General features: G+C 35.2%; 54 protein-coding genes and 6 pseudogenes (1 of these 60 running past the window's edge). 20 read left to right on the forward strand and 40 right to left on the reverse strand.

All coding sequences use genetic code 11. The annotated features are described in order from the left end of the window. The 4 genes and pseudogenes from OM967_RS00005 to OM967_RS00020 form a co-directional block, all read right to left on the reverse strand. Positions 1 to 1,471: pseudogene (locus OM967_RS00005) on the reverse strand (cytoplasmic incompatibility factor CifB); the annotation flags it as partial. Between the two features lie 138 nt (positions 1,472 to 1,609). After that, positions 1,610 to 5,098, reverse strand: coding sequence for a C48 family peptidase (locus tag OM967_RS00010; RefSeq protein WP_264337288.1), 3,489 nt, complete (start codon positions 5,096 to 5,098; stop codon positions 1,610 to 1,612). A 53-nt stretch (positions 5,099 to 5,151) separates the two neighbouring features. Then, entirely contained in the window at positions 5,152 to 6,597 is a 1,446-nt protein-coding gene (locus OM967_RS00015) for a cytoplasmic incompatibility factor CifA (protein WP_319606899.1), read from the reverse strand. 145 nt (positions 6,598 to 6,742) lie between these two features. Then, positions 6,743 to 7,663 (reverse strand): Rpn family recombination-promoting nuclease/putative transposase, encoded by a 921-nt coding sequence (locus OM967_RS00020; RefSeq protein ID WP_264337290.1) that lies wholly within the window; start codon positions 7,661 to 7,663, stop codon positions 6,743 to 6,745. A 120-nt stretch (positions 7,664 to 7,783) separates the two neighbouring features. Between OM967_RS00020 and wmk (OM967_RS00025) the strand changes: the two genes are divergently transcribed. From wmk (OM967_RS00025) to OM967_RS00050, 6 genes are all read left to right on the forward strand, one after another. Further along, positions 7,784 to 8,695 carry a WO male-killing family protein Wmk gene (wmk, locus tag OM967_RS00025; protein WP_264337291.1) on the forward strand — a complete coding sequence of 304 codons (912 nt, stop codon included), beginning with the start codon at positions 7,784 to 7,786 and terminating at the stop codon, positions 8,693 to 8,695. 169 nt (positions 8,696 to 8,864) lie between these two features. Then, positions 8,865 to 9,521 (forward strand): JAB domain-containing protein, encoded by a 657-nt coding sequence (locus OM967_RS00030; RefSeq protein ID WP_264337292.1) that lies wholly within the window; start codon positions 8,865 to 8,867, stop codon positions 9,519 to 9,521. Between the two features lie 99 nt (positions 9,522 to 9,620). Further along, entirely contained in the window at positions 9,621 to 10,832 is a 1,212-nt protein-coding gene (locus tag OM967_RS00035) for a hypothetical protein (RefSeq protein ID WP_264337293.1), read from the forward strand. A 78-nt stretch (positions 10,833 to 10,910) separates the two neighbouring features. Beyond that, a complete protein-coding gene (gene wmk, locus OM967_RS00040) occupies positions 10,911 to 11,819 on the forward strand; it encodes a WO male-killing family protein Wmk (RefSeq protein WP_264337294.1) in 909 nt (302 codons plus the stop codon). 25 nt (positions 11,820 to 11,844) lie between these two features. Next, complete coding sequence (gene wmk / locus OM967_RS00045; RefSeq protein WP_264337295.1) at positions 11,845 to 12,747, forward strand: WO male-killing family protein Wmk; 903 nt, start codon at positions 11,845 to 11,847, stop codon at positions 12,745 to 12,747. Between the two features lie 408 nt (positions 12,748 to 13,155). After that, the gene (locus OM967_RS00050; protein ID WP_264330455.1) at positions 13,156 to 13,488 is read left to right on the forward strand and encodes a WD_0736 family protein; all 333 of its coding nucleotides are present in this window, start codon (positions 13,156 to 13,158) and stop codon (positions 13,486 to 13,488) included. 78 nt (positions 13,489 to 13,566) lie between these two features. Here OM967_RS00050 and OM967_RS00055 read toward each other — a convergent pair. Next, positions 13,567 to 14,481: pseudogene (locus OM967_RS00055) on the reverse strand (patatin-like phospholipase family protein). Here OM967_RS00055 and OM967_RS00060 point away from each other — a divergent pair. Beyond that, positions 14,480 to 14,985, forward strand: a pseudogene (locus OM967_RS00060) (phospholipase D family nuclease); the annotation flags it as partial. The pseudogenes OM967_RS00055 and OM967_RS00060 sit on opposite strands and share 2 nt — an antisense overlap. On the opposite strand, the gene OM967_RS00065 reads toward OM967_RS00060, so the two are convergent. From OM967_RS00065 to OM967_RS00135, 15 genes and pseudogenes are all read right to left on the reverse strand, one after another. Then, the gene (locus OM967_RS00065; RefSeq protein ID WP_264331023.1) at positions 14,976 to 15,194 is read right to left on the reverse strand and encodes a hypothetical protein; all 219 of its coding nucleotides are present in this window, start codon (positions 15,192 to 15,194) and stop codon (positions 14,976 to 14,978) included. The pseudogene OM967_RS00060 and the gene OM967_RS00065 overlap by 10 nt on opposite strands. A gap of 47 nt (positions 15,195 to 15,241) precedes the next feature. Beyond that, on the reverse strand, positions 15,242 to 15,766 hold the full coding sequence (locus OM967_RS00070) for an ankyrin repeat domain-containing protein (RefSeq protein WP_264337296.1): 525 nt from the start codon (positions 15,764 to 15,766) through the stop codon (positions 15,242 to 15,244). Positions 15,767 to 15,822: 56 nt separating this feature from the next. Further along, positions 15,823 to 16,758 carry a phage late control D family protein gene (locus tag OM967_RS00075; protein WP_264331024.1) on the reverse strand — a complete coding sequence of 312 codons (936 nt, stop codon included), beginning with the start codon at positions 16,756 to 16,758 and terminating at the stop codon, positions 15,823 to 15,825. Beyond that, on the reverse strand, positions 16,759 to 16,968 hold the full coding sequence (locus OM967_RS00080; RefSeq protein WP_038536967.1) for a tail protein X: 210 nt from the start codon (positions 16,966 to 16,968) through the stop codon (positions 16,759 to 16,761). Further along, entirely contained in the window at positions 16,965 to 17,321 is a 357-nt protein-coding gene (locus OM967_RS00085) for a phage tail protein (RefSeq protein WP_038536970.1), read from the reverse strand. The genes OM967_RS00080 and OM967_RS00085 overlap by 4 nt, the downstream gene beginning before the upstream one ends. Beyond that, positions 17,321 to 19,569 (reverse strand): annotated as a pseudogene (locus OM967_RS00090) (phage tail tape measure protein). Before OM967_RS00090 ends, OM967_RS00085 begins: the two are co-directional and overlap by 1 nt. A 109-nt stretch (positions 19,570 to 19,678) precedes the next feature. Beyond that, positions 19,679 to 19,936, reverse strand: coding sequence for a phage tail assembly protein (locus OM967_RS00095; RefSeq protein WP_264331026.1), 258 nt, complete (start codon positions 19,934 to 19,936; stop codon positions 19,679 to 19,681). Between the two features lie 88 nt (positions 19,937 to 20,024). Beyond that, entirely contained in the window at positions 20,025 to 20,531 is a 507-nt protein-coding gene (locus OM967_RS00100; RefSeq protein WP_264337297.1) for a phage major tail tube protein, read from the reverse strand. 15 nt (positions 20,532 to 20,546) lie between these two features. Next, positions 20,547 to 21,731, reverse strand: coding sequence for a phage tail sheath subtilisin-like domain-containing protein (locus tag OM967_RS00105; RefSeq protein WP_264337298.1), 1,185 nt, complete (start codon positions 21,729 to 21,731; stop codon positions 20,547 to 20,549). 9 nt (positions 21,732 to 21,740) lie between these two features. Further along, positions 21,741 to 22,298 carry a hypothetical protein gene (locus OM967_RS00110; protein ID WP_264337299.1) on the reverse strand — a complete coding sequence of 186 codons (558 nt, stop codon included), beginning with the start codon at positions 22,296 to 22,298 and terminating at the stop codon, positions 21,741 to 21,743. A 10-nt stretch (positions 22,299 to 22,308) separates the two neighbouring features. Beyond that, entirely contained in the window at positions 22,309 to 23,769 is a 1,461-nt protein-coding gene (locus OM967_RS00115) for a hypothetical protein (protein WP_264337300.1), read from the reverse strand. Beyond that, on the reverse strand, positions 23,766 to 23,960 hold the full coding sequence (locus tag OM967_RS00120) for a hypothetical protein (RefSeq protein WP_264337301.1): 195 nt from the start codon (positions 23,958 to 23,960) through the stop codon (positions 23,766 to 23,768). Before OM967_RS00120 ends, OM967_RS00115 begins: the two co-directional genes overlap by 4 nt. Before the next feature lie 4 nt (positions 23,961 to 23,964). After that, positions 23,965 to 25,140: a hypothetical protein gene (locus OM967_RS00125; RefSeq protein ID WP_264337302.1), complete on the reverse strand. Its 1,176-nt coding sequence runs from the start codon at positions 25,138 to 25,140 to the stop codon at positions 23,965 to 23,967. A 17-nt stretch (positions 25,141 to 25,157) separates the two neighbouring features. Next, a complete protein-coding gene (locus OM967_RS00130; protein WP_264337303.1) occupies positions 25,158 to 27,089 on the reverse strand; it encodes a DUF4815 domain-containing protein in 1,932 nt (643 codons plus the stop codon). A gap of 16 nt (positions 27,090 to 27,105) precedes the next feature. Continuing rightward, positions 27,106 to 27,789 carry a hypothetical protein gene (locus OM967_RS00135; RefSeq protein WP_214303309.1) on the reverse strand — a complete coding sequence of 228 codons (684 nt, stop codon included), beginning with the start codon at positions 27,787 to 27,789 and terminating at the stop codon, positions 27,106 to 27,108. Positions 27,790 to 27,960: 171 nt separating this feature from the next. Here OM967_RS00135 and OM967_RS00140 point away from each other — a divergent pair, with 171 nt between their 5' ends. Next, positions 27,961 to 29,211: a hypothetical protein gene (locus OM967_RS00140; protein WP_264337304.1), complete on the forward strand. Its 1,251-nt coding sequence runs from the start codon at positions 27,961 to 27,963 to the stop codon at positions 29,209 to 29,211. Next, positions 29,156 to 30,265: a hypothetical protein gene (locus tag OM967_RS00145; RefSeq protein ID WP_214303311.1), complete on the forward strand. Its 1,110-nt coding sequence runs from the start codon at positions 29,156 to 29,158 to the stop codon at positions 30,263 to 30,265. The genes OM967_RS00140 and OM967_RS00145 overlap by 56 nt, the downstream gene beginning before the upstream one ends. 117 nt (positions 30,266 to 30,382) lie before the next feature. On the opposite strand, the gene OM967_RS00150 is transcribed toward OM967_RS00145, so the two are convergent. The 12 genes from OM967_RS00150 to OM967_RS00205 form a co-directional block, all read right to left on the reverse strand. Then, positions 30,383 to 30,955 (reverse strand): helicase RepA family protein, encoded by a 573-nt coding sequence (locus OM967_RS00150; protein WP_264337305.1) that lies wholly within the window; start codon positions 30,953 to 30,955, stop codon positions 30,383 to 30,385. 1 nt (position 30,956) lies between these two features. After that, complete coding sequence (locus OM967_RS00155; protein ID WP_264337306.1) at positions 30,957 to 32,612, reverse strand: recombinase family protein; 1,656 nt, start codon at positions 32,610 to 32,612, stop codon at positions 30,957 to 30,959. Further along, positions 32,606 to 32,794, reverse strand: coding sequence for a hypothetical protein (locus tag OM967_RS00160; RefSeq protein ID WP_038249248.1), 189 nt, complete (start codon positions 32,792 to 32,794; stop codon positions 32,606 to 32,608). Before OM967_RS00160 ends, OM967_RS00155 begins: the two co-directional genes overlap by 7 nt. A 97-nt stretch (positions 32,795 to 32,891) precedes the next feature. Beyond that, on the reverse strand, positions 32,892 to 34,409 hold the full coding sequence (locus OM967_RS00165) for a portal protein (protein WP_264337307.1): 1,518 nt from the start codon (positions 34,407 to 34,409) through the stop codon (positions 32,892 to 32,894). Continuing rightward, positions 34,394 to 36,229 carry a VIT1/CCC1 transporter family protein gene (locus OM967_RS00170; RefSeq protein ID WP_264337308.1) on the reverse strand — a complete coding sequence of 612 codons (1,836 nt, stop codon included), beginning with the start codon at positions 36,227 to 36,229 and terminating at the stop codon, positions 34,394 to 34,396. Before OM967_RS00170 ends, OM967_RS00165 begins: the two co-directional genes overlap by 16 nt. Next, complete coding sequence (locus tag OM967_RS00175; protein WP_264337309.1) at positions 36,223 to 36,498, reverse strand: hypothetical protein; 276 nt, start codon at positions 36,496 to 36,498, stop codon at positions 36,223 to 36,225. The genes OM967_RS00170 and OM967_RS00175 overlap by 7 nt, the downstream gene beginning before the upstream one ends. 98 nt (positions 36,499 to 36,596) lie before the next feature. Further along, entirely contained in the window at positions 36,597 to 37,202 is a 606-nt protein-coding gene (locus tag OM967_RS00180) for a hypothetical protein (RefSeq protein ID WP_264337310.1), read from the reverse strand. Between the two features lie 37 nt (positions 37,203 to 37,239). Then, the gene (locus tag OM967_RS00185) at positions 37,240 to 37,725 is read right to left on the reverse strand and encodes a hypothetical protein (RefSeq protein WP_264337311.1); all 486 of its coding nucleotides are present in this window, start codon (positions 37,723 to 37,725) and stop codon (positions 37,240 to 37,242) included. Continuing rightward, positions 37,712 to 38,383 (reverse strand): hypothetical protein, encoded by a 672-nt coding sequence (locus OM967_RS00190; protein WP_264337312.1) that lies wholly within the window; start codon positions 38,381 to 38,383, stop codon positions 37,712 to 37,714. Before OM967_RS00190 ends, OM967_RS00185 begins: the two co-directional genes overlap by 14 nt. Beyond that, positions 38,380 to 39,783: a hypothetical protein gene (locus OM967_RS00195; protein ID WP_264337313.1), complete on the reverse strand. Its 1,404-nt coding sequence runs from the start codon at positions 39,781 to 39,783 to the stop codon at positions 38,380 to 38,382. Before OM967_RS00195 ends, OM967_RS00190 begins: the two co-directional genes overlap by 4 nt. Further along, positions 39,783 to 40,283, reverse strand: a complete 501-nt coding sequence (locus tag OM967_RS00200; protein WP_264337314.1) for a hypothetical protein — start codon at positions 40,281 to 40,283, stop codon at positions 39,783 to 39,785. The genes OM967_RS00195 and OM967_RS00200 overlap by 1 nt, the downstream gene beginning before the upstream one ends. 31 nt (positions 40,284 to 40,314) lie before the next feature. Next, positions 40,315 to 42,840 (reverse strand): hypothetical protein, encoded by a 2,526-nt coding sequence (locus OM967_RS00205; RefSeq protein WP_264337315.1) that lies wholly within the window; start codon positions 42,838 to 42,840, stop codon positions 40,315 to 40,317. A 130-nt stretch (positions 42,841 to 42,970) separates the two neighbouring features. On the opposite strand from OM967_RS00205, the gene OM967_RS00210 reads away from it, so the two are divergent. The 6 genes and pseudogenes from OM967_RS00210 to OM967_RS00235 all read left to right on the forward strand — a co-directional run bounded on the left by OM967_RS00210 (position 42,971) and on the right by OM967_RS00235 (position 48,195). Beyond that, positions 42,971 to 43,189 carry a hypothetical protein gene (locus OM967_RS00210; protein ID WP_264337316.1) on the forward strand — a complete coding sequence of 73 codons (219 nt, stop codon included), beginning with the start codon at positions 42,971 to 42,973 and terminating at the stop codon, positions 43,187 to 43,189. Then, entirely contained in the window at positions 43,167 to 43,451 is a 285-nt protein-coding gene (locus tag OM967_RS00215; RefSeq protein ID WP_172758357.1) for a type II toxin-antitoxin system RelE family toxin, read from the forward strand. Before OM967_RS00210 ends, OM967_RS00215 begins: the two co-directional genes overlap by 23 nt. A 214-nt stretch (positions 43,452 to 43,665) precedes the next feature. Continuing rightward, positions 43,666 to 44,490 (forward strand): replicative DNA helicase, encoded by an 825-nt coding sequence (locus tag OM967_RS00220; RefSeq protein WP_264337317.1) that lies wholly within the window; start codon positions 43,666 to 43,668, stop codon positions 44,488 to 44,490. Between the two features lie 66 nt (positions 44,491 to 44,556). Next, positions 44,557 to 45,901: pseudogene (gene tnpC / locus OM967_RS00225) on the forward strand (IS66 family transposase). 165 nt (positions 45,902 to 46,066) lie between these two features. After that, the gene (locus OM967_RS00230; protein ID WP_264337318.1) at positions 46,067 to 46,957 is read left to right on the forward strand and encodes an Rpn family recombination-promoting nuclease/putative transposase; all 891 of its coding nucleotides are present in this window, start codon (positions 46,067 to 46,069) and stop codon (positions 46,955 to 46,957) included. 173 nt (positions 46,958 to 47,130) lie between these two features. Continuing rightward, positions 47,131 to 48,195, forward strand: a complete 1,065-nt coding sequence (locus OM967_RS00235; RefSeq protein ID WP_264337319.1) for a hypothetical protein — start codon at positions 47,131 to 47,133, stop codon at positions 48,193 to 48,195. Between the two features lie 230 nt (positions 48,196 to 48,425). Here OM967_RS00235 and OM967_RS00240 read toward each other — a convergent pair whose 3' ends face one another. After that, positions 48,426 to 48,821, reverse strand: a complete 396-nt coding sequence (locus OM967_RS00240; protein WP_211908336.1) for an ankyrin repeat domain-containing protein — start codon at positions 48,819 to 48,821, stop codon at positions 48,426 to 48,428. 131 nt (positions 48,822 to 48,952) lie between these two features. Further along, the gene (locus tag OM967_RS00245) at positions 48,953 to 49,942 is read right to left on the reverse strand and encodes a ribonucleotide-diphosphate reductase subunit beta (protein WP_250120355.1); all 990 of its coding nucleotides are present in this window, start codon (positions 49,940 to 49,942) and stop codon (positions 48,953 to 48,955) included. A 129-nt stretch (positions 49,943 to 50,071) separates the two neighbouring features. Between OM967_RS00245 and OM967_RS00250 the strand changes: the two genes are divergently transcribed. Beyond that, positions 50,072 to 50,410, forward strand: coding sequence for an outer membrane protein assembly factor BamE (locus OM967_RS00250; protein WP_250120356.1), 339 nt, complete (start codon positions 50,072 to 50,074; stop codon positions 50,408 to 50,410). A gap of 56 nt (positions 50,411 to 50,466) precedes the next feature. Here the strand turns inward: OM967_RS00250 and tnpA are convergent. Continuing rightward, positions 50,467 to 50,913, reverse strand: a pseudogene (gene tnpA, locus OM967_RS00255) (IS200/IS605 family transposase). Between the two features lie 219 nt (positions 50,914 to 51,132). On the opposite strand from tnpA, the gene OM967_RS00260 reads away from it, so the two are divergent. The 3 genes from OM967_RS00260 (at position 51,133) to OM967_RS00270 (ending at position 52,447) form a co-directional block, all read left to right on the forward strand. Next, entirely contained in the window at positions 51,133 to 51,540 is a 408-nt protein-coding gene (locus tag OM967_RS00260; RefSeq protein ID WP_264337320.1) for a hypothetical protein, read from the forward strand. Positions 51,541 to 51,997: 457 nt separating this feature from the next. Beyond that, the gene (locus OM967_RS00265; protein WP_264337321.1) at positions 51,998 to 52,123 is read left to right on the forward strand and encodes a hypothetical protein; all 126 of its coding nucleotides are present in this window, start codon (positions 51,998 to 52,000) and stop codon (positions 52,121 to 52,123) included. Positions 52,124 to 52,213: 90 nt separating this feature from the next. Next, positions 52,214 to 52,447, forward strand: a complete 234-nt coding sequence (locus tag OM967_RS00270) for a hypothetical protein (RefSeq protein ID WP_246433212.1) — start codon at positions 52,214 to 52,216, stop codon at positions 52,445 to 52,447. A gap of 117 nt (positions 52,448 to 52,564) precedes the next feature. On the opposite strand, the gene metG is transcribed toward OM967_RS00270, so the two are convergent. The 4 genes from metG to OM967_RS00290 form a co-directional block, all read right to left on the reverse strand. Further along, positions 52,565 to 54,094, reverse strand: a complete 1,530-nt coding sequence (gene metG, locus OM967_RS00275; RefSeq protein ID WP_264337322.1) for a methionine--tRNA ligase — start codon at positions 54,092 to 54,094, stop codon at positions 52,565 to 52,567. A gap of 159 nt (positions 54,095 to 54,253) precedes the next feature. Next, positions 54,254 to 54,445 carry a hypothetical protein gene (locus OM967_RS00280; protein ID WP_264337323.1) on the reverse strand — a complete coding sequence of 64 codons (192 nt, stop codon included), beginning with the start codon at positions 54,443 to 54,445 and terminating at the stop codon, positions 54,254 to 54,256. After that, complete coding sequence (locus tag OM967_RS00285; RefSeq protein ID WP_264337324.1) at positions 54,420 to 55,127, reverse strand: hypothetical protein; 708 nt, start codon at positions 55,125 to 55,127, stop codon at positions 54,420 to 54,422. The genes OM967_RS00280 and OM967_RS00285 overlap by 26 nt, the downstream gene beginning before the upstream one ends. An 81-nt stretch (positions 55,128 to 55,208) precedes the next feature. Continuing rightward, on the reverse strand, positions 55,209 to 56,612 hold the full coding sequence (locus OM967_RS00290; RefSeq protein WP_250120360.1) for an NAD(P)H-dependent flavin oxidoreductase: 1,404 nt from the start codon (positions 56,610 to 56,612) through the stop codon (positions 55,209 to 55,211). A 135-nt stretch (positions 56,613 to 56,747) separates the two neighbouring features. Here OM967_RS00290 and coaE point away from each other — a divergent pair, with 135 nt between their 5' ends. Then, positions 56,748 to 57,326 carry a dephospho-CoA kinase gene (gene coaE, locus OM967_RS00295; protein ID WP_211908327.1) on the forward strand — a complete coding sequence of 193 codons (579 nt, stop codon included), beginning with the start codon at positions 56,748 to 56,750 and terminating at the stop codon, positions 57,324 to 57,326. Here coaE and OM967_RS00300 read toward each other — a convergent pair. Then, positions 57,316 to 57,671: the end of a ribonuclease D gene (locus tag OM967_RS00300; protein WP_264337325.1), read on the reverse strand. 829 nt of this gene lie beyond the right edge of the window; 356 of the gene's 1,185 nt are visible here — the last part of the coding sequence; its start codon lies off the right edge, out of view; its stop codon occupies positions 57,316 to 57,318. The two genes, coaE and OM967_RS00300, sit on opposite strands and share 11 nt — an antisense overlap.

Raw genomic sequence — 57,671 nt, forward strand, 5'->3', positions numbered from 1 at the left:
GTTGTTGCGCATCGTGAGCTCTAATATGAAGTATAACTATATCAGAACCTTCAGCATGAAAGACCATAGTTAAACATCTTAAACCCTCATCACCATGTCTAAATATGTACTTTGTTATAGGTGCTTCGTCTTCCTCTTCTAGTTCTAAAGGGTGCCTATCAAAAGCACTACTTCCAAAAGCAAAGCCAGTTATGCAATCAAATATTCTATTATAATTCTCTGCATTTCTTGGTATTTCAGCAGGAAGATGGTGAAGCAAGAAATCTCTAACATTTTCTCTAATGCCTTCATTCTCCAAACACTCAAATAATCTTTGTACTAAAGGAAATCTATCCTGTTGAAGTTTTACTGTATCAACACTAAAAGGATCTAGATCTAAATTAAAATTTAATCCAACACAGACAGTATTTCTTGATTCAGTATGGATAGGTATAAATGAAGAAGTGTGTAACCTTCCAGCGTAGCCTATGGCACAGTTTAATGTAACATCTGACGGTGTGTCAAATATAGCAAGATTAATAACAATAGGAATATTTTCTCTTTCTGCTTGATGACGTACAAGAAATGCAACATGTGTGTTTCTAGGAGATAAATCAAGATCGATGCCTATTGTGTAGCGATGACTAAAATTTGCTAAGAAACCTAATAAAAACCCGTGACCCTCAAATCTTTGATTGCGATTTTCAATATTATTTTCCAGTACTTGTCTGTAATTATTATAGATGTCAGTTATGTATGGCAAAATTTCTCTGCGTATTCTATCTCTTACATCTTGTCTTCTATCACTCGCTAGCATTCCCATAAAATTATCAATTCCTTGTTGACCCTGTGCTACTTGCGCAAAATTGACCAACCTATCAAGTTGTCTACGCTGATTTTGATTGAGTTGTCTTCCTTCTATTTCCTTAATTGTTAGTCTGTGATCTCCTAAGAGCCGTCTAATAAGATTGATTTCAGATGCTGAATATTTGGCAAATTTATTCCTACCTTGATGATCTTTTTCACGAATTACCTCGAATACCGTTGCAATTACCTCTCCCTGACTCTTGCCCTTTCTGTGCATGCATACTTTGTATTGCTCAAAATTTAGGTCTTCTTCCCTTAAATTTGGATTTTGCCGTCTAATCTCTTGTACTAGAGCATTTCTCTCCCTTGTACTGAACCTCAACCCATCACTATTAGGACGATCAGAAATACTGTAGCATCTGACAACTTGCTGTCCGTCAGGATAAACAGCAACTTTTAGGTTTGCCGTATTTCGATTTTTACCATTACGTGGATTAACACCATGGTTATCAAAACGAAAATAGATTCTCTCATTTGCATTTAAGGTATTAGCATCATGTGCAATAGATAACATACTAAAAATGAATACAGGAAGGAAACGACCTGCACTTATATGATACAAGAAAGATGGACATTGATCTAAAAAAGATTCAAATCCTTTAATAAGTCCATCACCATTATTCATACAAAATACCCCTTATTTACTACGACCAGAAACACCAAGAGTTCATAAGTGGATTACTTATTACCACTAAGCGTAAAGACGCTTTTTTTCTTATAAGAAGAAACACCACTTACACTAGGAGTTCCAAGCTATTAACTTCTACCTACTACCTCTACTATTGCTATGGTTATAAACTCTACTCACTCCATCAATTTTATCTAATGCAGACTGCGGGTTACCAAAATCAATTGATATCACTCTTTCTCCGCCTAATTGTAATGCTCCTCCACCTCCACGCTGTGGGTATTGGAGTCCTAAAAATTGTAATAGTAATGGATCAAATTCATGTTGAATTCCTGGATGATCTTGAATCAGTCTACCCCTAGGAGAAGATAGAGGATCATTTTGGAATAATTGTGAAATATTTCTTCTCCGATTTTTAAAGTATTGTTCATTTCTTTGAGATTGTCTAGTGTCATTTCCAATGCCTACACTAAGAAGACCACGTATATAACCTATAATACCCTCACCTTTCTCTCCAAAGTTATTATTTCCCTGTAAAGCTTGATCAATAGCTTGGTTAATATCCCTAGCATTTTCGTATACCCATATGCCACAATTATGGCCATCTGTTTGCTGATGAACGGAAACATTATGGACATTATCATCGTTAATATCACATTCTCTTAAAGCTCCTCGAATATTATTGTCAATACCACTATCTGGACCAAGTGAATCAGCATAATACCCATAATAATTTCCATTTTGGTGTACAATAACTAATGTAACCCAATGACGATTACCTACATTAATAATAGCAATTAATCTATCTTTTTCACCCGAATCTACTTTTTGTTTAAAGTTAGCTATGTGACTACTTAATAAGCCCCTACCTGTTGGATCATTTTGATTTCCATCGACTCCTACTGAAGTTATTGTAAAATCATGACGATTATTAGTTGGATTAGATCGATCATCATAGAAAGTATATTGTTGTGCAGCGAAAAACATGTCATGAGTTTGTAGCCAATAACGATAATTTTGATTATCTGTTGCAAAGTCTAGTGCAAGTAGATCATGCACATCTTCTATCTCACGAGCGTTGTTTCTACGAAGGATAGCATTTATTTGTTGTAATATTCCTTGTGCTGTAGGAGTACCACCTCCCCTTATTCTTGACTTTAATGTTTCTATTACCTGTGCTCTAGTACCTTGCAAGTAACTAAACGGAACATGTAGATTGTCGCCTATATCAAGCAAAAAAATCGAATTTTGTCCTGGTGCTTTTTCTTCGTAAAAACGCCTAAAGTTTTCACGAGTCTGATCTGATGATAGACCTTCTGGTGGATTCTCATCAATAACACTTTCAGGTCCCACTAATCCTCCTGGTCTTGAACCGCGAACATGACGATCAAGCTTGTGTACATACTCTTCTCTTCCTATCCCTTCTGGGAAAAGTATAAGATTACCTGCTTCGCGTGCATCTCTATTAAACACAATAGGAAACAAAACCACCTCATTTCCAGAAGTAATAGGTATAAATCCTCTGTGTTGTTTCTTAAGTCTTCCGATTTCTTGTCTCGCATTATTTTGCTGTTGTCCTACTTCTTCTGCATTATTAGCAAGTCTTAACACATATCCAATTGGGTGAGTATCTAAGTCATTCTCTCTAGGTTGTCTTAATAATAAAAGATCTAATCTCTGTTCTGTAATTCTTGTGAGTATTACCCTTTCTCCTCTTTCTTCCTGCCCCCTTTTTAAACTATATGTTTGACCAACTTTATACATAGCAAGCACTTTATAAGGATTATCACTAGCATAAAATGTACCATGTAGTATAGAACGGAACTTATCCTCACTATTAACATTTATTGTATCCACAAGCGGCATCAATGCTCCAGAGATCTCTTGAAATAATCCTCTATGCTGAGCTATATTTTTCCAGCCATCATTCACAACTTGATTTAAAGTATTATGTACATTTTCAGTATTGGGCACTTGTACAAGATCACCAGCAAGAAAATTATTTGCATTATTATTTTGGTAATCGTGATATAAACCAAGGTCATTTGGTAGATCAATATCTAGTTCAAGTTGATTATTAAGTGTGCATGAAACTTCCCACACATGAACATCATTTCCATTAACATTAAGAGTCTGTAAATTGATGGCTCCTTGTTGTTGCGCATCGTGAGCTCTAATATGAAGTATAACTATATCAGAACCTTCAGCATGAAAGACCATAGTTAAACATCTTAAACCCTCATCACCATGTCTAAATATGTACTTTGTTATAGGTGCTTCGTCTTCCTCTTCTAGTTCTAAAGGGTGCCTATCAAAAGCACTACTTCCAAAAGCAAAGCCAGTTATGCAATCAAATATTCTATTATAATTCTCTGCATTTCTTGGTATTTCAGCAGGAAGATGGTGAAGCAAGAAATCTCTAACATTTTCTCTAATGCCTTCATTCTCCAAACACTCAAATAATCTTTGTACTAAAGGAAATCTATCCTGTTGAAGTTTTACTGTATCAACACTAAAAGGATCTAGATCTAAATTAAAATTTAATCCAACACAGACAGTATTTCTTGATTCAGTATGGATAGGTATAAATGAAGAAGTGTGTAACCTTCCAGCGTAGCCTATGGCACAGTTTAATGTAACATCTGACGGTGTGTCAAATATAGCAAGATTAATAACAATAGGAATATTTTCTCTTTCTGCTTGATGACGTACAAGAAATGCAACATGTGTGTTTCTAGGAGATAAATCAAGATCGATGCCTATTGTGTAGCGATGACTAAAATTTGCTAAGAAACCTAATAAAAACCCGTGACCCTCAAATCTTTGATTGCGATTTTCAATATTATTTTCCAGTACTTGTCTGTAATTATTATAGATGTCAGTTATGTATGGCAAAATTTCTCTGCGTATTCTATCTCTTACATCTTGTCTTCTATCACTCGCTAGCATTCCCATAAAATTATCAATTCCTTGTTGACCCTGTGCTACTTGCGCAAAATTGACCAACCTATCAAGTTGTCTACGCTGATTTTGATTGAGTTGTCTTCCTTCTATTTCCTTAATTGTTAGTCTGTGATCTCCTAAGAGCCGTCTAATAAGATTGATTTCAGATGCTGAATATTTGGCAAATTTATTCCTACCTTGATGATCTTTTTCACGAATTACCTCGAATACCGTTGCAATTACCTCTCCCTGACTCTTGCCCTTTCTGTGCATGCATACTTTGTATTGCTCAAAATTTAGGTCTTCTTCCCTTAAATTTGGATTTTGCCGTCTAATCTCTTGTACTAGAGCATTTCTCTCCCTTGTACTGAACCTCAACCCATCACTATTAGGACGATCAGAAATACTGTAGCATCTGACAACTTGCTGTCCGTCAGGATAAACAGCAACTTTTAGGTTTGCCGTATTTCGATTTTTACCATTACGTGGATTAACACCATGGTTATCAAAACGAAAATAGATTCTCTCATTTGCATTTAAGGTATTAGCATCATGTGCAATAGATAACATACTAAAAATGAATACAGGAAGGAAACGACCTGCACTTATATGATACAAGAAAGATGGACATTGATCTAAAAAAGATTCAAATCCTTTAATAAGTCCATCACCATTATTCATACAAAATACCCCTTATTTACTACGACCAGAAACACCAAGAGTTCATAAGTGGATTACTTATTACCACTAAGCGTAAAGACGCTTTTTTTCTTATAAGAAGAAACACCACTTACACTAGGAGTTCCAAGCTCAGACTGCGGACTATCATCAACTGGCAAAGTTGTTTTCTTACTACCATGAGCTTTAGATCGTGATCGCAAATTACTGCAAGGACCATCACCTACAGGACCAGGTGGTAAAATTGTTTTCTCTAACTCAGAGAATAATTCTTCTGCAAACAGACCGTAATCTACATTTACTCTTTTACCTTCCCTACCGCATAATCTAAGGTCTCTTATTATTAGTTTTTTAAAGAGCTCAAACTTTTCAGGAAAGCAATCTTTGGCAAATGACATCATATCTAATATTTCTTTTTTCTCTATTTCTTTTTCTTCATCAGTCTTATAAATGTCTTCTCGTCTCCAATTGACTATTAACTCTGCAAATACACCACTTGTAGGAACTGTATAATTAGAAGTATTAACAGCAGCTTTTCTGTATTGATACAAGCTACCACATTCCCAAAATTCCATAATAAGAGATCTAGCTTGAACATTTGATTCAGGATTTTTCAACATCACATCTGAAAGAGAGGAAAGAAAAAGCTCATAGTCTCGCTGTGAGAATATTTTGTCCGAACAGTCTCCTCTTGCTGAAACTTCTTTATAACACCAGCACTGTACCAAATCATGAACCGTATCAAAAAAACATGACTCTATTAATTCAGCAAAAAGGGAATATACTCCTTTATCTTTCTGTGATAATTTCTGTAAAAGAGTATCTTTATCGACTATCTTATTTACACAAAAATCTAAAATAGGGGCGTCTTTCTCAACAGATTGAACGCGAGAAAGAGCAAGAATAGCTTCTGTGAGCTTCTTTTCCTTATCTTCTTCTTTTAAATGATTATAAAAATACTCTACCCCTTTACTCCACTTAAGTTTTACAGCACTGTCAAAACCTTCTACTGCATCATACTTCTTTAATTCCCCAGATTCTCTATCGATCCAGAAATCAAATACAGGACCTTTCCTCTTTATGCTATCTAGTAACGAGTTTTGTACGTATTTGCCAAATTCAGTTTCAGTTTTACCATCAAATGCACCAGGAGGAAACTTGTTCCTATAAGATTCAAATCTTTTTTGAAAGAGAGGATGAATTTTATCCACTACACAGTAACTACAAGCCATCTCATATTTGCGAAGTGGATTATCTATTCCACCTATTTTTTCTTCACTAAACCTTTGACCTAAAGCAGCATTATCCAACCTTACACCTGACCAGCAACCTTCATCTTGAAATACATTGTGCAAAAACTTCAACTTATCACCCTTAAAGTATTTTATGTGCTCCATAAAGTTATCTTGAAGGACTCCCACCCATCTCTTGATAGCTGACTTCCTCCCGGCAACAACTGCTGGATCTGGATGTTTAATAGCTTCCTGTAATTTTTTGGACATCGTAGCCCGAAGCTCTTTCTGTGTTGGCATTATCCCCCCTATTAAGTATTAACAGTGTCATGTAAAAAAGGCATTATACAGAAATTAGAATGGATTGCAATATTAAAATTACCAGAATAGAGGGTTTAATAAAAAAACGTTATGGCTAAAACTTCTTTTCTTGAATTTTCTCAATATAATCAACAGAAAGACCAGTAGTTTGAGTTATAATGTCAATAGAAACTCCTGCTTTAAGTAGATTCTTTGCAACCTCAATTTTCTCTGCTTTTCTGCCTTTTTCATGGCCGATTTGGATGCCTTCTTGTCTACCTTCTTGTCTACCTTTTTGAGTGGCATCATCGAGTTTTTGAGCGAGGACAGCCTGTTCATCACGAATACGCTTTATCTCTTGTTCATAGGCTATAAATTCTTTTTCTGACCAGTTGAACCTATTTAATTCTTCATACGCTCTTTTAATTATTAGATCACTTCCTATTATTCTCTCTAGCTCTTCTTCACTAGTTTCATCTGCATATCTAAAGAAGTAGACCCATTTTTCAACTATACTTGAAAGCTGATCTTCTTTTGTTTTTGGAAATTTAGGCAACTCAATAAATATAAAGTAAAAATCTTTTAGATCACGTTCATTAGTATCTTCATCGCGAATAGTATGCTTTGATTTGTACTCAGACTTATCAGGAAATAAAATACAATCTGCTATAGCAATAAAGATAATTTCCTTAAGGTCCTGGTATTGATCACCTTTATCGGCTTGTCTTGAATAGGCTTTAGCAGCATAGTATTGGGCACGTTTCTCGAAGCCTTTGGTTTTAGCGACCTGCATTTCAATAATCCATTGCACCCCCGTGGAATCTCTACATAATACATCAACAATGCTTTGCTTTTTAGAGGCAATATCAGGGTCTTGAATAGTACTTAAAAACTCTATATCCTTTATTTCATTTTTGCCAGTAAAACCCAGAATATCATTGAGAAAGTGAATGAGGATGTCTTTATTCTTTTCAGTGCCAAAGATACGGCGAAATGCGACATCATTCTTGGGATCCAGAAACTTCGAGAGAGCCATAGCAAGAGTACCTAAAAAGCATTAATAATTATACACAATTCTGAAGAAATATTCAACTAAAATGCAAACATAGAAGTTTTTGTATATCTTTGTTTGGTAGTATTAACATGTATAATATTTATGGCAAACATCTCAATAAGGTATCAGATAGCACAAAAAGTAAGGAACTGGAGGTTAAAGCGAGGATATACTCAAAAAGATTTAGCGAAGAAAGTCAGTGTAACGTATCAAGTAGTACTACAATATGAAAAAGGAACACGTAAAATTTCGATTGAAAAGTTGTATGCTATAGCAGAGATATTGTCGATTGGTATTGTAGACCTAATTCCTGTATCAAATGAAAAAATCTGTCTTGAAGATGAGGGAGAAGAAATACTAAATCTAGTAAGAGAATATAAAAAGATTAATGATCAGGAATTACGTAGAATGTTTTGTTTACTAACCAAATTTGTTCAAGTTAGTGAGAAAAATAGTAAAAAAACGGAGAGAATAAAAATTGCAAAAGGTCTTATTAAAGCAGGAGTTTCTGTTGATACTGTTTCAAAAACAATTGGTCTGTCTGCTGATGAATGTGTTGAAGAAAAAACGGGTTCTATCTACTACCAAATAGGAAAAAAGATAAAGGAGTGGAGGGCAGTACGGGAGTATACTCAAAAGGATTTGGCTGAGAAAATGGATACAACACGTGATGAAATAAGCAACTATGAGCAAGGACGTGTGGCCATTCCACTGGAAAAATTATATGCAATAGCAGAAACATTATCAATTAGCATTACAGATCTGCTCATAGAAGAAGATGAGATAGTAGAAAATGAACTACCTGATTTAATAAAAGAATACAAAAAGATTGAAAGTCAAGAACTACGTAATGCATTAATAAGATCTCTATTTGAAGGCATACGGATTTGCGAAGAAAAAGTGAAAAGAGCAGAAAAGATCAAAATTGCAAAAGACTTAGTAAAAAAAGGAATTTCTATCAATATTATTTTAAAAACAATAGGCATCTCTTTAGACGAAATTCAACAAATTTAAGTAAAAAAATCAGTATCTATTAACATCTTTACTTTTTGATGAAAAAATAAGTAAAAAAGATTGAAAAATTGATTTGACTTCACTCGAAAGCTATGGCTCTATGCCAATGCTGATAAAAAACAGCAGTAAATATTTAAAAAAAGTTTGTTGTTAGTGAAGGGTAAATTATATGAATAAAAGTAAAGAAGAAATCGAATTCAGAATATTAGAAAGCAAAGGCAAAGCACTACTTGATCGTGAAATAATGGAAACGTTTTTAAGTGCAGTACATGAAAGAGCACAAGCTCAAGAAATTGCTAAAAATCTGGTGAACACTTATACGGGAGTAGGAAGGATTTTAGGCCGAGAAATGGATGACCTGAAAGTTATAGAAGGAGTAACTGATTCTGCAGTAGCAATGATTATGTGTGTTAAGGAAACACTAGAAAGGGTACTGAAAGAAAAGCTTAAGAGTGAGCCAATAATGGACTTACAAGGGCTAGTAGAGTACTTAAACGTAAGTATAGGTCATGCAGAGAGGGAATGTGTAAAAATACTGTACTTGAATAAAAGGCGTCAACTAATTGGAGAAGAATCCTATATTGGTGAAATGGAAAAAGCACCAGTATACATAAAGGAAATTATAAGAAAAGCATTAATAAAGAATGCAACATTAGTAATAATGTCACACAACCATCCTGGGGGACGCTTAGAACCATCAGAAGAAGATCAAGAAGTAACGAAGAGCTTAGCAGCAGCATGTAGTACTGTAAGCGTTAGATTATTTGATCATATTATCATTACAAGTGGGGGCTATTTTAGTTTTAGAGAAAGTGGATTGTTATAGCAGAAAGTATTTGTAAATCTACTCACTATGATTTATTATAAGTAATAAAGTGTATAATAACTGTACACTTAGAAAGTATATTTAATAGCGGAGGCTAATATGGGTAATAAAATAATTGTACCTTTTGGTGACAAAAAAGGAGGTACTTACGAATTAAACGTTGACCTTGATAAGTTATCAAAAGGTGAGATGTTAAATGCTATTATAGGAATTGGTCGTACTGAAGAGCAGTCTACCTTTGTAAGCAAAATTAATAAGGCTAAAAAGCCTGGAGATAAAGAAATAGTACCTTTCCCTTGTAGAAAAGTTCGCGAAAACCAAATCAACTATGGGAAAGGATTTGACTATATTTATGGCACAAAACCTTTGAGTAATCAAGCAGATTATCCAGAAGGGTTAAATCCATTTGCTTCAGCTTTGCAAAAAATAAAGCCAAGTATAAGCGAAAGCGAAAAGTTGAGCTGGTTTAAAAGTGAAGTGGTAGAGGCAAAAAACGTAAATGAATTGCACAAAACTATAGACCAAGTACTAGCCTCTGGAGCAAGAATAAATGCATATAACGATGGGGAATGGAGCATTGCAGAGTATGTAGTATTGGGTACACATTTTCATAAATTTGATAAGACTGATCGAAAAAAGATAATGCGTAAATTAATGCTAAGTGGTGCAGATTTTCATGATACTTTATTGCAGAATAAACTAATAGGTGAAATCTATAATGAGCTACAGCCAGAAGTTCAGCCACAGATAGATGAGAGACTAGAAGAACTAGAGAAAGCTGGCGAAAATGCTATGCAAGAAGGAGAATTAATAGATGTTGAGATAGATAATACAACATCGTATATAGAATTTTCTGGGGATAGCAAGGTAGAGGTAGCCAAAATACTGAGAGAGTTAGGAATTAATATTTTAAAAATTGGCAATGATGCAGTTGAGGTTAAAAGTGAGAAGGGAGGTATAAGAAACTATATCGATATGTCAGATGAAAGCTCTATTATATTAGAGTTTCCTACAAGCATTGGTAAGCTAAATATTATATTGTACCACGATGTAAAAAAATATGATCAAGTACAAGTCAGAGTAGAAAACAAGGAAATGTGGGCTGAGTTACAAAAAAGAGGCGAAGAAATTGGAAAAAATTGCCTCTTTGGGGGAGTGAAGCTTAAGGAAGTGGTAGAAAGAGGTAATTTCACTAGATGTGGCATATGGAATGAAAAGTATGCTATAAAAGAGATTAGCAATGATGAAGTATTGTCTTCATGGGTAAATAGGGTATGTGGAGGTAGTAAAGAAACCTTTAGGGAACTTTAATGCGTCTACAGCAAACTTTAAGGTTCCAGAGGTTTTTTCTACCGTTATATCTGAGCTATAGTAGAAAATATTATACGCATGGTTGTTTTCGTGGAAAAAAGTCTAGACTGTGAAGTAAGGGAAAAAGTAAAAAATTGGAGGTTAGAGAGAGGTTATACTCAGAAGGATTTAGCTGAGAAAATTGGTGTAAAGTATTGGGTGATATTGCAATATGAGAAAGGGAATCGTAGAATTTCAATTGAAAGGTTATATGCTATAGCTGAGGCACTATCAATCAGTATTACGGATCTTATTCCTGTATCAAAAAGCTGTCTTGAAGATGAGGGAGAAGAAATATTAAATCTAGTAAGAGAATATAAAAAGATTAATGATCAGGAGTTACGTAAGATGTTTTGTTTATTAACCCAATTTGTCCAAGTTAGTGAAAAAAGTAGTAGGAAAGCAGAGAAAGTAAAAATTGCAAAGGGTTTGGTTGAAGCAGGAGTTTCTGTTGATGTTATTGCAAAAACAATCAGTCTCTCTGCTGATGAATGTGTTGAAGAAAAAGTTGGTTCTATTTACTGCCAAATAGGAAGGAAGATAAAAGAATGGAGGCTAGTAAAAGAGTATACTCAAAAAGATTTAGGAAAGAAAATGAATACAACCCGTCACGAAATAAGCAACTATGAACAAGGACGTGTAGCTACTCCACTGGGAAAATTATATGTAATAGCAGAAACATTATCGATTAATATTACAGATCTGCTAATAGAGGAAGGTAGTAAAGTAGAAAATGAACTACCGAATTTAATTGAAGAATACAAAAAGATTGAAAGTCAAGAACTACGTAATGCACTAATAAAATCTTTGTTTGAAGGCATACGGATTTGTGAAGAAAAAGTAAGAAAAGCGGAAAGGATCAAAGTTGCAAAGGATTTAGTAAAAGGGGGAATTTCTATTGATATTATTTTGCAAATAGTTGGTTTATCCGCTGATCAAATTGCATGAAAATTTATTTCTAAGTAAGGTATATATGTTTGTTTCTGTAAGAGATGTTAGTTCTATACACTACAAAATAGGGCAAAAAATAGAAGATTGTAGATTAATGCAAAGGTGTACTCAAGCAGAGTTAGCAAGTAAAATCGGATTAGCATATAAAGAAGTAACCAATTATGAAAATGGGTATATTCCTATTCCGATTGAAGTACTATATGTAATAGCAAGAGTACTGTCAGTTAATGTTGTAGATCTATTACCTAAACCAATAACAGTAAGAGAGTATGAAGATGAAGACGAAGAAATACTCTATCTAACAAAAATATATGAGAATCAAAAGTTAGGCAAAATAGTACCTTCATTAATCAGGTTTGTTCATATTAGCGAGAAAATCAATCAAGAGGAGGCAAGATTAGAAGTAGCAAAAAATCTAGTTAAAGAAGGAGTTTCAGTTGACATAATTTCCCAAGCAACCGGCTTATCTATTTACGAGTATGATAATACAGAGAAAGAAGTCTGCACTGATTCTATATACTACAGAATAGGGCAAAGAATAAGAGAATGGAGGTTGATAAGAAGATATACTCAAAAAGATTTGGCGGATAAAGTTGGTTTAACACTCAAGGAAATACACGAATATGAAATAGGATACACTGCCATATCATTTGACAAATTATATCAAATAGCAGAAGGATTATCAGTGAATATTAAAGTTCTGCTACCTAAAACAAGAGAAAGCAAAAAGCTATTGAGTTTAATGGATGAGTACGGAGAACAAGAATCACTAGTCAAATCTCTATCTGAAAGTATGAAAAATGGCAAGAAAAAAGTTAAAAAAATAGAAAAGATCAAAGTTGCGAAAAATCTAGCAAAGGCAGGTGTTGCTATTGATATTATTGTGCGAGCAAGTGGCCTAACTACTGATGAGTGTGAAAATTGAATTGTGTTAAAGATATAAGTAAAAGTAGTTATATACTTAATATAGATAAAGGTTGCAAATAATCTACTTATGCTGGACATTTCTATTGAGGAGCTTGAAAATCATGCTTTCAAAACTTAACCTGGATTAAAGATTTCAGTAGTTTACTTACTCATAAATAATACATTAAAATATCAATAAAAATAATTGTATATTTAATATATCTAAATTACTGAATGAAATTCTTGTGCTTCTGTGTTTAATATATAATGTTCAAATAGATTGAAGTGAATTAACTAAATTAGAATTTGCTTAATGTAATTCATTGGTATCACAAATGATTATCTTGAGTATGCCAATTTTTCTAAAAATATTGACGGTACTAAAAAAATAAGTTATCCTTTTAACAGATTTATTAAGAAGGTGTGTATGGTTAGTCATGAAAAGAAACATACAGTAGCATTTTGCATTTCAGCTATTGCGTTTTGTGTTGGCATCTCATTAATTGCAGCAGTACTTACAACAATAGCACCTTTAATTGCCATAATTGTTTCAACTATAATAGGGGCAATAACTATTTTGTCTGCTTGCCAAGCTATTGAAAGCTACTCAGTCATAAAAAATAGCAATAAGGTAACAAGTAGTTTGCATGAAATAAAAGAAGCTTTTACAGGAGAGGAAAGCGAGCTTTTTATTGAAAAGGTTTTTAACCATTTACGTGGATTTTTTAGTAGTGAAAAAGAAAGTAGTACACAAAGATAATAAGATTTCTCAACAAGGCAAATTTGCTTATTTTACTTTTCTGGCTCAATGAAAGCTTTATATTTTACTTGATGTAAATTAAGACACAATGTTACAAAATTTATCGACTACTTTTTGATTATTCTCTATCATTGCCTTTGCCTCTTGCTGAAGAGATTTGATATTTTTTGATGTAATATTATCCATGTCAGCCTACGCTAGCTTCAATTGCGATTGTATTCTTACGTATCTATTGCCTATTACTTGATTCATCTGATAATTTACGCAGTCCAATCCAGAGGCAAACATCACATTTAACAAAGGTTTTATCCAGCCTATTTTTCCAAATCTCTTTGAATTGGCTATGCTTCTATCTGTTCTTCCAGTACCTATCGATAACAGTACAATATCATCATTTGGAAATAACCTTTTACTACTTGCATATGCACAAGCCGCTGGATTATTGGCAAAAACCCCTCCATCCACTAATACCATTTCCTTTTGGTTAATTTTAAGATATTTAGGTGCAAAGTAAGTAGGTGCTGCAGTTGCTGCTCTTAATACATCCCTTAATTTAATAAAATTCCTATCCTCTTTCCAGCTTTTGAAGAAAAATGGGCAGTTATTGTGAATATCGTAACTCGTAATCAACACATTACTTAAAGTGTTTTTAAAGACATCATCGCCAAAATATTTATGAAGTACATACTCAATATTTTTATGTGGGTATTGTGTACAGTTAAACCAAGATAATATTGATCTTCTCAAAAATGAAGACTTAAAAATATATGGTCCATATTCCCGATAGAACTCGACTAAATCATTAGCAGAATATTGAGGTTTATCTTTTTTACATAATCCTGCCACAACAATCCCACCGGTTGAAGTACCAGCCATTAGATCAAAGATTTCAGCTATAGTTCTTCTTGTTCTTTTTTCTATTTCTGCTAGAATAATGGCTGGTATGATGCCTCTTATGCCTCCGCCGTCAATTGAAAGGATGTATTTTGCCATGGTTAGGTATTTATTGATTTTATTAACTTGTTCGCTTTTATCGGGATGTGTTTCCTGCCCAAAAGCCACAGTCTGCTTCACGCCTGGAGAAAATTGCACCAACCTAATAATTGATTCCGTGGGTCATGCTAAAAAATCCTTGTTGGTTCAGGCATACCAATTTACCTCAAAGCCTATTGCTGAATCCTTGGTTCAAGCTAAAAAGCGTGGAGTTGATATTAAGGTTATTCTAGATGAATCACAAACTAGTTCAAACATAGTGTAATTAACGAATTATTTGAGCACAAAATCCCGATATGGATTGACTTTAAACCCGCTATTGCTCATAGCAAGGTAATTATTATTGATGAGCAAAAAATCATAACCGGATCATTTAACTTTTCAGATGCCGCTCAGCAAAGAAATGCTGAAAACCTACTGATCATAACAGGAGATTCTCCACTAGTTGAACAATACGTCAAAAATTGGAAAAATCGCCAATCGCAGTCTAAGCATTATACACCAGACTTTAAGTTATCTTTGAATTCATCTAATTCCTCAGAAAGATTTTTCACCCTTTCCTCAAGTACTAACACTTTTTCCATTAAACCATATTCAATAAGTTTATCGTGAAATTGTACCCTTGAGTCTAACTTGGATAACCACCATATCAATGCTACGGTTTGGATTAATAACGTGATAATTAATGTAATTGGGATTTTTTGATTTTGCATAATGATTTAAAATGTGAATTTATTATGGATAGCTACTTTAGTAACTACTATTTTGATTTATGCTGTTCCTCTGCATTTGCAAGTAGCTTAATAATTTCTCTGTAAGGTTTATCTTTGTTGTGCCTTGATTCTATTACAGCTACATCCCGAGGGTTTTTTCCATCTGTATCTCTAGTATTAGGATTAGCATCTCTTTCTAATAAGAACTTAACTATCTCTAAATTGCCTCCGTATGCGGCAGAATGTAATACTGTCCATCCTTTATATCTACCTGTATCATTTATATCAACTCCTTCATTCACTAGAAATTTTACTAATTCTAGACATTTTCCTTCTGCTGCACAATGTAGCGCCGTTAATCTAGGAATTTGTGTGTTAATGCTCAATAGGTTCTTTACTGAAAACTTTACTACATCTAGATTACAATTTTCAGAAGCAATGCGTAAGATTGTTTTGTAATTATCTGTAGCTTTAGATTTTTGATAGCAATATGTAATAACAAGACATACTATTAATAGTGCGAACCATGCGAAATGTAACTTATATTTTTCATTAGACTTTATTTTTTTCATATTTCGCACACAGTTTCTTCATATTAAATAGATCATTACTCATTTTTTTCTTAACATTACTTACTCAAAGATGCTGACAACATAGTAAGGTAACCCGAGCTATTTAAAGTATGCTCCGCTCTGTTAACTATCCATTCACCATCTACCGCTTGATTAAAACCTATAAGATTAAGTTTAGCTTCTGCAAATAACTCTGGATTACCAGGCATAGTTATATCTAAAGTTTCATTGTTACGCTTCAATTGTTTCAACTTGGCATTTGCTGCACTCAGCGCTGACTCTGCATTAGAGTAAAGTTCCAGCATAATATAACTTGGCTCGCTACTACCAACTGTTTCTTTAATAGTTTCGCCCTTTTCATAGCTGTGCCATTTTGCTACTACTGAATTATACTTATCACGTACGGTAAAATGCACTTTCCAATTAATTGTGTCTTGAGGTCTAATAGTTGTTGTTCCTAAAGCTTTTCCTGTGGCTGATTTTGCCATATTTTTTGAAATAAACAATACATACCCACCAGCTAATTTGGCCATTGCTTCACGCTCTGTTGCGATCTTTGTTAACAGACTTATATCACTTTCATCTACCTGATTAATGTGGGGTATTAATACATTCTTAAATTCCTCAGCAACTTTATGTCCATATCCATGTTTTTGGGCTATTTCTTTTACTAAGTTTTCTATGGTAATTTGGCGCCATTCTTTTGATACTTTTGCCTTCAAAGATATTCTTAAATTTGTTGCATGAGCTTTGATTAGTAGAGTCTTAGGTGGACCCTGTATAGTCACTTCGTTGACTGTATATATACCCATTGGAAAGATTCCAAATTCCTTATAACCTAGTGCTATGTTCAATTCATTTGGAACTTCCACATTTTCATTGCCATAATCAACGCATACCTCTGCAACATCATCTATAGTACCAGATTCATCAGTAAGATGCACCGATATTACATGATCTTTTATTCCTTCAATGCTAAATTCAGGTTTCATTTATTCCCACACTTTTAACTTCGATTTTTTTAATTGCTCTTGTATTCTAGGTAACCTGATCTTTAATCCTGTAGGCAAAAAACTTCCATACTCTGCAAGACCAGGATTAGCCTCCAATACTATTTCTACTGCTCCAGAGCTATATCCATAGTGCTTAAAACATATGTAATCTAACATTTCATTTTCTCGGGTTATATAATGTACTGTCATACATAACTCCTTAAACTTAAGCTAAATTCAACCTTTTTTGGTAATCCACAGGGAAAATACGACGTTTGCTTTTCTTCTAACCGCACAATAACAAATCTTCCCAAAACATTCCCTAAATTGTCTACTAAGATACTTGGTTCATGATTTTTCTCAGTTTCTTTCATACTTTTTAATTGATTTAAATCATTCAGATTATGGAAATAAATTACTCCTTCTAAGTCTATATTTTCTGCACCTTGACCAATATTTTGTAATGAAGGTATTTTACCAATGCACTCAATTGTACTCCAACGATTTTCTTTACTATACCTTACACTTGTTGGAGAAAGCTTATGTTGACCAAGTGATAGCATTAGTAAATTGGTTCTATTGAATCAAATAAAACATCACGAGATTTTTCCCTTATTCTTTTTATTACTGCATCAGCAAGACTACGTACATCTTGGTTAGGTTCTGCTTTTATACTTATATTAAATGTAAAAGTTTGATTGAAAATTTTTTGTTCACACTTTTCACAGTCTTTTAAAACTTTCTCTGAATTATCTGCTACAGAACTTTTTTCTGTAATCACACTTTCAATATTCGTTCTACTATTCGAAATTCTACTAAAAGCATTATTATTCAATAAAGGATTTCCTTTACTAAAAACATTATTTTCACTAGTTGCACTGCCTATTTTTGCTTCTACTGGTTTCTCTAATGCTTTTATTGGACTATCATTAAAAAATTTTCCTATACCAATCCAATTTTCTATAGATTTTGTAATTGATTTCCAGAGACTTGAAAAAAAGTCCTTTACCTTTTGCCAATTAGCAATTACAAGCGCTGCACCAACTGATAGTCCAGCAATAGCAGCTCCTATAGGATTGGTTAGCGTTAAAGCTTTCAGTCCCATGATTACTGCTGGAATTACTCGCGCTGATAACGAAGTTAATACTGGCAAAAGTGTTCCCTGCAAAATAGCCTTAAAAGTTAGTATTCCACCTCCAGCCAATGCAAATGCATAACCAAAACCTACCACTGCAATCTTGCCAATAATAAGAGCTGAAATTATGCTCATAACTCCTGTAGTTAAAATTGGACACTTCTCTGCGAACCAAGCTATACCTGTAGATATTGACCTCAAAATCTTACTTATCCAATTTAAAGGAGGTAGCATAACTGACCCTAAGTTCATTCCTAGCTCTGCTATTGTATTTTTAAGTAGCTGCAAATTATTTGCTGTAGTACTTGCACGGTTATTAAATTCCTTTTGCATAGATTTATTATACTTTTCTTTATCAGCCACAAAATCTATTGCTTTTTTATATTCTTCCAAACTCCCAACTATCAATGCAATATCATCTTGATATTCTTGACCAAAGAGATTGAGAAGGATTTGTGAACGTTCCTGTCCTACTTTTTCTAAAATTTCAAAAAAATGAAGTAGAGCGTTTTGCCCGTTTTCAGCAACCTTTTGTGACATTTCCTCTGCAGTGATACCTATCGATTCCAATGCTGCTTTGAACTCTTTTCCTTGCCCTTCAGCAGTTTGAAGTTTAGAAAGCAGAGCATTGACAGCAGTTGCTGCTTTTTCAGGTTGTTTACCTAAACTAACGAAGGCATTTACTAAACTACTTGTCTGATTAATATCTAAACCAAATTGTTTTGCATTACCACCCACTCTAGCGAGTGCTTCAATCATATCGTTCGCCTTAGCTGCAGTATTATCTGATAGGTAATTTATAACATCACCAACTTCTTCCATCTTCTCTACTGCGATTCCATAAATGTTAGCGAGTTTGGCAATAGAATCACCAGCTTGTTCAGCAGACATGTCAAATGCTGTGGCCATTTTAGCTACTGTTGTGGTAAATTCAAGTAGCTTATCTTTGTCGATACCAAGCTGACCACCACTTGCAGCTATTTGTGCTAACTCTGCAGCTGATAGCGGTATTTCACGAGATAACTTCTTTAATTTTTGAGCAAATTCTTCGGCCTCATTTGTGTTCTGAGTAAAGTTTACTACCTTCTTAACATCAGCCATAGCACTTTCAAAGTCAATCGCAACTTTAATTGGTGCGCAAGTGAAAGTCCTAGTCCAACAGTCTCTATAATTTGTGACTTAAAATGTGCTTTGCTTGCTAAAAAACTTTGGTGACTACGTATTGCAGACCCAAGCTTACCATACTTACCTTTTAGTACTTCAATAGAAGAGCCAAGTTTATATTGATCACTTACTAATGACTTAATATTTCTGCCACTTTTTCTTACTTCTTCATTGAATGAATGTAAAGCATCTCTCTTTTTCAAATATGCTTCTTTTGCTTTTATTGCGGAGGTTTTGGCCTTGTCAAATTCTGCTTTTAAAGTTTTGCTCGGTTTCTCTATCGCTTTCATTTGTTTAGCTAAAGATTTTACTTGATCTTCAAAACCTTTCCATGACCTCTTGCTAGTCAAAACATCATGACCTAACTGTTTAAATTTTGATACTGATTTTAAAGATGAATCAAGCTTTCTTATATTCTCACCAAGACGAGTAAGTTGACTACTACTTCCTTTTATTACAGTATTAAAGCTGCCATCTAAGACTGCTCCGATTTTTATAGATAACGTTGACATTTAGACCTCTTTGCTGTTTCTGCCCATAAGATAAATTCGTTAAATTCCATATCAAGAATGTGCTCAACTCCACCACCTATGATAGAGCTAAGCACGAGTACTTCTAATCTCAAGTCTTTTGAATAATTGGTGAAAAAAAATCCTTTAATACCTCTTGTACTTTCACATAATCAGCAATATCTAACTCTTCAATCGCTTCTTTTGCAACTGATGTCAAATTGGCAGTCAAAGTTACTTCCTTACTTAGATCACTACCATTAAGTCTCTCAATAGCTAGATAATCCCTAACTTTTGGACGTCTAACGGTAAGTTCTGAGACAGAAATTCCATCAACTGTTATTGGGTTATTAAGTGTTATAGTTTTCATAAAATTCTCCTAAAAAATAAAATATTTTTACACTTTTAAAGTTATTTTAATATGCTTCTCCTTAAAAAATAAAATTTCAAGTAAGTTTTCATATTCCTAAAACCGTTTGCAGCAAGGCCATTTGATCAACACCATTTATCTTTCTAATCATATTTTCAGCATCGATTTCTATTAATTCATTACCACCTATAGTAAGTTTGTAGTAATGGGCAGCTACAGTACACTTTAGCGTTGCTTTTTCAGCAGGTTTCCAATTACCAAAGTCAAACTCTTTAAAAATGCCTCTGAGGTTGATGATTACTGCTTCAATATCATTACTTCCACTACCTTGCATTCCACCACGGAGCGTCAAAGCTACTGAATTCCCATTTATTAGACCAAATAGCCGAAAGAGCTCTGTATCGTATTCAGAAAAAGTGAAATCTGCTTCAATCTTTTCCATGCCCATATCAATATTTACTGGAATATCCATACCACCAGCACGGTACTCTTCTGTTTTTATGGTAAGCTTTGGTAGCGTTATCTCATCAATTTTTCCTGCATAACCCCGACCATCTACGAATACATTAAAATTCTTTAAAATCTTCGGTAACATCTCTTTCTCCCATTTTTATAATATTGTACCACTCACAAGATGTGACCTGAAAGTAATCTGTTCTGCCGGATATGGTGGTGTAAACTCGAAGTCAAAATACACTTTCCCGCTTGCAATGTTTGCCGGTGTATTGAGCTCTGGTGTTGCATAACATTTTCCGCTGATAATAGCTCCTTGCGCTTTTAAACTTGCAAGGTAAGAATTCACCCCCTCAATCACATCATCTATATAAGTTTTGGTAATATTGCGATCAACTGCCCATAAATGAGCTCGAAGTAAACTATCATTGATTAAATCTGCAGTCCTTCTCACTGACAAAAAAGCCCATTTTGAGTCATTTGAACATGTTCTATTGCCCCAAAGCCTATAGCCATTTTGATGAATTATCGTTGTTACTTCATTTTCATTTAAGTGGTTTGCTCTACAATTTGTATTACCGAGCGTAAAATCAATAGGCCTGCTTGTTCCAACAATACCGTTTATCTCTTTATTTGAAGGTGACTGCCAGAAGCCTTGCTCGCTGTCTATCTTAGCTATTAAACCAGCTACAAATGGACTCGATGGCAAGATTTCTTCTTTTCCTTCAATAAGTACCTTCACCCATGGATCAACTACGTAAACTCTTGAGCTGCCTACACTTTTTCTCCACTTTATTGCTTCTTCATCATTGGTATTTGGTCCATCTGCAACAATAATTGCTCTTAATTTTTCTGCTATGGAAATTAAAGCACTCACTACTGAATTTACTCCATCTATTTCAGGTAACTGATGAGTAAACTGAGGTGCAATTAATATTCTTGGCGCAACATGGACTATACTTTCACTACTGAGAAATGCCTCAATTCCCTGATATTCTCCGGTTTCTTTATCAACTCCTCCAATTACATTTCTCAGCGTTTCTTCTTTTTTTAATTTTGGATCGCTGTTCTCACTTTCTTCAACTCGAATAACTACTACTGTTGCACCAATTTGGGAAAATATTCCATTTATTGCAGAAGGTAAACTGCCACTCTTTCCAAGCTTTGCTGTTTCCTTTAAACTTCCTGCTATCAGTACTGGTTTATTCAGTGGAAATTTTTGCTCATCTGCTTCGGATGCAGTACCAATTACACCTATCACTGATGATTTAGCTGTATGTACTGTTCTTGCCCCTGAGGTTATCTCAATAACATTTACTCCGTGTAAAAATTCTTCTGGCATTTTTTCTTTTTAACTTTCTTGCATTCTTTGTTTAAAATCATTGAGCAAAGCCTCTAGCTCTCCTTCGCTTTTGGCTTCTTTAATTTTCTTTTTGACCAAATCTTCAAGCTCTTCACATTTAATTATTGCTTTTACTGCTTTTTTCACTTTTTCCTCGATTATCCTTGCCATTTCGATAACTGTAATATCACGGACTTTTGCTAATGGCTCTATAATTTCCGCATCCTTTTCATTCATAGATTCTGGTACTGCTAAAATGTTCTCTGCGGCTTTCGCTTGAATCTCATAAGATTTAGCTTTTTGGTGAGAATGCCCTGCGTATTGGTGAGTATAGTTATCATAATAAGCACGAAGATTAGAAAGTGCAGAAAACTTCGCATTTTGCAGTAACTCCAATTCAATGTCTTCTTGATTTCGCTGAGCAATTTTGCCTCCTTCTGTTAAACAATAGCTTTTTTGCCAATCAAAATCTTTTGGCGCTTCATACCAATCATTTCCAGTTGGCTTGTTTTCAAGTGTTGTTGTTTCAATCTGCTTGTGGTTTTCAAAACGTATATAAATAGTCATAAATTCCTCCTCATTGCCATATTTGATTAGTTCGTTCTAATCCTGGACATTGCCAAGCTCTTAGTGTTCTCTCTACGTCTACCTCAAGTCCTGTGGTGAGAAAATTGCTACGTATGTTATAAATTCCCCACTGAATAAATTGACCATAGGTGTACACATCACCTGAGAGCACACCTTCACTAACTTTTGTTCTGGAATATAGATAAGATGATGTGTAAAGTAATATTGCAACTGTTTTTCCTGCTGGAATTTCTACATTCCCAGATCCGGCTAACTTGCTATCAGAACTCGTGTATTGGTAAACATTTTTCCATACTATTTTTGAAATACTTGATTTATTAGAATTAGTATTATCAGGAGTTCCCACAAATAATCCTGCTCCCCCATACTCCGTACTAGAGTATGATGATCCAACAAATTCTATTGTTTTATTTATGTTCACATTCGTTGTATTTTTTATAAATACTACTCCAAGTGCAGCATATGGGTAATAGTATATCTCATCATAACTACCCGAAAAACTTTTTGTGCATAACTCTCCGTAAATAAATGTTCCTTTACTTCCCTCTATAAAACTTAGTTGTCTTGGCCGATAAAAACTAACGTAATCTGTATCGTATGTATGGCTACCTGCTAGTAGTTGTAACATGTAGTCGGTTTTTGTTATATCACTACTCCACTTTCCAAGCTCTGTCATAAAAGTTCCGTGACCAAAGTAATTATTTTTTCTACTTAGTACACCAAATAAGAAAGGTAATGACCCTGGTTCAACCATGTTGCGCTTTCTTATTTCATTTATAAGAGACGCTTTTAACTGTTCATCCCGAGTTTTTACCTCATTAGAGATGTTTTCAATTCGAGTTTCTATTTCTCCTATAATTGATGAGCCAGGTGGTACATTATTAACAGCACGAAAATCTTCTACTAAACCTTTAAGACCATCTTTATGACTGTTACTAATGCTATTTATTGCTGCAATATTTGCATTCTTTCTCGTATCAAGTAGCGATATATGTGAATCTGATGATGCTTTTAAAGTATTTAAGGAATTATCCCTAAGCTTGTTGATTTCATTAACAGACTCTGTTTTTACTGCAGTTATGGACGATATTGAGTTTGTTTTGTTGCTGTTTATGTCACTTAAGTGTTTTTTTGCACTATCAAGAAGTTCTTTTAGCTTACCATCAGTCATCTGCACAATTTCAGAAACCGCACTTTTGTCGACTATTGATTCGAATGCTTTAGCAAGATATGCAAGCTGATCTGGTGTACTATTTGCTGCTAAATCCTTAAGTCTTTTTTGTAGTGCATCAATTATTCCTTTTACTTCAGTCATCTGCACAACGTTGGAAATAGCTTTTTTATCTGCTATCAATTCCAGAGATTTTGCAAGATATGCCAGTTGATCAGGTGTGCTGTTTGCTGCTAAATCCTTTATCCTTTGATGTAACGCTTCTATTGCTTCTTTCATTCCCAAAAATTTAAAAAAGTTTCAAATCTAAATCGTTTAAAATTATTTTTTAGTTGATTATGCTCATCTTCTCTTTCGGTAATATCTTCATCTATTTTTTCTATCGCTTTGCGAATACGTACTACATCTTCTACCGCAATATTCTCTGGGTGTGGCAAAGGATATCCTCGTTTGCTTTGGTCATTTGGCATTGATTCAAGTAATAATCACTCGCAAATTTTTGACTTTAGGACGATAGACAACCGTTCCACTTAAAACCAATTTTATCCTTGTCTCATTGCCATTAAAGTTTGTCAGTATGTGGACTCTCTCTACCCAATTTTCTCCAATTGGTTTTCCTGATGTTAAATTTACTAATTGCCAATCCACATTTTTTTGCACATATGCTTTTACATCTGCAGTGCCAGGTATTAGCGCATCATATGTTATGGTGATCTTGGTGTTAGCTCCTGCTGTAATGCTTCTTGTAACATAATCTCCTTTTTCCCCTATATTACCTATAACTAGCTGTAACCCAGGATATAGCACTGGACTTTTTTCTCGCCCTCCTTTTAGGCTTGCTTTTACCGTTAGCTCTCCAGATAATCTTTCACGCAGTGCGAGCGGCAAATTATCAGACAAAAAGTTTTCTCTTCCCTCTTCATCTGTTAAGATAAATTCTACATTGGTATCAAATGCTACTTTTTCGACGTTCGTCAAAACAATTAAATCTGATACATTATTTACAGTAACTTTGCCCAGATCAATAACGTGAGAACTTTCGCTAAATTTTGCAGCTAGTAATCGAAACGTTAAATCTAAATTCTGATGCGGTGTCCAGGTACTTGCATTGCTCGATGATAATAATACTCCTACTTGATAAGGCTGACTCGTTACCCAGCGGCTATTTACTGCATCATATTTGCCAAGTTCTGCTATTTTGACTGTTGTCTCTGAATCATCGGTAAGTAAAACTATTGCATACTCTTCTCCTGCATGGCAAAACACTGGTGACCAAGTAATACGTGTTGCCGTGCCATCTATCTTTATATCTTTTGGCTCAATATAGCTTTCAGCAATGACAGTTTGTGAGGGCATTCCTACTGCCGTTTCTCTAATCTGCACAACAACACGTTTTTTGCCGCTATTTGTGAACCATAAGTCTAGACCCCCTATGTGCCTACTCTCATTCAAAGTAAATGTTTGGGCTAATGGATCAACTCTTCTTGCTGCGATAACTCTTCTTCTCTCTTCTATGGTAATAGTTTTTTTACCAGTATAAGTTGCTTCTCCATAGCTTCCTTTATCCCCGTAAAACTGTACTAATTTAGTACCTGCTGGAATATTTGCTGGGATTTTTATTTTTCCACTTATTTGTCCTTGATTTTCCACTTTTTTTCTTTTTATTTTTACATAGGTTGGATAATGATGCCGTCAAATTTTACTTCTTTAAGCCTTTCACCTAGCTCAAAACCTTCAATTTCAAAATCTTGTACTGCTTCTCTCATAAATTCAGCTTCGTATGAAGTACTTGACAGCAATTCTGTTGTTTCTTTAACATTAAATACTCTAGTTACTGGACTTTTCCAATTAGTGATAACCTCTGTCCAGTGGTCAATGTTTTTATTTAGAGTAATTTGTGCCGGTACTGGATCAAAAGCTTGATATGGATTAATCTTTTCTCCTTTAGTCTGTAAAAGCTGCTCCAGTACCGGTTCAAGTTTATACGGCAAAAGATATCTTTCCCCACCTTTTTCAATATCTGCAACTTCTACATCTATTGGCAGAACTAGCTCTCTATTTACTATTGCTGCAGACTGCGAAATTCCTTGATCACGCATATCATCATCAAAGAATGGGTCAACAAATACTCCTTTTTTGGTGGTAGGTTCTCTTGAATTTGCATCACTGCGTAAACGCTCCTGTGCAACCAGCGCATAAAGATCATTTATTCCTTTTTTCATTGCTTCAAGCTCATTCATCGGTACAGCATGAATAGCATTATTCACTATTTTTACCCCTTCTTTTTCTCCGTTTTTCCATGTTTGGTGAATGTAGCAGAGCAAAAGTTGTCCAAAAGGTGCTTGAGGCATCGGTGGTCGCCAAGAGTGGGAAATTCCTTTTATTCTCCTTACCACCCCTTTGCTATCGATAGTAATTAAATCAAAGCGGGGCATTTTCCAGGTATAATCTATCAAAACCAAGCTGTTATCAACTGCTCCTTTTACTTTACACCCCTGCTCACTTATATCTTCAGGGCTTACATGAGTGCGACAGCGGTAAGTTATTTGATAACTACTTCCAGGAGCTGGTTCTTTGCCGGGTAATGACCAATCAATATTTCCTGCGTTTAATTTGTAATCTATACTATTTTCATAAATAACATTGCCTTGTTTAACTTGAATAATCTCAAGTACTGCAGAGTCAGGTATTGGATCAACAGCTCCTGAATATGAACCATGAGTAATGGTAATGGTTTTTTGAACGGTTATATCTACTTTTTTAATTTCACTTATTGGAAAATCATTAACTTTGAGTTCCATTACTCTTTGGCTATTTGGCTGAAAAGTATGCGGTTCTGATTCAACTGATTTTATATCCGGATCTTCATCAAAAAAAACACGAATACTGTGAGGAAGTTCAATCTCATAGCCATCAACATGAGCTTTGCCCTCATTAATTACAAAAACTTGTTTTCCTCCTTCTCCCTCTTCCTTTTGCAGGAACATTACTTCAAGACCATTTACGACGTAGGAACCATTTGCCTCTTTGTCATAACGAGCAAGCGCAGTAGTTACTATGTTTGCTTGTGGAGGTGGTGAATGTTCTATTAATACTCCATTTTCAATGTTATAGATTAGATAAAACTCTCCTTCAGAAAAACGTGGAGAAAGACCTTCTGCTTGATAACCCCAAATGGTGGAAACTTTAAGTCTTGCAGCTCCTACTTCCTGATAGTTTCTTGTACCAACAGCAGGATCACGAAGGTTTTCATCCTCAAGTTCTGTAATGGTAGATTCTACATAATAAACACCTATGCGAACTATAGTACTCAGTGGAATAACAAACTCTTCTTTTTCGACTTTTCTAACCGCTCCACGAAGATAGATTTTTCCTGATTCAAGCGTAACTTTACCAGTTTCTCTATCTATAATACAATTGCTTCCTGTTATAACATCACCATCACGAAATATTGCATCGCCTATGCCTTTAAGCTTAGAGAGAGCATATTCCTGAGTCTCGTTTAGTTCTGCAGACTGTAGACCTCTTCCTGCAAGAAATAAGCTTTTTTCGTATTCTTTGTCAGGATTAAAGCGGTTATAATAGGCGTTTAAAGTCATTTTATGCTAGAAAAATTCAAAAAGTTACAACAAATGAAAAAGTTTCCCGGGTGGCAGCAGTTCTGATAAGCGGCACTGTATGCTCAAGGACCAATAAAATTCCAGGATCTTCTATATCTTGTGGTTCAAAATATCTCTGTCCTTCAGGTAATCCTTCTTTTATTTTAGTACCAACCATAACCCCTAATTCCCGTATAACTTGATTTGCTGCGTCCGTGAAATCGAAAGTAAATTTAAGGTAGAGATTGTTGGTTGGTACAGCGGAAGATTTAAACCTTCCAGAAGGAGTTATAAGTTCGCCGTTTTCATCACCTTTGCAGAAGAGAACTTCGTCTGCAGTACGTCTGCCAAGTTCATTGAGTAGTTTTTGAGAAGTAATAGGCTCCGGTGGTGTGCTTTGAACGTACTCTATAGTAACTGTACTATTCTCTACAATAGAGCTATTTTCTGTGCGCTGAATAACACCAGTACTACTCTCAACTATATAATCAATACTTGGCTGATAAGTTGTTTGTCCTGTAAAAACCCTTACATCTTTAATAGTATGGTGATCTAGAGCTATTTCATCCTCAACAAAAACTTTTTCGACTTGATGACTACTTTCCCAATTGGCATCACCACTGCCCCAAGCAAGATGTAGAGATTGCTTTTTTATGCTTGCTGCTATTGCTGCTCTTCCTGACTCTGTGAGTATTGACATTTCCCTTTTTACGCAGACCTATTACTTAATATATACATTTTTCATTGTTGTATGTTTAAGTGAAAGAAAAATATTTTTATCGATTTGTTTTCTTAAATCTTTGTTATAATTTTTACCGTTGACTAGTTTTTGAATTATGTTAAATGTAGCGTATTATATTACACATAATATATGGTTAATCTTTATCCTAGTAGAGAATTCTGGGAGAGTAGTTTGGAAATGCCAGTAGATCATTGGCTGCCTAGCTTTCAAGATGAAGAAATACGTAAAAATTGGCTTAATTCTCTTTCAGGTAGACAACTAAATGTTATTTTTCAGTATTCCTTTACACATAAGCAAAATGGCCAATTATTTGAATTTCAGAAACATGACGATATTTCAGTTCAAGAACAACGCAAAATTCTTATAGGTTGCTCAGACTCTTTGTTCAACTATTATCTACTTAGCCACTTCAACCATTCTAAACTTGAGTCTGCTGTTGTTGAAGTAGCAAGGTCTGTTTTGACTGAAGAGTTGATCACAAACTTTCTATGTAAAAATAACAAACATGATAAAAAATCCTTAATTTTTGTTTTATTCCATAGTGACCCAGAATTAATCAAATGTGTTTACCACTTTGATAAAGTACAAAAGAGAGGATTTTCATCTTTTACTTTACAGAACTCTCCAAGGCAGATGAAAACTCCATTTAAAAACTTTATATCAAAAGAAGTTACTTACCGATTACTAAAAGAATACGATGCTGAAAAAGATGATGGCTTTGAAACTCAACTACAAGGTTTTTTCTATCATCAAAATCGTATATATGTGTTTATACGTCGAGCTAGCGATAAGGACTTACTTTTTAATTCAAATCGTATTATCCATGGATATAGACCAAGTTGGATTATTCTGGATTTTTCACTTCATGGTAATCAAGTAAACCTGTGTGCTAAGAATTTTAATGAAAGCCTAAAAATAGCAAATAGTATCGTAAATAATTATTTTGAATGTGAATGCTTATTTATCGACATGAAAGACCAGAATTGTACACTTCTTGTTGCAACATTCTTGAAATCTTCCATAGAAGGTACTGATCCTAATATTTGTCTATTTGAGGTAAAGTTTCGTTCGACTCAGCTCAAGAAAGACACGTACTTAGTTGTAGTCACCAATCCAGTTAACTCAATTGCTCGGGAATTACAAATGCTAAAACTAACAATCGAGCAAGATAATTCACTTGTTGAATCTATTCGTATTGTATTTCAAGAGAAGAAAGTGACTCTGTTCTTTAAAAGGAATCAACATTATACTACTATTTATTACTCAGAGCACATACTCAATAAAAACGGGCGAGAAGATTTTAAATCATTAATGAAAGAGACCTATGGACTTACAATTCTCCCAAAAGCAAGCTGTTGCAGATATTCTGAGATCTCATGACTCCTGGATTGATCCTAGTAAAGCTTATTTAGAAACTGCATTGTGGTTGTCTGGCCTTGGTTTTATTAAATTAAAAGAAGTTGATTTTGTTATTTGCTCTCGCGAAGAAGATCATCTAGATTGGCCTCACGTATTTTACCCAGATTGTAATAATGAAATTCCTATTAGTCCAGATTTTGATGAAGAGTGTGATGACATGCTTTGTGAAGATTGTTGTCGCTATATTTTACCCAACACTCATCAAAAGCAACGATTTCACCTACTATCAACCAATCTTAACCTAGAAAAAATTGCACATTGGTTTGAGAGTCTATTGAACAACTCAAAGTTCATCTGGCAAAAAGCAACAGAAGGAGTTTACCACGTAAGTAGCCAAGGTAGCATCGTAAGCCTAATTATTCTCGACCTTTGCACTGATGCAGTACATTTCACCATAGATAAACTTAGAATTCAGCCCACTACCCTTATTACCGTAAGAGAAAATGTACCAAACTTGCCACTTGTTTTGCCTATCGTAAAAATGTCTGATCTTTTTTGTGAGAATAAGAGTTTACATGAAATAATTCTTGAAGCAGCTATACCAGAGTTAATTGCTAATGTTTCTACGCAAATCTTTCCCATTATTTCACTAAAGGAAGTTAAACCTAAATTACCAAAAAAGGTTCTACAACTAAAGTTTTCGCATGGTGTGGTTTATATTAATGATATTAAAGTAGTAAATAAACGAGCTACATTATGTGTTAGTATTTTTCGTGTTTTATTCAAACAATTCCTTAATGATTTTGAAAATGATGTACCGTTAGAGAAACATATACCCCTTAGCATTGAAAAAATAGCAGACCGTTTAACTTTTCATTCAGAAATCACAGATTTAGAACAACAAATAAGATATCCTCTGAATAAAATGCAAAGAACGATAAAAGAAAAACTAGCCAATCAATTGGGATTAAACATTAAACGTGATGATGTTATTCAAACCATTGGTTGGCCAGAATTAACTTGTAAAGAACACGGTTATCGTCTTAATCCCTTTACTCTTATGTTAAAAAGGTAAATTTCTGCTTCGCCTCTTGTATTTCCTTATTCTCAGTTAAACACACAAATGTATCTGGTTCATTCATTACACCAAACTCCGAAAAACCTTCTTCTTTAAACCCTATTCTTTTGCATACTAAATACCGCAAACTTGTGAATACCAACTGCCATTAACCTTACTGATAAACTTTGTTGGCAAGGACTGACCATTTTTTGACTCAAACATTAACTGGCGAATATTTTCCTCTTCGATTGGTTTTAACATGAGCATACCAGAAGTATAAACATTTCTTAAACTGCTTGCACCACTTAAACTTTGAAAAGGATTTTCCTTAGGAAGCTTTTTATTAACATTGTGAGTTAAGATAACTCCTGCACTTGGATTAATTGTAGAACGTAACTTTTCGACTTTTTCCTGCAAAAAGGAATACATAACATTGTTGTCATTTTCATTTTTATAGTTAAAGACATTGCGTAAAGAGTCAATAACGATAACATCTACCTCTGCTGGGTTGAAAAATTGTTTCACGGTATTATAAACTTTACTCTCGTCAAGTAGTAAATTAGTATCAGATGTAATAGCAAAGTTATTGACAACTAAGTTCAAAAGTTTGCTGTCAATCTTAAGTTGTTGTAGTCTCTCACGCATATAGTGATAGCCAACATCAGTTTGTAGATAAAAGATTTTTAGAGGTTTTACTGGTACCATATCAAAAAATGGAACACCTACCCCTACAACAACATTGCAAGCATTGATTTTTCTCCATATGAAAAGAGTCTGGAAGCTCTTTTACTCTAAACACGATGTTTACATCCTCAAAATTAATCTCAATTCGCTTAACTAACGTTCTAATAATATCACGTTTAGTTAGCCAGTCTGCATTATTAAGACTTGAGTTAATACTAGAGGAAAACCCCTCTAAATTTGTTACTACTAGAGTTAACTCTTGTGTGAGTTTTTTCTGATCAAATATCTTTTTCTTTTGTTCTTCAACCATTTTTAAGTTTTGTTTCATTGCTTTAATTCTTGGCTCAAATTCTTCTTGATCAATATATTCTTGAGCATAACTATCAATTAACCTTGCAATACCTCGTTTTAATTTATCTTCTTGTGTTTCAAGCAAAGCACTTTTTTGATCTAGTGGTGATTTTTTAAGTTCTGAAAGTCTACGTTTATACTCCTCTAATATTCTATTTGGATTTTTTAATAGATGTTTTACCTCTTCCCACACAGCCATGTCTAATGTATCTGTACGAATTAATTTGTTGTTACACATTTTATTACCGCCAAAACGGTATGAATCCGTGCCAACACAACGATAATATACCTGATTATTAGTTTTTTCCCCCTCCTTATTCCTTGCAGTGCTAGTACCATAATATGCATAATTGCAAAGCTTACATACTACTAAACCTTGCAATAAATGTCTTGCTCCTCTTTGTCTTGTTCTTGCTATTTTTCTATTCTCAGCTAATTGTTCTTGAACGATTTCAAATAAATCTTCGCTTACTATACTAGGTACTTTAATATAAATCCAATCCTCTTTTGGAACAGGATAAGTAGAATAATTATCTTTTGGATGCTCGCAGGAGTTTTTTTTCGGTCTTATATGTTTTAGTTTGACACCAAACCTTGTTTTACCAAAAGCTGCTTGTCCTTTATAAGCAGAGTTTTTTAACATACTCAAAACTACAGCCCTATCCCAATACTCTTTTCCAGTTCTCGTCATAATGGACATAGCACTTAGCCTACGACATACTTCTCCTATACTGGCTCTTTCTCTTCCTACCCAAGAAAATACTTTACGAACAACTTCAGCTTCTTCTTCATAAATCTCAAATAAGGCCTGTCCTGTTTCTGTATTTTTGTTTATATAACGATAGCCATAAGGAGCAGCACTCATTACACTTATACAACCCTTATTTGCTGCATAAATCTTTCCTCGACGACTTCGTTCCATGATTTTTGCACGTTCGTATTCTGCTATCATACCTTGCATTTGTAATAGTAATTGAGATTCTGGATTATCGCTAATTTGATGATTTAAAAAAATGACTTCCACTCCTAATTTCTTAAACTCTTCAAGTAATATCATCTGATATGCATACTTACGAGATAAACGATCAGGAGAATGAATATAAACCTTATCAATGTTACCTTCTGCTATTTTATCACGTAATTTTTCCAAACCAGGACGGATTATGTTAGAACCACTATAACCATTATCAATAAATTTATATTCATTTAATAATTTATGTCCATCCATACTAATTTGATTCTCTATAGCAGCAATTTGGCTTGCTATTGTATCTTCTTGTGCTTGCTTCCCTGAAGAAACTCTTGCATATAAACTAACTGTTACCATTTTACCGTCCTCAAATCTACTTTCTTATATTCAGAGTTTTCTTCCTTTTTGCTCGCTTTTATTGGTTTACTTAACACTAATTTTTCATACGCATCTAATAGATACAACTCTGCTAATCGATTTACTTCATAACTACAACTAATACGAACTATTAATTTCTTGTTGCCCATGAGCTCTACCATATATTATCCATCGAGACATATGGTTATTTGATCATTAGCTCTATAAATAAATTCAACTCTCCGTTCTTTTTGTAGAAGCTTTCGGGAAATAGTCTTCTCAAGTTTCAGGTTTATTGCAATATTGTTGGCGGAGTCCCTGCTGCTCTTGTTGCTGCTGGCCAATGCTAAGCACTTTTTCCCGCAGCATCTTGCTGCTCACCGTATCTTGATTGAGCAGCATCTCTCCTAAAAGCTCGACACTGATTTGCTGATTGTTCGGACCAAGATACTGCATGACGCTTAGCATCAGTTCATTATCCTTCTCACGCTGCTTTTCTAAAGATTCACTTATCTTAATTTTGACATTTGTAGCCCTGCTAAAATTGATTAAACTAGTTAAAGTCTCATCATCTTGTGCCAATTTGTAAGGAAGTAAGGAAAGTAGAACGTTTCCTACTTGATTGAGCGTAATTTGATGGGCAAAGTAATAGGAAGTGACACTACCTTCATTTTCCCTCAATTTGTCACGAAGTGCGGCAGCAGATGAATACTTGCTGTCTTTTACAATGTTTGTAGTGTCACTCCAAATCTGTGAAAGCAAACTAAGAGCCTGCTGCATTAATATAGCGAGGTTCGGATCAGAGCCAGTTGGCGGTATCACGATAGGCTGGATTCCATCTACTGTGGTGTATTCTAGCAACATCTCACGAGGATCAGCAAAGCGCTGTGCTTTGCTGCTAGGAACACTTGCTTGCGGCATTAAAAAACGATTTTGAAAATACTTAGCGCCATAGTTCATCATCGCTATACAGTGGTTGTAGGTCTTCTGCGCATAATGGCACATCACTCCCAGCGGTCTTGTCACTTCACGGCCTTCAATAAAGTGAGAGCAGCCACCATGAAAGATAAGTGGCAGATGAAGGTGGCCATATAGCTCCTTGCTTTCAAGAATTTCTTCACTCGTAAATCGATAAAAAGTTATGCCATCATTTTTTTTCAGATAAAGATCAGTCACTTCAATGTAAGGAACAGTGTCTTTATCCTTAAATTCAAGTCGATCAATTTGCGCATATCCCATCTTCTCTAAGCTGGTTTTATATAAGCGATGAGTTATCCCACAGTAACGACCATCGCCCTTGTGCGGTTCATTACTATGCGGGTCGAAAAAAAAACTCTCTGTACCGCTAATTGCCCTGATTTTAAATGTCAGTTCATCATCTTCAACATCCTCATTGTTATATCCAAAACCAATATAAAGCGCTGAATAGCCACCTATAATCGCTTCTTTAAGCGCTTTGCTATATTCGACATAATGATCTTGACTAAAGATTAAATCAGTGATAGACTTATGCATAGAAAGCATGACCTCAGAGTCGGGGGTTTTCTCATTCACCTTTAGCTCTAGGTCATATTTTTTGCCACGTACAGTGTTTAAAATCTTCTCAGCCATTGCAAATGTGACGTTAAAGACTATTGGCTCGGCACCAATGCTCAGCAGCTCTCGTTTTTCGTTCTCAGTATACTGCTCGCCCATAACCACGAACTTGTGCTGACGCCTCGCTTGCTCAATGTTTGCACTCCAATAATCAAACCAGCTATTTCTCAGTCTAGTTAAATATTCTAATCGATTAGCCACTTCATCGCTCCTGGTGTTAATGCTTTAGCACTGCTCATTCCCACTTGAGTACCACTCATTCCTGCTTTTTTGAGCATCTCGGCAATGAAACCACTTTGCTCTTCAATGATTTTGCCCTGAAGTGCTGCCATTAGATCTTTGGTTACCGAATCTTTGGCAGAACCAAAAGAATAATGTGCAAATAGCTTGGCAATCTTCTTATCAGCCAAGCCATTTAGACCTATTTTTGCCAAAGTCTCTCTCGCTGCCCATGAAGATACTTTTTTAACCAAACCCACTTTTTCCGCAATTTCCATCAATTGCGTTGTATCAATAGGTTTTATGTATTTATTTCTAATCGCATTTGAATTTTCCAGCAAAAACCCTCTAACCACTTGGTCTTTTGTGAACACTCCACCGTCAACCGCTATCTTCTCCGGCAATTCACCAAATATCTCAGCTACTTTTCTCACGTTTCCTTTTTCAAGGGCACTGCTTGCCCCACTTAAAAGACCCATCGTTTTGCTGACATTTGCGCGGAGCGGCAAAAAGCGCTCTTCTAGTTTGCTGACAACCTCTTTAACCTGACTTTCTGGTATCCCATGCTTTTCCGCTAATTTAAAAGAATTCTCTCTTATTCCCGATAATATACCGGCAAACTCTTTAGCTTTGTAGCTTCCAGCTTCACCGGAAAATTTGCTCTCTAAATCCTCGATAATCTTTCTTTGAAAAGGATTGTTCGTTTCTTTAGCAGCACTCTTCAAATATTTGCCTACATCTTTTACTCCTATATTCTCTGCATCTTTTACTGCCGTATCAAAACCACGACCAACTACCTCTTTTAGCGGCTCTCTCCCTGGGTTAAAACGACCTCTTACTCCTTTTAAAATCTTACTGAGTCCCGGAGCAATAACATGGCCTACAGCAATTGCAGGTATATTCTCCCATGTTTCAGGAATCGCATTATAAAGTGGGTTTTTATCACCTGCTAGTCCCCGCTCAGCAGCAGTGCCAGCATACGCTCCATAAATACCTCCAGCAAGTCCGCCAAGAAATATTCCCAGTGGTCCAAAAGATGCTCCAACTTCTGCTCCTATCATTATCGCCGGAACACTTGCTATTATCTGCAGTCCCATTTCCCGGAGAAAATTCTTCTTTACCTCTTCTGGCTCTTTCTCTATCTTAGGGTCGCCTGATAGTTTGATTAGAGCGTCAATGGTTTCACTATCTAAACCCTCAATCTGACTATCAAGCTTTCTTGTTGCCTCTTCCTTGATCGTTTTTTCTATTTGCGGGTCTTGCATCAGCTCACTTAGCTGCTCTTCAGAGAGTCCTCTTATTTTCTTTTGAATGTCAAGAGCTCGAGCATTAAGCTTTTCCTTTGTTTCACCAAAAAACTTTCTCCAGTTTTCAGCCGTAAGTTTATTTACATTGAACTTTTGCTTAAAAGACTTTACTGAATATTCATTCATTGGTAGACCTTCTATCTGCATAATTGCAGGTAGAAGCTCACCTTCTAAATAACGGCTAAATTCATTGCGAGCATCGACTTTCTTGTTGCTGCGAAACCAATCCTTAAATATGTTAGCTGTATCGTTACGGAGTAGCCCATCACCAGGTGAGGTAGGTAGAGCATTTGCATTTTCAGCAATACCAAGCTTTTCATTCGCCAGCTCCAGTGCTCTTTGATACCTCGGCAGATTTGAAATGTACGCTTTTTCCTCATTTGACAGTTCCATTTGCTGCTTCTGCCATTCTTCAAAGCGTTTTCTTTGCAAAAGTTTTTGCTCATACTTGCTCTCAAGCGCGCCTCTCCCAAGACCACTCAGCAGTCCTAACATCTCTCAAAATCCTCTCTATACTCACCAACAATGTCATCTATAACCTCCTGACTTCTTGAGAAGCCACTTTCGCTTTTTAACTTATCATAAGCGAAAACCAGATTCTTCAGCTCACCACCATCGATCTCATCGCAAACTCCAAGGCTAAGTTTCAGTATTAAAGCATGCTCTAAATGTTTCATCTTTTGCTCTTTATCAAGAGAGTTAATGACATTCACCAGCTCCTTATTGATCGCTTCGCGGATTAGGCTTTTCGTCCCTTTTTCCATTCTTTTTCTCTCTGTTTTTTAAATGTTCTGCCCACAAAACGTTCAAACGTTCAGTTAACACCTGAAAATACACACCTTTTGGGGCTATCAAATCGTGGTCAAATTCTTTCTTTTCCATATATCCTCTTTAATAAAAAACTGCTTTTGCACTGTTTAAATTCAAACTTAAAATGTACTAGTCCACTGTTAATGCCAAAAAGGTTATAATTGAGCTTGATCATCTTTTCTCGGCTGTCTTCAAATTCATCGGCAAAAATTGTCATTCTATAATCTGGCTCAAGCGCAAAATCCCTTTTGTAAGAAACAAACATGTCGACAAACATTTCCGACGTTCCCTCATAGAAATACGAAAATGTTAATTGCTCAGTGATGTAAGGCTTATAGGATGGAAAATAATCCGTGATTATTGTGCCAGTGAAACTGATTTTTCCTTTTCTACTTGTTTTGCAAACTTGAATATTGTCCTTCACCAAGAGGGAGTAAACTCTGGTCTTAACGTTTATATAGAAACTTGGGTTTTGTTCTTTTAGCAGCGTCCAAATACCTAAACTGAGGTGGAGACAATAAGAAAATCTAGGCTTTCCTTTTGGCAAAGTAAAAAACAAGACATAATAAGTATTATTGTTATAATTGAACATGCTACTTACCACGTAGCTACTGGTGCTCCTCTCTGGAAAGAGAGGAGCATTATCGAGCACTTTCATTTCTTGTCCATCAAAAGAAACAACCGCAAACTTGCCGTCAAAGGAGTGAAAAGCGCCAATTAGGATAGATAGTTGAGTTCATCACCGCAAAATCTACGATATTCTTTGGTTTTATATCTCCTTTTGACAGATCAATTTCAGTGAAGGTTTCATTTACTAGCTTATAAAGCTTTCCTGATATCAACCAAAACTTATAGTCATTGCAGTTGCACATCGAAGGACGATCTTCCTGAGAGACATTTGCTAACCTAAAGATCTCTTTGTATTTGTTTTTCTCTAAATCAATGTGATAAATTGTTAGTAAGAAAACAGCACTTACTTTAGCCAAATAAATGGTATCGTCACTCCCGTAGTAAAAACCAACGATAACATCACCAGCTCCAAAAGGAACCTCAAAAAGTGGAGAAAGTGCTGGTCGTAGCCGCAAACCTTCAGGTGTAGCCAAAAAGTTCTCAACGCTAAAATCATCAATAGAGTGACCATACTTAACGTCTCTCAGTAGCGGAATTTCAAAAGCACTCATTATTAATCCAAATAGATTCTTTGATACTTTGACTGCCGACACTGCCACCAGCACACAGCCGCTCTTTAATCTCGCGATACTGCTCAGCAAAACCTTGCGGCAAAGGAATATTAAGCCGTACTGACAGCTTAAAAGCCGTGGCATATTTGAGAAATTCCCTTTTGAGTCCATCAAGACCAACTATTTTTTCATCAACATCTTTAAAATGAATGAGATACTTTGTTGTCACCTTAATTGCTGGCAGAATTTTAATCTCGCGGCACGTATCACGAGTCAGCAGCATGTATGATGGCACCCACACTCTGCTCAGCGACTTTATAAGGCGCATAGAGCTGCTATCAATTAGTTCTACAACATGAAAGTTCTTATAGCTCGTTAGATTAACATCAAACGCTGGTTTTTTCTTGCTGCACTCATCAAACACAAAACCACCACCAACTGTTTGGCCGGGCTCTAACTCAATCTCCTGGACAACGTCAGAACCGAGCCAATAGTAGTTTTCATGCAGTTGATCAAAAGCTTCAGAAAAGAGTCTCTTGACTAAATCAAGTGTACCTAAATGCTCAGAGGCATCACGACGTGAGTTAATTCCCAGCATTCCTTGTATTTCAACAAGTAGATTGGAAAAACTATCATCGTAAGTCTTTATCTCACTCATTCCTCCTTATCCTCTTTTTCCTCTTTCTTCTCTTCAGTAGAAAGATTTTTGATCGTTTTTATATAAGTCTCCGGTTTTGGTGATTTCGGTGGCAGTATTAAAGTGCCAACAAAAAAGTTGAAATAATCACTATAGAGATATGCCATCAACTCACCAATCTCTTGTGGATGCCGCTCGAGCACAAATCTACTTTCTGTCGCAAATGACATTGAGTTACTTCTCGTTGGTCCAAATGCAGCATTTGGAGCAGATATTTCCTTATAGTTATATTTGCTAGTAGAAGGCGCAGGTACCGTAGACATCTTAAATATTGAAGCTGGTTGCCACCACAAGAATGCTTTGCAGTGATCACCGACTACTTTTCCTTTTGCGCCTTTTAAATAATCTTCGTCTGGCACATCCACTCCATAGGTGATTCCAGGCGAAACTTTCACAGTTTTTTCATCTGTATCTTCCATGACAGTAAGCGCGATTGGCACTCCCGATGGCACATCTTTTCTATCTCTAGCTAGCCACTCTTTATCCTCTAGCTGAATAATATCTCCTTTTTTAAACGAACCTTCGGAAAAAGTTGCAGTCATAGCGTGGTATTCATCGATTGCTTTATCAATTTTTTCGAGCGTGATATTTTCCTTTTTCGCTGCATCACCTGCTTTGTGAAAGTAAGTTGAGGTATCGATATAGAGTTCTGCTAAATCAAACATCAGTGACGACAGCATGTTCTTAGTGTCGCTAAGGAACATATCGCTCTTCGGCGCTTGCGTGTAGTTTAGCCCTGATTTGGTACGTAAAAGTCCCATTGCAGAGTTTGGCATTGAACCAACTAGCCTTGAAGTGCGCATGACGCCACCATTTACCCTTATCATGTAATCGACAAGGAGGCGCATATACCCTTCTATGCAGTCATACATCTTATCATCAGTAGAGCCAGCACAGATGAATGCTCGTGATGCTATCGTTTTAAACTGATAATCGTTGATTTGTTTGACAACCTTCATTAGAAGTTCATGGTAAGCACGTTCACCACGCTCCATAAATGAGGTTAAACTGGTTGGTACATTTGAAGGAAACTGATCACGATTAAATAAAAATTTCACATCATCATGGTCAATTTTAGCTGCTCCAGAAACTCTCTTATAGTCAATTCTCATGGTTTTTTGTTTGACGGTATGAATACCATCTTTTTCATCCATGAACCTGTCATCACTGATTAATCCTCCCTCTGTCGAGATAAAAGGAGGCTGAATTAAAAAGCTATCCTTTCCCGAGTAACGATTTGGAATATCATCAGCCCCAGAGCCAGTAAAAGCGAGCAGTGGACTTGAAAAGAGTACTATTTCAATAAGCCTTTGCGATAATAATGTTGTTCTGTAATAAGTTGAATCTGAGGTAATAGGCATCAGTACCCCCTAGTGCGAAAATAATTTTGTACTTCTTTGAACTCTTCTTCGAAGTCATTCGGCACATTGCTATGCTGGTAATTAGTTGGTATCGCAGTTGCTTTACTACTTTTGTGTAGCCCCTCTTTTAAGCTGCCCACTTCTTCTTTAAATTTAGACAGTGGCTTACTACGCAGCTCCTCTGCTAACTTACCATCTTTGGCAATGTCAGCTATCTTTTTAACAAAAGAAGTCTTATTTTTGCCTTTTGCTATCTGCTCATTAATATAACGAACTTTGCTGACAGTGAGTGTATCGCAAAAATCTTGTAGATCCTGATAATCTTCACCATTTAGAACTTTTTCAGCAAACTGCTCATTGGCTTTAACCATCTCTAGAGTTTGACGATCATCATCACTGATCGTATGCCCCTTGGCTATTGCTTCATCAAGAATGCTTTTTGTTTTTTCTACAGTTTCTGCATAGAAATCATCGTTTATTTCATTGTTTTGTTCGATCATGTTTTTCTCCTGTTTTTAAAATTATTTCATGTTAGTACCTTATGTAATAGTCATAAGTTTTGTCATTAATAGTTGGAACATTGAACATCGTTGTTCCCTTATTATTGATGCTACTTGCAATCATATCTGCGAGCTCTTCTGGTGTTGTCTCCTTGGTTGCTTTGATTTCTTTAAATTCCCTGGAATTAACATCAGTTGGAGCTTTTCCTTCGCCACCCACACTCCACCAAATAACCATATCAAAATTGTTACCAGTATTTACATTGTTGTAAGTTTTAAGACCGATAAAGTCTCCTGCTTTCACTTCTTTAAATTTGATCACATAGAGGCACCTTTGCGTAAACAGCGCTTTATGCTGCATCGCATAAGTTATCACTGAGTTTTTCTCAGCAAACAGCACATTTGGTTTTCCTGGAGTTCTTTCCTCCTCCGCTTTTTGCTTGTAAATAACGTGATTACTCCATGTTTTGATGGGGAGGTATTGACCGCTAGAATTAAAAAGTCGAATTTCATATGGTTCAGAAGAAGAATGAAGATAGGAACCACACAAAGCAGAGATTGAATCTATATGCCACGGTGAAAACAAAAAATAATTTTGCGAAATATTGCTAGATCCTTCTATATATTCGTCTTGCAGAAAAGTAGCGCTCCCTTTTGGAATAATCAAAGGAAACCCAATATCATACACCCTTTTTTTAAAATAAACTGGATTAAAAAAAGAACGTGAACCAGAAGGATATTTAGATCCAACGTAATCAAGATTCATTGTTAAATAAAAAAATCCTTCCTTAATAGAAAAATTTGCTTTAGTTTCTTTAGTGACATTATCAATACCTTTCTCATATGGTATTGCCGCTTCTCTACACCGATAAATCAAATTTGAATTACTCAAAGTGCGAAAATACCCTGGAAAATCAGTGTTAGAATTTGCGAACTTCACCGTTTTTGCATTGTTGTTAGCCAATAGAAACTGATTGTTCGAGTACTTAGGGCTAACATCAAACGAATGGCAACAAGTAGTAACATTTTCTGCTGCAACATACTGAAAATCATAGTTCACAGCCTCATTAGCATGAAACGTAGTCTCCAGCCACAGATGACCAATATCGTCACCTTCTGGCTCTCCATTCACTACTCCCTCTCCTTCAAAAGCAACTTTAACTTTATTGTTTAGAACAAACCTTTTAATGTACTCACTTGAGATCGCATTAAACCAATTTGGAATATCCTTGGTTTGCAGCATATCAAATGTCACTGGTGCATGATCGAGCTTTTCATATAGCCTTTTGTATTCAATGCCGAGCGGACTCATTTCTCTTGAATCAAGTGTGCGACCATCGCACTTGAGCAGATTTATTTTTCCCTCATCAACTTTTGCTCCTTTTGGATAGGAAACTAGTTCACCGATATTATCAACAAACTTAAGACCATCAATTGCAAAAACTAGCTCATTGTAATTGTTATCAATGCTGTATTTATTTGCTTTAAACGACGAGAATAATAAATGAGATTTTGCTAAATCAGAATTTTCTGTTGGATATTTAAAATCGACAACTGACAACGGTGCTGAAACTTCCGCACAATAAAAATTTGTTGCTTTAAAATTAAATGTCCTATCTTTCGGCAATAAAAACTTCAACGTCAAACTCTGATCATCACCAATATCAGAAGGTATGACAAAGTCAATTAAATTTAAACGAGTGTCATAAACTTTTGGTGAATCAGAATCAATTAAAAATTCATCCACTATATGAGATTTAGGCGGTGTTGACGACTTTGCACCAAAATCACGAACTGCTATTAATTTAACAACTAGATTATCACCACCTTTCCAAGCATAGAACTTGAGCCTAAATGTTCCAGAAATAGCACTCCACAAGGCATTAGAATGCTTAAATACTATCGCTTTCTCAAGAGGCGGATTTTTCTCACTGAACTTTTCACAAATAACGTTTAAATAAAAACGAGGATTGCCTTCACTGATTCGTTCAGCTTCAGTAATGTCCTTAATGAAAACCCTATCGATATCAGTTCTATCCTGCATCGCAACTGAATCAGCATAAATTCTGAAAAACTGCCATGAAAGTCCAGCAATTGGCACTTGTGAAAACAGAGGTGAAACATAGCCAGGTCCCTGCCCTCGATCATCGATTTGGAGACCAATATTAAACTGCCCATCGATAAACAAATTATCAGATATGATAGCGCTAGTTGGATCGGCTTTCCGCTGCTCCTGAAAGTAAGGCAGGTCAGTAAAAACAATCTCAGGAGCAGCAGCATTGCCGTAACAGCACTTCAGCTCCACAATGTAACGGTCTTCGGAGTCGTCTACATCAACAAAATAGTAGAGTTTGTGGGGCAATGCACCATTTTCATCAAGTTGCAGAGGATTTGGTGCTGGTACGACATTTCCTTCTTTATTTTTGTAATAGGCATTACGAAGAGTTGTCGGACTCTTCTTGTCATAGAAATACATCCAGTAGCCAGCGGCTGGCATACCCTCTCTATTCCTAATAATGTCTTGCAATACTATACTTAGTATTAACTTCTGTGTCATTTCTCCTTAACATCAGGAAAAGCCAATGCTGGTATATAAGCAATCTACCATAATATGTCAATATAATTCTTTATTGAAAATTTTAGGAAAATATTGTATAATTGTGCAGTAGTAGAACTTGGTAAAACCTATGGAGAACCCAGAAATTAACATATCTCTTGGTGGAGAAGCCTTAAAGGACCTGCATCGTTTATCTAAAGTGAAAAAGCAATCTGCTCAAGAGTTAATAGAGGAGTTAATACAAGAAGCAGCCGAACGTGAGGAAGAGATAGCATTGTTCAAACTCGCTGTTAAACGTGATGTTCCAAACGCAAAATTTATCAGGCATGAAGACATCAATTGGGATTAAATACTCAATTTACTATGAAGAGAATGTGGTCTATAATGACCTCCCAAGCCTTCCAAAAACAATAAAATCAAGAACTAAAGAAGCTATAAAAGATCGTCTTTCAGATTCTCCTGATAAAGTGGGAAAAGCTTTATTAGGTCAACTTAAGGGACATCGCAGAATACGAGTAGGTGATTACCGTGTGGTATATAGGGTAAACACATCGGAACGTGTGGTAATGATTACTGGAATAAAACATAGAGAAGATATCTACGAAGATTAAAACATTTTATACAAGTAATATACATTATACAGCCCTTCTTCCTGATCCATTCTTCACCTTAGGCGGCTTTGCTCAGCTCAAAAATAACCATTTTTTTGGGTACCCCCCACTATAAGTTATATTATATTATATATATATAATATAATATAACTCATTGGGAGAGGCGACGAAAACAAGATCTTGAGTTTGAGGAGCCTCCGGTTTTAGGTGAAGAATGGATCAGGAAGAAGGGCTCAGGGTCGATGAGGACGTAAGGCCAATATTTGATTATCTCAAAGACTACAGAGAATACATCGATAAACGGCTAGCAAAACCCGACGAAATAGAAGGAATGACCACAGGAATAAAGGAGCTTGACACGATAACAGGTGGCTTCAAGGAAGGAGAGCTCTCTGTGCTTGCAGCACGCACTTCAATTGGTAAGACCTCAATAGCACTACACATGGCTCTAGAGGCCGCAAAGCTCTTAAATGACCACGAGTATGTCTGCTTCTTCTCACTTGAGATGTCAGCCAATCAACTCATCAACAGAATAATCAGCATCAAAGTCAATGAGACAGTCAACACTATCATTAAAAACAAGAATATGGAGCTTCTGTACCAAGGATTAAGTGAGCTCGCTTTCTTAAATCTCCTTGTCGATAGTTCAGGAAGTATGGATTTAAATGTTCTAAGAAAAAAGATCGCATCAATTGATAAGCAATACAGCATAAAATGCATTTATATTGACTACTTGCAACTGCTTAGAGGATCAGGAAGAACAGAGAACAGAACACTTGAAGTGACAGAAATCAGCAGAACATTAAAGAACATCGCTAAAGACTTTGCAGTTCCTGTTGTCGCGCTATCACAAATTAGTCGCAGAGTAGAAGAAAGGCAAAACAAAAGACCGCAATTAGGAGACTTGAGAGAGTCAGGGAGCATCGAACAGGATGCTGACATAGTTTTACTACTCTACAGAGACAGCTACTATAAAATAGGCTCTAATAACGAACTGGAGTATCCGTTCAGAGGTGTGGTAAGGATAAAAAATAATTGACATAATATACTAAAGTAATAATAACATAAAATGTTGATAGTAAGGTAAGGCTAGATGCTCCAATTGTTGATCAGTATTGTAGAGTTATGTAAAAACTTAGAGCAGAAAGTAGTAAAGCTTGAAGAGAAAAATAAGATCTTAAAAATAGAGAATGCTGAGCTGAGAGAAAGACTTGGTCTAAATTCAAGGAATTCATCAATACCAACTTCTAAAGAGCTATATAAAATAAAAAAAGATACATTAAAAGATAAGTCAGAAAGTAATAGAAAGATAGGTGGTCAGATCGGACATAAAGGAAATTATCGATCTAAAATGGAAGCAGATGAGGTAGTAAAAGTGGAGTTACAAAATAAATGCAAGTGTGGTGGAGAAATTGCAATATCAGGAAAGCCCTATATTTATCAAAAAGTTGATCTGCCAGAGATTAAGCCTTATGTTGTTGAATATCAACTAGAGCACGGTCGCTGTTGTAAGTGTGGAAAAAGAAAAAGCAGCAAACTACCAGAAGGAGTTACATCTGATACCTTTGCTCCTAGAGTTAAGTCAGTAATTGCGGCATTGAGTGGGTTTTACAAGAACTCAAAGCAAGAAATAACAAATATTATGAAAGACATCTTTAACATGAGTATAAGTGTTGGTAGTATATCCAATAGTGAAGCAAGGGTTTCGTCAAAATGTAAAGAAGCCTATGAACAAATAGAGGAAGAGGTAAAAGCAGGCGAAATTTTGCATATTGATGAAACCAGTCACTACAACAAAGGCAAATTGGAATGGTGCTGGATGTTTGCCAACAATAAAGCAAGTCTTATGAAGTTAGCAGATACAAGAGGAATGAAATTTTTAAAGAATAGTACATTTTGTGATTACAAAAACCTGGTAATTACCGACAGATATGCAGTTTACAACCACTTCAGTGATGAAAAACGACAAATTTGTTGGGCTCACTTATTGAGAAATTTCGAGAGGTTATCTCATAGTTGGAATAGTGAAGTAATGAGACTTGGCCATTGTTTAAAAGATGCAGCTAATGGATTGTTTGTATTAAGAAACGCTTTATCAGAAAATGAAATTAGTATTTCAAAGTTAAGCCAAAGAGTTACGAAGATACATACAGTACTGCATGATAAAAATATCTTATATACTTGAAGCAAAAGGAGCTTCACGAACAGTAAAGGGTATTATAAAATCCGAGCCAATGATGTGGACATTTTTGGATGACCCATGGAATATTCCATTAACGAATAATCATGTTGAGCGACAAATACGGCATTATGTTGTTTATCGTAAGAATTCATATTTTGCACAGTCAGAGCGAGGGAATAGATTCCTTGAACGAATAATTTCGTTGTATCTGACTTGGAGACAAAAGGAGCTAAACCCTTTTCAAAACCTGCTGGCTGTTGTTTCTTAAGCCACACCTCTGAACGGACACGAACTGGAGATAAACGTTGCAAAGAATAGAAGTGGCTCAACAGGCAAAGTTACAGTACCTTATCAAGTTAATACTGGTAGGATATTAAATTGATAAATCATAGAAAATAGTGTATAATATTAATAATTTTAAAGCGAATTCCTTATGGCTTTTTCTAAATTTCTCGATCCAAAGAATGACGTTGCCTTTCGGCGTATCTTTGGTACTGAAAAGAATAAAGATATTCTTATTCACTTTCTCAATGATATTCTGGGCTTTACTGGCAAAGATCAAATAAAAGAAATAGAGTTTCTTAGTACTATAATGGACGCTGAAATTGCCTCTAAAAAACAAAGCATTGTTGATGTTCTCTGCAGAGATGAAAATGGAGTACAAGTAATAGTCGAAATGCAAGTTGCAAAAACTAAAGGCTTTGAAAAACGTGCTCAATATTACGCTGCTAAAGCGTATTCAAGACAAGCTGATAAAGGTGATCAATATCATGACCTTAAAGAAATTATCTTTATTGCTATAGCAGACTGTGTTCTGTTTCCAAATAAGTCTGAGTATAAATCAAAGCATACTATTCGAGATGAAGAGACTAATGAACACGATTTAAAAGATTTTTATTTTACATTTATTGAACTGCCAAAATTTCCCAAAAACAAGGAAGATCAACTAGAAAATATAGTTGAAAAATGGATCTACTTTTTTAAATACGCAGAAGAAACCAGTGAAAGGGAATTAGAAAGAATAATAGGAAGTGATGTAATAATCAAAAAAGCATATGAAGAGTTAGATAGATTTAACTGGTCAGAGAAAGAATTTATAGCCTATGAGCAAGAAATAAAGCGTATTCGTGATGAAAAGGCTGTTCTCGCTCAAAAACTTGATGATGCTAAAGAGGAAGGTAGAGAGGAAGGTAGAGAGGAAGGCAAAAAGACAAGAGAAGTTGAAATAGCAAAAAACCTACTTAAAGCTGGTGTATCTATTGAATTAATAGCTAAATCGACTGGTCTTGAAATTGATGAGATTGAAAAGCTAATACTAAATTGAACTTTCAGAAAAATTCATGTAAACATAAAATTATGCTTTACATAGTATTAACTCGTATTAAACTTACCACATGGAAATGGATTGGAATTGCTAATTTGGGAAAGGACTCTGTGTAAAGGATAACTTTTTATCCTTTACACAACTTAAATTTTATAGTAATCACTTCTTGTCAATTGAAAAAGATTACCAGCACTGCCATGCATGCAAATTTTCACCATAATAAAAAAGAAAGTCAAGTAAAAAAAAGTAAGAAAACCTCTTTTTACTGTAAATTCCATAACTTTCACGTGCGTGGTAGCTCTCACGTAATTAATACCAATAGCAAACATCTTCGAGCACGGATCAATTCCAGAAGAAGAATAAAAGCGCGAGAAAAATCAGTTGAGCTTAAGCTTTCGATTAGAACTTTCAATGATGAAACTCATCTCACCTCTCGTGAGTTACTGCAAGTTATTAAAAACAAGGAAGTACAGGAGTTTAAAAATGGAATTTCTGCTCAATTAAAAGGACGTAGCACGTATGTTTCAGGGCACTTTAATCCACATAAAGCAAAAAAAATCTACGCTAATCAAGCACAAAAAGAAGCAGCTCAATACTTTATTGAGCTAATGATCGATAAATTTTACAGTTTTAAAAGGTCAAAAATCACGGATTTAATTCCTATCAGAGAAAATATTATAAGAAAAGTTTTTGAAAAATTTCAAAATCACCATGAAATTAAGGCAATAATGGTCTACATTAAAAATTTATGGATAGTTTACGATAAACATTTGTACAATATTGAAGGCATGAAAGAAAGGGTTGATCACCATATTAACCTTATCATTAAAAACACTAGTCAAGAAAAGATCGAACAATTACTGGAATTAGGAGCAACACCCCATGAAGTGTATTGCACCCTAAGAAAAATTCAGGGAGCTAATCTTTATCGTATAGGTATTTTAGCAGTTCGTGGCGGCTACTTTCTTAAAGTATACATTGAAAAGAAGCTATGTAAGTTATTAAAGTATCACTTTAATAGTTTTAAAAATAAAATGTCTAATATGGGGATCATTACTAGAAAAGATTTTTTTCTCATTGTACAGAGGCACCTCCCCTTTCTCTTCAATAAAAGATACAGAAGCCTTTATCGAAGAGGACTTTTATGCTATTTGCGTAATACACATTATGTAATTTTCAATACTAACAAAAACATTTCCCAATCTTTTAAACAACAACCTGTTGAACCTCCGGATTAGTACTTAAAAGGAACTATTAAAGTACCTCTTTAAGATTAAATTGCTACTTTAAAAACACTTAAAATTTCAACCTTTAGCTCCAATACGACCCTCTATTTGTCTTTTCTTAAAAAACGTTAAGATATTTATCAATTGAGTAAGTTTTTCTGTAAATATTTCAATCTAATCATACTCTTTTTGATGTCTTTTTTGATCTTTTTCAGAGTTATCCACAGTTTTTTTATTCTCAATTATATATATAAAGCTGCGCCAATAAAAGCCGATATTAGTAATGAAAGACCAGCAGCAGCAAAAAGTCCACTACCAACTCCCATTCCAGCCGTAATACCAACAATAGCACCAAATTTCATTGTTTTATGCTTGTATTTATCTTCTGCCTTTTTTAAAAGCTGCTCTGATTCATCACGGGCATGTTTTCTTGCAGTCATTCCATAATGATCCTTTATAAAAAGATTAGCACCTGCATCTAGTAAAATTTGTGTTACCTCTTTGTCATGACTATTGTGCAAAGAAGTTTTTCCAAAAGAATCTCGTGCATTAACATTAGCACCTTTGTCTAATAAATATCGTATTAACTTCTTCTTCTCCTCCTCTAAGCAATCAAAATCTCCAACTATTACATGCAATAATGTAACCTTATATCTATACTCTCTTTTCTCTAGGCTAAATAGATGATTTATATCAAATTCTTCCTCCTTCCACCTTTGATATGTATCGCAAGCTTCCGTTGAAACGATAAAAAAGGGTGAAGTTACTGCTATTCACTTTTTGTATCGTTTTTAGCAAAAGCTTCCTCCCAAGTGCCTTGAGTTGCTGCACGGCTATACTCTGTTACTCTATTTTCAAAGAAATTTGTATGTTCCACGCCATTTAGTATTTCATCAAGCCACGGAATAGGGTTATCTTTAACATTATATATAGATTTAAGACCTAATTGCGTTAACCTTCTGTTTGCTATGTAACGTATATAATTGCGCACTTCCCCTGCAGATAGCCCTTCAACATCTCCTAAATCAAAAGCAAGACTTATAAATTCATCTTCAAGTTCAACAATAGTGCGACATGCAGAATATAATTCTTCTTTGAACTCGTCATTCCAAATTTCATTATTCTCTTTAATAAACGTATTGAACAAATTGATAATTGAATTGGTGTGCAAGGTTTCGTCACGTGCTGACCAAGCAATTATTTGCCCCATACCTTTCATTTTTCCAAACCGTTGAAAATTGAGCAAAATTGCAAATGATGCAAATAACTGCAATCCTTCAGTGAAGGCACCAAATACTGCTAAAGTTTTAGCAACATGTTTTTTATCGTGCTTTTTACTTTCCTCAAATTCTAACATGTATTCATACTTCTTTCTCATAGCATCATATTTTAAGAATGCTTGATATTCACTTTCTGGCATGCCAATCGTATCTAGAAGGTATGAATAGGCTGCAATGTGTATAGTCTCCATATTGGAAAAGCTTGCAAGCATCATACATATTTCTGTTGGCTTAAATATATTTGAATAATGCCTCATATAGCAGTTATTTACTTCAATATCTGCTTGAGTAAAAAACCTAAAAATCTGGGTCAATAAATTTTTCTCTACATTCGAAAGTTTAGTTTTCCAATCTTTCACATCATCAGCAAGCGGAACTTCTTCAGGTATCCAGTGTATCCTTTGTTGCTGCAACCATGCATCATATGCCCAAGGATAATTAAAAGGCTTGTATATTGGATCTGCTTCTAGCAATGACATAAGGTACCTAATTATTTTGAAGTAAATATTATATTAAATGATATTGAGAATCAGTCAATTTAACTTTTTTGAAATTTGACGACAGATAGTTTATCAGTGTATTATGATTTCAAATAATTAATTGACGAAATGCGAGTATTAATATCTTTTATTTTATTATTTACAGTGAGCTGCACTCACACTATTCACAATCACGGAGTTCCTGGCATTAATGTTGAACTGTGGAGCAAAATAAAAGTAGGTGATGATAGAGAAAAAGTGGTTCATACTTTAGGATCGCCAACATTAGTATCAAAGTTCGACGAAAATGTTTGGTACTATGTCTCATATAAAATTAAACAAGCTAACTTCTTGGGAAAAAGGAAGTACAGTAGTAAGTCTCTGCAAATTTCGTTTAATCAGAATGACGAAGTTACAGATATAAGAGAAATCAACGTTGCAGAAAGGTCTTTAGCTGTTGTTGATTGAAAATTTGCTGATCTATTTTTCATCACAAGTAACTAATTTAGGTAACGTAAATTCACCTATTTAGATTCAACCACTATGGATTGAAATCCAAAGATTGAGAGAGAGCATATAATGCTAACTTTTGACTTACCAAATTTATCTTCTTTTTTAGAGTAATTTTCAATATAATTTTTTATCATTTCGTCAGTTACATTTCCGCTAGTCCTGACAAATGTCCATAACCCAGTATCTTTTTTTCAGCTCTGGAAAGTTTTGCTGGATTTTTTTCTGGAACTTTTTCCTTTTATTAACTGCACTAACTTACTAATACTTAAGTATGGGGGTACAGAAACGTATACATGTTGACGCAACTCTACCTCTCTAATTGATTATTTGCACATACTTCTTGTACAACTTCTTTAGCTTTCTGTCCAATATCTCCAACTAATACTGGATATCGATATTTTGTTATCCACACTATGTGATATATATACAGAGTGACTGCTTTTTCTATAATATTCCACATTCTTTGAGATTTTTCACCTTAAAATTATATTCTTAAAAGGATGGTCCAGGGTTTTTCTCCCAAATTTGGAACAATAAAAATTTTCTAAGTTCATACAAAACAAGAAAAAGCAGATTCTCTACAAAAGAGAAAACTTATATTAAAATATTAATTTGTTTTAAAACTAAATTAATGTTAAGATATAAAGTATATAGCTTAATTTTTTTTACAAAAAGCAATGAATATCAATGATTTTAACATAAAGAACTTAACAACAATTTCTATAGTACAAGAAATAAAGAATGGCGTTAGGCTTGTTCCAGACATAATCAAACCTGGAATACAGGGTATATTTTACGCTGCAGGAGGAGCATTATTTACATACGCTTATGTTTTTTTTGCACAACAAAAAAATTATGAAGATGGTTATATGGATGGCTACAAAAAAGGCTACAGTGAAGGATTTAACCAAGGTTATAACAAAGACTTTAATCAAATTGCCTTAATTGCTGGAGCTGCTTGTGTTGGAGCTGCTATTGGAGCTGCATCTATTATGTATTGTACTAAATGTAAACAACAAGATACTCATATTGCTAACGCTCAAATAAACCAGGTAATTTCTAATAACTTAGCTTTAGTTGAGTAAAACCAAGCTAAAAAGCAATCTCATAATCATTATGCTGAGAAAAAATTCATTGTGTAACCAGAAAAAATAGAGATAATGTTTTCTGATATGTTGTAGTGGATTAGGTTCAGGTCCCAGTAGGAGCGAGTTTAAATACTACATAGACTTGTAGCTTTTTTTGCTACCTTTACTGTAAAAAAAAAGGGGTAGTAACTTTGTTAGCATCAGGAGTGTTTGCTGCAGCTCCTTATGTTAGTTTCTTAGCTCCAGTTGCAGCGTTAAGTGTTGGCCTTCCATTTATTATTAGTGGTACTGTATTTTCTGCTCTAGTTTTTGCGCTTTCAGCTGCACTGCAAAGAGCTAACAATTACTTCTTCTTGTTTAGATGCTCAAAATGTCAAAGAAAAAGCTAAAATGCAAAAACAACTAGATAAAAAGGTAGAATACAATTATTAATTCTGATGAAGATGCTAAGAAAATGCATCAAGAGCGTAAAAAAAGAAATCAAGAAGAAGTTTTAGATTCTGAAGCTCTTAGCAATTTATTTAAAGAAGAAGGTAATCAACCAAAATTGCATGCAGTAGCAAAAGAAACAGGTGATTAACCGAAACTAAAAGATAGAACAACTCAGATTGTAAAATTTAGTAGTATTGCAACGTACGCATCAGTTATAGTAGCAGCTTTAGCATCAAAGTTGTTTCCAACTCTCGTATGTACTTTAGATCCTGCTTCTGGATTATCTGAGCAGCAGGCACATCTAGGCCAAGCTGATGGTAATTCTACTGTAAATTTACCATCAGCTCACCATGTACCTACTCCACAGACTATGTTGAAAAGTAAAGTTGATGAGTCTCACGAAATGTTAAATTCTTCTTTTAAGAGTGCTAAAAATAATTTCGGTGCATCTCAATCATTTCTTCCAAAGTAGATAACGGTATAGATACATCAAAACGCCAAGGCACTTTTTTTGACTCTGTTGAATTAAAAAGGCTAACTACAGAACGGCCAACTCAGTCTGGTCTTGTAACGGCTTACTAAGGATTTTTTAAATATCGATCCTCAAAAAAATCGGCGTAGGTTTAGGCAGTGTAATGTCTAAACCTACGTATGCGTTGCACAGAGATTTTAAATCACGTTGTTCTTTTGGAATTTGCAACTGATCGAGTATCATTTTTGCTGACTTTGGAGCAATTGGCTGCAGCAAAATGCCAATTATCCTTATAAATTCCAGTAATTTGTAGATTACTAAATCCATGAGCTTTCTATCGGTTTTTCTTAACGTCCAGGGTGCACTTTTATCTATGTAAGCATTGGCCTTGGAAGAGATATTGATAATCAGGAGTATAATCTGGTTAAATTCATACTTTGATAGATGATCCATTACTTGATCAATTATGGCTTTGCAATTTGGTAAACTCTCATCATCTTTAAGCAAATTGCGATCGACCACTGGTACAACTCCAAAGCATTGCTTGTGCAGAAATGAAATTGTTCTTTGCACTAAATTGCCTATATTGTTTGCCAGCTCTGAGTTTATGCGGCTGATCATGTTCTTCTTACTGAAATTACCATCTTGACCGAAACTTGCTTCCCGAAGGAGAAAATAGCGTAGTTGATCAACACCAAACTCTTCTGCCAGACCAATTGGATCTATAACGTTACCAAGGGATTTGGATATTTTTTCCCCCTCGTTCAGCCACCAACCATGAACTGCAATTTGCTTTGGCAGTGATAAATCTGCTGCAAGAAGAATAGCTGGCCAGTATACAGCATGAAAACGCAATATGTCTTTACCGATCACATGAACGTTGAAGGAGTTTGTCCAAAACTTCTTATATTCCTCATCTTCTATATTAGGAAAGCCTATTGATGTGAGATAGTTAGTGAGCGCATCTATCCAAACATAAATTACGTGCTTGTCATTCCCTGGTACTTTTATTCCCCAATTAAAACTAGTACGAGAAATCGAAAGGTCAGTAAGTCCTGATTTTACAAACGATACCACTTCATTTTTTCTGCTCTTAGGAAAGATGAAATTCGGCTGATTTTCATATAACTCTAGCAATTTGTTTTGCCAATTTGACAAGCGAAAAAAATAGCTCTCTTCTTTTATCCACTGAACTTCAGCACCTGTTGGTGCTCTGCCATCTATCAACTCTGATTCCTGATAAAACGCTTCATCACGAACTGAATACCAACCTGAGTAAGAATCCAGATATATTTGCCCTCTCTCTTCAAGCCTATTCCATAGAACTATGACTGCTTTTTCATGACGTTCTTCTGTGGTGCGAATAAAATCATCATAATCAAAGTTCATTAGCTCAGCTAATTTTTTGAATGTAACATTTATTTCATCTGTAAATTCTTTTGGCTCTATTCCCTTTACCTTAGCCGCTTTTTCAATTTTCTGTCCATGTTCATCTGTACCAGTAGTAAATTTGACGTTCTTTCCAGCTAATTTCATAAATCTAGCTGTAACATCACAGATAAGGGAAGTATATGCGTGGCCGATATGTGGCTTGTCGTTTACGTAATATATTGGCGTAGTGACGTAAAAGCTCTCAAATTGCTCCATTTTGTACTGTTTAAAGCTTTATCGTATCTGCACTAGTAATAAAAATCAATATATATCCTATCGTATAAGCAATCTGAAAAGCCATTATACCGCTGCGTTTTGCAGCGGTATCCTGTAAGTGATTTACGCTTTAGAGTAAGCAGTTTGCTGTCCATAACCTCAAAAATGTTGTTCTGGATAAGAATTATCAAATGCACCTTTAGGAGGAGCAGTTGGAGCAGTACTATGCTCTTCAAAAGGGTAAGGAGGTGGTGCAACACCATGAGAATAATTTCCATAACCATACCCTTGTCTAGGATAGCTACCTACCGCCTCTTTAGCTTTCTCAATATTTTTCTGACTCTTTCTCATGCTTCATATGAAAAGCCACACCACCAGCAAGACACACAAGAGAATTAATGCCAAGAATGACTAAACCCCAAACTGGTAAGACTGGGTTAATAGCACAACCTATCAAAGCTGCTAAAGAAATTGCACCAACTGCAAATTCTATATTTCTGAACATTTTAAGTTTATTATCCAGGTAATCTACCTTTTCTGATTTTCTAGCCGTTTTTTCGCTACTGTTGTACCAAACACACATTAAAGCATGGAAAGCAACACACACAACTACAGCTGCTATACCTAAAGCTAATAATTTCCTGTTGTCTTCTGAGTCTTTTTTCTTATCTTCTCTACTTAGCTGGCCACCACTAATGAAACCAGGATTGTTTATAACTGTAGTACGACCACTAAACAGGTTGCTAAGTAGTAAATAATCCCAAAAATCTAAACCTCTGTTATTGTGTACATATACGTGTGTAGCCTGAGGGCTTGTAGGTTGTTGCCTACTATCACGTCGATCACTTCCTATATTGTGTTCATTAGTTGGGTTATAGCGCCTAAATTCCTTATACGCATTTTCAAAATTTTTATCACTCCAGTCCTCAATATTTTGCATACCACGAGAACGTAAAAATTCTTGAACACCATTGTCACTGCCAGTTTCTTTTATATAGGCAAGTGCATACCTTTTTAAAACACTATCACGCATAAAAGTTACCCCTAAATTAAGATTAAATTAATAAACATTTATTATAGCAAAGTAAAGTTTAATTGTCAATTCAACCATAACCTAATACCCAGTTAATATCCTTTCCACCAGTTCTGTTACTGTCGGTATGTAGCCATTCTCATAAAATGGGTCTTGCTTAAATTTGTACACATTGTGTCCAGAAAACATAAGTTCATTTTCAACATTGCCGTCATGTACAATGTTTTGCAGTGTCTTTTGTATACAGAAACTCCGTGGATCTGGCTTTCGCCCTGTTGAATGGTCACCATGATCTTTCCAATTGCTAAACAGACAATGGCTCAAACATCCCATGCAATTAATTTGATCTTGTCTTATCTCCGCAAATTTGTCTGGTGTCACAAAAATAACAGTTGCATCTGGAGTTTTCATTACCTCTATATACCCTGCTTTAATCCATGCATTTGCTAGCTCTTTGTCTTTTGCAGTGAGGTAAATCTTTCTACCTCTGCTACCTATTGCAAATTCATTATTAAACTCTCCACTCGCACTTTCTGAAAATTTTATTTGACGTGAATTTCGTTCCTGTAGCTCATGTATGAAGCTATTTCTTACTGCAGATGAGTAAAATCCTGTCGGACTAAATTTGTTTAAAAATACGTCACCTTCTTCTAAAGTGAGTAATTTCTTTTTCCACTCCGTAGAAATCGGACTTTCTTTTGTTAAAAGTGGACGAGTGCCAAACTGAAAAGCTATTGGTCCAATTTGTAAATTGTCAAACCAATGTTCCCAATCCTTCAAATTCCACACTCCCCCCGCCATAACAATTGGCGTTTCAGAAAGACCGACTTCATTCATGAAAGATCTAAGCTCTGCAACTCTTTCAAATGGAGCCTGTGATAATTCTGGATCTTCACTATTACTGAGTCCATTGTGACCACCAGCAAGCCACGGATCCTCATATACTACTCCACCAAGTAAAAAAGAAGATATTTTTTGGTAAGCACGTTTCCACAACGCTTTAAAAGCGCGCGCCGATGAGATAATAGGGTAGTAATAAACTTGATATTTAGCTGCAATTTCTCCAAGCCTGTAAGGCATACCAGCACCGCAAGTGATGCCATGAACTAAGCCTTTTGCTTTTTCTAATATGCCATGAAGGACTTGCTCTGCTGCTCCCATTTCCCAAAGCACATTCATATGTATTCTTCCACGGCCTTTTGATATTTCATTCGCTATTTTTGCTTGACTAACTCCAGCCTCGATACTATACTCAATTAACTCCTTGTGTTTGTCATTTCTTGTTTTACCTTTATAAATTAGTGGCACTAACTCGCCGTTATTATCGATAAGTTTAGCATTTGCACCAGAAAATGTACCAACAGCATCTGCTGCAGCAAATGCTCCACTTGATCTTCCGTCACTAATTGCAATGCCTTTGCCACCTTCGATAATCGGCCACACTTCTTTTCCTGAAATCACTATCTTTTTTATCTTATTTTTCAAAATTTCCTCTTAATCTTTCACTCTATTTTACTTAATTACTAAAAAAATAATAGCTTTTCTTTTTTATACCTATGCATTCAGTTTTAAATAGGCATAGGAGATGCTATAAATATAGTTTTATAAGAAATTTGCTATATGATCATAGGTTTAACAGGTGGGATTGCAGTTGGAAAGAGCTTTGTAGCCAATTGCTTTAAAGAATTTGGTGCCGCTTTGTTTGATGCCGACTCTGTCGTGCACCAGCTTTATAAAGTAAACAAAAACATAATAAGTTACGCAGAAGAAAAATTTCCTGGAGTGATAGTAAATGGAAAAATAGATAGAACAGTATTATCTAAATATTTTTTAGCTTATGATGAAAATTGGAAGCAATTTCAGTCTTTAGTGCATTCCGCTGTGCGAAATGAATTAGAAATTTTTATTGCTCAGGAGAAAGAAAATGACGGAAAGTTTCTAGTTCTAGACATTCCACTCCTGCTGGAAACTAGATTCCGTTTATATTGCGATTTTATTGTCTTTATCCATGCAGATAGCGCTGTACAAGCTCAAAGGATCAGTGAGCGTAATATGGATAAAAAAAAGCTGGATCTAATGTCTAGTATTCAGCTACCTATTGAAGAAAAAAAGCAAATGAGCGACTTTATCATCGATACCAGTGCAAATGTTCTTTCTCAAGTGAAAGATATAATAAACTCGTTAGACCTCAACACGTGATACGGTTATTCTCCACAAGATTACTCCGAATTTTAGCTATACTATCAGCAGATTTTACCATTAAAATTTCAAACCTTGAGCCTGTATTCAAAAACGATTCTACTGATCTGCCGAAAAAATCATATCTCCATCCCTTGAATAGTTTATCTATCTGCCCAGATATTGAGCCAGCTAACTCATCTTTTGATGAAATTAACTTTCTTGATATGTTATTTTCCTTACATTTGCTCTCCAAAATAATCGAGAGTATATCAAATACAGATTTATCATAATTATCTGACAGAGTATAATTTTGCTGCACAAATTCCTTCTCATTCTCATTGAAAATATCTATAAATTCTAATA

Source organism: Wolbachia endosymbiont (group B) of Dolichovespula media (genome assembly GCF_947179505.1).
Taxonomy (GTDB): Bacteria; Pseudomonadota; Alphaproteobacteria; order Rickettsiales; family Anaplasmataceae; genus Wolbachia.

Excerpts from the sequence above, each read along its gene's own strand:
- OM967_RS00115 (WP_264337300.1), bottom strand. The coding sequence starts at position 23,769 with ATGAAAGAAGCAATAGAAGCGTTACATCAAAGGATAAAGGATTTAGCA.
- wmk (WP_264337295.1), top strand. The coding sequence starts at position 11,845 with ATGTTTGTTTCTGTAAGAGATGTTAGTTCTATACACTACAAAATAGGG.
- OM967_RS00185 (WP_264337311.1), bottom strand. The coding sequence starts at position 37,725 with ATGAGTGCTTTTGAAATTCCGCTACTGAGAGACGTTAAGTATGGTCAC.
- OM967_RS00075 (WP_264331024.1), bottom strand. The coding sequence starts at position 16,758 with ATGAAACCTGAATTTAGCATTGAAGGAATAAAAGATCATGTAATATCG.
- OM967_RS00030 (WP_264337292.1), top strand. The coding sequence starts at position 8,865 with ATGAATAAAAGTAAAGAAGAAATCGAATTCAGAATATTAGAAAGCAAA.
- metG (WP_264337322.1), bottom strand. The coding sequence starts at position 54,094 with ATGGAGCAATTTGAGAGCTTTTACGTCACTACGCCAATATATTACGTA.
- OM967_RS00280 (WP_264337323.1), bottom strand. The coding sequence starts at position 54,445 with ATGAGAAAGAGTCAGAAAAATATTGAGAAAGCTAAAGAGGCGGTAGGT.
- OM967_RS00100 (WP_264337297.1), bottom strand. The coding sequence starts at position 20,531 with ATGTTACCGAAGATTTTAAAGAATTTTAATGTATTCGTAGATGGTCGG.
- OM967_RS00215 (WP_172758357.1), top strand. The coding sequence starts at position 43,167 with ATGAAGACATCAATTGGGATTAAATACTCAATTTACTATGAAGAGAAT.
- OM967_RS00140 (WP_264337304.1), top strand. The coding sequence starts at position 27,961 with ATGGTTAATCTTTATCCTAGTAGAGAATTCTGGGAGAGTAGTTTGGAA.
- OM967_RS00190 (WP_264337312.1), bottom strand. The coding sequence starts at position 38,383 with ATGAGTGAGATAAAGACTTACGATGATAGTTTTTCCAATCTACTTGTT.
- OM967_RS00035 (WP_264337293.1), top strand. The coding sequence starts at position 9,621 with ATGGGTAATAAAATAATTGTACCTTTTGGTGACAAAAAAGGAGGTACT.
- OM967_RS00080 (WP_038536967.1), bottom strand. The coding sequence starts at position 16,968 with ATGACAGTACATTATATAACCCGAGAAAATGAAATGTTAGATTACATA.
- wmk (WP_264337291.1), top strand. The coding sequence starts at position 7,784 with ATGGCAAACATCTCAATAAGGTATCAGATAGCACAAAAAGTAAGGAAC.
- OM967_RS00195 (WP_264337313.1), bottom strand. The coding sequence starts at position 39,783 with ATGCCTATTACCTCAGATTCAACTTATTACAGAACAACATTATTATCG.
- OM967_RS00180 (WP_264337310.1), bottom strand. The coding sequence starts at position 37,202 with ATGAAAGTGCTCGATAATGCTCCTCTCTTTCCAGAGAGGAGCACCAGT.
- OM967_RS00015 (WP_319606899.1), bottom strand. The coding sequence starts at position 6,597 with ATGTCCAAAAAATTACAGGAAGCTATTAAACATCCAGATCCAGCAGTT.
- OM967_RS00010 (WP_264337288.1), bottom strand. The coding sequence starts at position 5,098 with ATGAATAATGGTGATGGACTTATTAAAGGATTTGAATCTTTTTTAGAT.
- OM967_RS00265 (WP_264337321.1), top strand. The coding sequence starts at position 51,998 with ATGCATCAAGAGCGTAAAAAAAGAAATCAAGAAGAAGTTTTAGATTCT.
- OM967_RS00120 (WP_264337301.1), bottom strand. The coding sequence starts at position 23,960 with ATGCCAAATGACCAAAGCAAACGAGGATATCCTTTGCCACACCCAGAG.
- OM967_RS00210 (WP_264337316.1), top strand. The coding sequence starts at position 42,971 with ATGGAGAACCCAGAAATTAACATATCTCTTGGTGGAGAAGCCTTAAAG.
- OM967_RS00245 (WP_250120355.1), bottom strand. The coding sequence starts at position 49,942 with ATGTCATTGCTAGAAGCAGATCCAATATACAAGCCTTTTAATTATCCT.
- OM967_RS00160 (WP_038249248.1), bottom strand. The coding sequence starts at position 32,794 with ATGGTAGAGCTCATGGGCAACAAGAAATTAATAGTTCGTATTAGTTGT.
- OM967_RS00135 (WP_214303309.1), bottom strand. The coding sequence starts at position 27,789 with ATGTCAATACTCACAGAGTCAGGAAGAGCAGCAATAGCAGCAAGCATA.
- OM967_RS00250 (WP_250120356.1), top strand. The coding sequence starts at position 50,072 with ATGCGAGTATTAATATCTTTTATTTTATTATTTACAGTGAGCTGCACT.
- OM967_RS00145 (WP_214303311.1), top strand. The coding sequence starts at position 29,156 with ATGGACTTACAATTCTCCCAAAAGCAAGCTGTTGCAGATATTCTGAGA.
- OM967_RS00050 (WP_264330455.1), top strand. The coding sequence starts at position 13,156 with ATGGTTAGTCATGAAAAGAAACATACAGTAGCATTTTGCATTTCAGCT.
- OM967_RS00175 (WP_264337309.1), bottom strand. The coding sequence starts at position 36,498 with ATGGAAAAAGGGACGAAAAGCCTAATCCGCGAAGCGATCAATAAGGAG.
- wmk (WP_264337294.1), top strand. The coding sequence starts at position 10,911 with ATGGTTGTTTTCGTGGAAAAAAGTCTAGACTGTGAAGTAAGGGAAAAA.
- OM967_RS00285 (WP_264337324.1), bottom strand. The coding sequence starts at position 55,127 with ATGCGTGATAGTGTTTTAAAAAGGTATGCACTTGCCTATATAAAAGAA.
- OM967_RS00085 (WP_038536970.1), bottom strand. The coding sequence starts at position 17,321 with ATGCTATCACTTGGTCAACATAAGCTTTCTCCAACAAGTGTAAGGTAT.
- OM967_RS00130 (WP_264337303.1), bottom strand. The coding sequence starts at position 27,089 with ATGACTTTAAACGCCTATTATAACCGCTTTAATCCTGACAAAGAATAC.
- OM967_RS00110 (WP_264337299.1), bottom strand. The coding sequence starts at position 22,298 with ATGACTATTTATATACGTTTTGAAAACCACAAGCAGATTGAAACAACA.
- OM967_RS00020 (WP_264337290.1), bottom strand. The coding sequence starts at position 7,663 with ATGGCTCTCTCGAAGTTTCTGGATCCCAAGAATGATGTCGCATTTCGC.
- OM967_RS00070 (WP_264337296.1), bottom strand. The coding sequence starts at position 15,766 with ATGAAAAAAATAAAGTCTAATGAAAAATATAAGTTACATTTCGCATGG.
- OM967_RS00200 (WP_264337314.1), bottom strand. The coding sequence starts at position 40,283 with ATGATCGAACAAAACAATGAAATAAACGATGATTTCTATGCAGAAACT.
- OM967_RS00150 (WP_264337305.1), bottom strand. The coding sequence starts at position 30,955 with ATGGTACCAGTAAAACCTCTAAAAATCTTTTATCTACAAACTGATGTT.
- OM967_RS00095 (WP_264331026.1), bottom strand. The coding sequence starts at position 19,936 with ATGAAAACTATAACACTTAATAACCCAATAACAGTTGATGGAATTTCT.
- OM967_RS00205 (WP_264337315.1), bottom strand. The coding sequence starts at position 42,840 with ATGACACAGAAGTTAATACTAAGTATAGTATTGCAAGACATTATTAGG.
- OM967_RS00220 (WP_264337317.1), top strand. The coding sequence starts at position 43,666 with ATGGATCAGGAAGAAGGGCTCAGGGTCGATGAGGACGTAAGGCCAATA.
- coaE (WP_211908327.1), top strand. The coding sequence starts at position 56,748 with ATGATCATAGGTTTAACAGGTGGGATTGCAGTTGGAAAGAGCTTTGTA.
- OM967_RS00260 (WP_264337320.1), top strand. The coding sequence starts at position 51,133 with ATGAATATCAATGATTTTAACATAAAGAACTTAACAACAATTTCTATA.
- OM967_RS00170 (WP_264337308.1), bottom strand. The coding sequence starts at position 36,229 with ATGTTAGGACTGCTGAGTGGTCTTGGGAGAGGCGCGCTTGAGAGCAAG.
- OM967_RS00105 (WP_264337298.1), bottom strand. The coding sequence starts at position 21,731 with ATGCCAGAAGAATTTTTACACGGAGTAAATGTTATTGAGATAACCTCA.
- OM967_RS00065 (WP_264331023.1), bottom strand. The coding sequence starts at position 15,194 with ATGCAAAATCAAAAAATCCCAATTACATTAATTATCACGTTATTAATC.
- OM967_RS00230 (WP_264337318.1), top strand. The coding sequence starts at position 46,067 with ATGGCTTTTTCTAAATTTCTCGATCCAAAGAATGACGTTGCCTTTCGG.
- OM967_RS00155 (WP_264337306.1), bottom strand. The coding sequence starts at position 32,612 with ATGGTAACAGTTAGTTTATATGCAAGAGTTTCTTCAGGGAAGCAAGCA.